Raw genomic sequence first — 57,671 nt, 5'->3', positions numbered from 1 at the left:
CCATCTGAATTGTTTCCAACCCAAAAGCCTATTTTACCTTGTATGGTTGGTGATATTTTTTTTACCGTCAATACAGGCTCCGTTATGTTGTTTACGTAGACATAAACCATCTCATCCTTAATCTTGATACTGCAGTGAATCCATTCATTGGGCGAAGGAGCCGGATTGATCGCGTTTTCGTGTTTTCCGGGAAACTGCGTACGCAACTTCTCCCAGTCCCAGTCCGGCAGTGAAACATATTGAACCGCATGGCTCTTTCTAGCCGGGTCCGGCGATTGAAAATTAAACGGCCTGAAATAAATTACGTCGAAAGTGCTGTCATTCTTGCCGTGAAAAGCCATACCCACAAAGCTTTGCTGCATTACATCCTTTCCACGGACATCGAACGTTATTGTGCCTTCTTTGAAAGTGCTGTTCTTTATCCAGGCGACGCCGTCTCCGGATTTTGCGTCGAGATGAATCCCTTGCGGGTTATCCTTTAATGGAGAGATATTTCTATTGAAAACTTCAATCTCTTTGTTTTGGAGAAGCCCGGGCAGGTCAACTAACGCAGAAATGGTTTGCGCTTGCAATGTGGCAGTGCCGCTTATAAGAAGTATCGTAATACATAGGAGGACTAAAAACCTGTTTGTTAATTTTTTCCTTTCTAAAGAGTAAATTTTTTTCATACGCTGTATTGAAGGACGATTTTTCAGTGCATAATAAAGCTAGTACTACCATTTCTTATTTAATCATCATTTCGACAAACATTCGAATACTTTCGATAAATTTTGTTAATGGATAAGGTGAAGGAAATGAGGGGAGATGGGTGGCAGGTTTCAGGAGTCAGGTATCAGGTTTCAGGTGTCAGGTATCAGGTGTCAGGTATCAGGTGTGAGGTATGAGTGTGAAGTCTAAATTCAAAAGTAAGAAGTCAAAAATAGGAAGGGCGATGATTGCGTGTCGGAGGCTAAGAAAAAAAATCGGCTATAATTTTTTCAAAATATGAACAGCATCTAAAGAATTAACTATAGGTGTGATTGTTGAAATAGCAGAATAGATTCGCGTGTGGCGAAAAGAAGTTGTCTGGCTGTCCTCTTAATTATATTAACTACCCTTCCAGGTTAAACCTTGTGACACCTTCCTTTGCCTCACACCTCACACCTTACACCTGATACCTGACACCTCGTCCTCACCCCACCATTTTCCTCAGCTTCTCCTCATTTATAACGCGAATACTTTTCCCTTCCGTGACAATCACCCCTTCGCTGGTGAGATCATTGAACAGCTTGAAGACTGTTTCATAAGTAGTGCCGGCGTAAGAAGCAATATCCTGCCTGGTAATAACAACACCAATAAATCCATCATCGTTAAGGCCGAAGACTTTCTTCAAATCAAGCAGCGTCTCGGCAATTCGTCCTTTCACATCCATATGCGCGAGGTTGCGCATCCGTTGCTCGGCTTTTTGTAATTCACTTGCATAAAAATGCATCAGCTTGTAAGTGAGATCGTGATTGGAGCGAAGGAGCGTCTCAAGAAATTGATTGGTTATAAAACAAGCTTTAGTGGTGTCAAGTGCTGTTGCAGAAACAGGATATTTATTGGCGCCGCCAAGACCGCGGTGTCCCAATATGTCTCCCGCAGAAGAAAAGCGAATGATCATATCTTTTTCATCGCTCCACTGTTTATGGATTTTCACAGCACCGGAATAAATGAAATAAATTCCTTTTACATCATCGCCTTCACTAAATATTGATTCATTCTTCTTAAATAAACGCGTTTGCTTCTTCATCGCAATAATCTCCCGCCACTCCGGAATGCAGTTAGTGCATAGAAAACAACTCGTTACATCACATAAAACATCTTGCATGGGCCAATAATACGTTTTTTATTTTAATGTTGCTACCTCTTAAAATATTGTTTAATTAATATTTTTGTCGTAAAAAAAAATAAAATATGACTAATAAATATTAATTAAACAATACTTTTGCTAAAAATTAGAATTTCACAAATGCGTCAGAACAGTGATCAGATTCCTTTATCAACCTCATTGAATATTTTTCCGGCCCAAAAAATTAAAAAGCAATCGCTTGTTAACAAACGGGTTCTTTACCTGAGTCTTCAGGCAATCTTAAATGCAATAGTTATTGGTTTTGTTGCCAGGCTATTGGTTTATCTTATCGATCTTATTACAAACCTCGCATTTTATGGAAAGTTTTCAATAGAGCCGGCAAGTCCCGCACGTAACGGACTAGGCTTGGCGGTGATATTTATTCCGGTTGCCGGCAGTATTATAGTTGGCTTTATAGCGCGTTACGGGTCTAAAGCTATCCGTGGACACGGTATACCGGAAGCAATGGAAAAAATTATTCTTGATGACAGTAAAATACCACCAAGCATTACTTTCTTAAAGCCCTTGTCCGCAGCCATTTCCATCGGTACGGGCGGACCTTTCGGTGCGGAAGGCCCTATAATAGCTACAGGTGGTGCATTTGGTTCGTTTACAGGTCAGATCATGCACATCTCGGCTTCGGAAAGAAAAATTATTTTAAGTGCCGGAGCCTGCGCCGGTATGTCAGCCATATTTGGAAGCCCTCTGGCTGCCGTATTGCTTGCCATTGAATTATTGTTGTTTGAGTTTTCTCCCAAATCAATTATTCCTGTCGCATTGGCCTGTGTTACCGGTGCAGCCATGCACCTCTTGTTATTTGGCTCATCGCCGGTGTTTGCAATGTCAGCAATTCCAGTCGCATCGGGGGGATCGTTAATTATATATGCCGCAATGGGCTTGGTCATCGGTGTTATAGCTTCGCTGATCTCCAAATCAGTTTATGCCGTTGAAGATGCGTTTGAAAAGTTGCCCATTCACTGGATGTGGTGGCCTGCCATAGGCGCAATTGCTGTAGGCATTGTTGGATATTTTGCTCCTTTCACCATGGGTGTAGGTTATGAAAATATTCAGCACCTGTTAAGCGGAAAACTTCCGCTGACATTATTGATATCACTTTGCTTTTTGAAATATATATCATGGGTAATTTCTCTTGGCAGTGGTACATCAGGCGGTACCCTGGCTCCGTTATTTACCATAGGCGGGGCTTTGGGTGCCCTATTAGGTGTGGCTTTACTCAACATGTTTCCTTCACTGCAGATTAACCTTGCTACAGCTGCCTTAATTGGAATGGCTGCAATGTTTGCCGGTGCCTCAAGAGCATTACTCACTTCTATCGTGTTTGCATTGGAAACGACTGGCCAATCGAACGGATTGTTGCCATTGCTGGCGGCTTGTGCTGCTGCATATTTCGTTTCATTCTTTATGATGAAGGGTAGCATTATGACCGAGAAAATTCAACGCAGAGGTGTAAGTACGCCCGACGAGTACGAAGCTGATCTATTAAAGCATGCAAGGGCTAAGGACCTGATAACTGTTGCTGCCGATAATGATTATAACGGACTGCCATTTGTGTATGCAACAGATGATCTTAGCTTTTGTATGGAAGTAATGGGTCGTTATGAAACCGATGCGGTCGCTGTAGTGTCGAATACACCAGATCAGAAAATAATGGGGAAGCTTACTTCGTCTGCCATTGTAAAGCACTATAGCAGGCAAAAAGAACTGCAGCACAGTTATAATTCACCCAAGCATATAAAAAGGCTGTTGGTGAGGGGACGCAGAATAATGAATAAAGCGTAAGAGCGGAAATTGTATAAACCTTGTTGCAGATATTAATGATCACGCTTTCTTTTTCTGTACATAAATTAAGTCTGATGGCTTCATAGCAAAAGGATAATTATTTAATCTTCAAAATAAAAAGCATGAATTACGATTATCAACAAACAGGTTTTTCAAAGGCCGTACTGACAGGATTATTTGCTGGCCTGATGGCCACATTGGCATGTCTTGCTTACGATTTCTTTTACAGGCTGAATACCGGGTTTACTATGTCAGCAATCATTAATGTTCCTTCTATAATTATAGCTTGTCACATACTTCTGCTCGTTTGTGGTATGCTTTATTTTGTTTTTAAAAACAAAATAAAAAAAGGAAGTATAATATTCATTGGATTATTTGTGATCCTTACTGTGTATCTGATCGTTAAAGGAGAAGGCGTTGAACGTTCTCCGATCCATCAACTCACTGTGCAGTTCAGAGGATTGTTACTTGGAATGATCGTCATTATTGGATTATGCGCTTCAATCCTTATTCCATATTTGTCAGGGAATAAAAAATTCGAAGAAAACGTACTATAAAAATCAAAATTCAAAAGTAAAAAGTCAAAAGAAGCTGTTGTAATTCGGAGAGGATTATTGATATCAAGAGAGTATTTTGATCGCATGATCAAATACAACCTCATCAAGATCCCTCACATTGTTTCCACCGTACCCTTTTTTTATTTTTACTTTTGAATTTTTACTTTCTAATACAGTTCCAGTTGAATTGCTTTTGCCGCCTTTACGCTGCCGCCGATAGTATACACTTCACTTTCTTCATAGCGGGATGCAACAACAATGCGGGTGCCGTTAGCGTGCTTTTGAAACAGGTTTAAAACAAGTTCAGGATCGTTATTGTCTTTGGAGAGATGGGAGAGGAGAAGATGGCTCATAAATGTCGGTCGATGGATTGTAAATAATGCAAGTGCCTGAGAATTGGATAAATGCCCCTTTCCGCCACGTATGCGGTTCTTCAGGTAAATGGGATAGCGGCCATTTTCCAACATCAACTCGTCGTAGTTGGCTTCAAGAAAAGCCGCGTGGCATTGTTGAAAATGCCTGATCACATGTTCGCAGGGCGCCCCAATATCGGTAAAAACACCTATACGGATATCATCGGAAGCAACAACGAAACTATGTGGTTCAGCGGCATCGTGAAACTTTGGAAAGGCTGTAATGGTGATTTCATCAATGCATACAGGCTCATACGCTTTGAAGGAAAAAACACTTTCCCGGCTCAATGCAAGACCTCCGTTTTGCAGTGTGGGTTCCGTGATATAAACAGGCAGATTGTATTTATTTGCCAACACGGCAACTCCCCTGATATGATCTGTATGTTCGTGTGAAATAAAAATCGCCCTGACTTTTTTAATATCCAGGCCAATACGCTTCATTCTTTTTTCAGTTTCCCGGCAAGAGATGCCGGCATCAATAAGTACGGCATTCCTGTTATTCCCGATATAATAACAGTTGCCGTTGCTGCCCGAATTCAATGATGCGATAGATAAAGACATTTAATGCAAAGAAATTTGATTTTTTTGAATTTGGGAATGATATTTATTCCAAAACCGATGATCGTTGTACAATCAATTCACCATCAATGTTAGATGTGATCATTTTCTTTTTGCCGGATATTTTATCAAGAAGAATATGCAGCGATTGCTTGCCCATTTCATCAATGGGTTGTTTAATGTAGGTGAGGGGTGCATAAAACAGATCCGCTGCTTCTGTTTCGTCAAAGCTTACAATACCCAGATCATTGGGAACCTGAATATGCAGCTTATTAATGTATTTAATGCCACAACTAGCCAATGTGTTGGATGTGAAAAACAGTGCATCAACCGGCTGCTTCAATAATTGATCAATAGCTTTTTCTACCTCTTGTTGGGTGCAACCCATTTTCAATTCTTTCAGGCGGCTTTTTTTGAAGGATTGTTTATTATTTCTGAGTGCCTCGATATATCCACGCGTACGTTCCTGTAAATGCACGAGCGAAGTCTTGTAAGCAATCATGCCAATATTTCTATAGCCTTGCTTAATAAGGTGATCAACGGCCATGTAAGCTGCCCCAAAATTGTTAACACTCACGTGGTTGGCCTTTACTTCAGGAAAATAGCGGTCGAGCAATACGAAGGGAATATTTATTTTATGAAGATAACGTACCTGGGCTTGTGTATTCTCAACCGGGCATATGATGATGCCATCAACCTGTCTTTCGAGGAAAATATTGATCAGCTTGGCTGATTTTTCTGCATTTTCTCCAGAACTGCCAAGTATTACGGTATAATCATTCTTTTCGGCCTCATCCTCAATTGCCCGTGCTATCTGCGATGAAAACGGATTTGAAATGTCAGCCACAATTAATCCAATGGTATTGGTTTTATTTGTCTTAAGGCTTTTTGCAATCTGGTTGGGCCGGTAATTAAGTGTAGTAGCAGTTTTTTTAATTTTCTTTGCAAGGTCTTTCCCCACACGGTTTTGCCGCTTATCGTTTAGTACATAAGAGACAAGGGCAGTTGATACTCCAACCTTTTGGGCAATATCTTTTAAAGACACTTTTTTGTTCATAAGTTAGATGGGTGAGGTGTGAGGTATCAGGTATCAGGTGTGAGGTATCAGGTTTCAGGTATCGGGTTTCAAACGTCAAGCCTTACGCCTCACTCCTCACACCTTATACCTCATGCCTCGCACCTTACGCCTCACACCTCAAGCCTTCCTCACTATTTAACAAAATTATCATTTAACATATAACCGCTTGCATTTAAATTTGGTGTGCCTAATCAAAAAATACCTTGCAGCTAAAGTATTTTCAATCGTCCTGAATTGTATATTTGATACCTCCGATTTAGTACTTGCCGGAAATTTTATAACATGAGTTGGAAAAAAAGGTTTAGCATCACAATAGCAATTATAGCGGTTTTGGCCGTTATTGTTCGTCCTGCGCTAAGCCACAATCCAATACTGTTAAAAGTAATGAGAGCGGTAGGTACAGAAAGCATTTTTGTTCAGAAGGCAGTTAAGAAAAGAAACAACGAATTTGATGTTGCCGAGCTGGCTGCAGAAGAAAATGCTTGCTATACAAAGAAACTGTTGATGCCTTCTGTAAGATCCTTATGCAAGATGGATCGTAATGTTATCGCCGAAATGTCTGCAAGCGCATTCTTTCACCGCTTCATGCAGAAGACTGACCTTCTTACACGTTTTCAGGTCAAACCGGATAACCATCATTACCTGCCCATATCTGTTTTTCTTATCTGATTTTCACTCTTGTTCACACCAATGTGCGCCTCTCTTCAAGGCGTAAAATTTCGTTGTTATCACTTATCGCTTGAATTGGCTATGATTGAATTGTCCGTGCCCTAATGTGGCTGAAATTCTATCGTGGCATAATTCAGCTGTGAAAAAATAAATAATCAGGGATGAAAAGAGTATTTGTTTCAGTCATTTTGCTGATCTGTGTTCGCTCGTATGCTCAGCAGATATTGAGTTTGAAGGATGCTTTGCAGAAAGTACGTGACAACTATCCATCAATAAAAATGAAAGCCTCGCTGGTGCAATCGGCTCAATATACACTGAACGCAGGCAAAAAAGATTATCTGCCCGAACTTACTGTTGCGCAACAGTTTAGTTATGCAACGGATAATGGGATTAACGGAATTAGTTATTCAAATAACGGTACTGTATTGTCGACATCCGGCGGCATCAGACCTCAGAATATATATACACCAATTGCCGGAAATATCAGCTCACTTATCATTAACTGGCATGCCTTTACATTCGGAAGAATAAAACAACAGGTAAACTATGCTGCATCAAAATTGCAGTACAGTCGCAATGATCTGGATAATGAAGTATTTCAACAACAAATTAAAGCAGCAGACGCATACCTTTTACTTGACCTTGCACAGAAGCTGGTTCAGGTACGTAAGGATAACTTACAAAGAGCACTGGCCTTCCAGGAATATGTATTGGCTCGTTCAGGCGCGGGATTGTTGCCGGGCGCTGATTCATCTCATGCAAATGCAGAAGTAGCCAATGCTCAGTTAGCTTTATTGCAGGGAGAGCAGGAAGTGGCCTACCAGAAAATTCAGCTCTCGCAACTTACAGGTATTAACGCGGATAGTGTTCTTATAGATACGATGCAGTACCTGCAGAATATTCCTGTGGCACTAAAAAGTCATTCCCTTTCCGTTGTCAACAATCCCGTTATTCAGCTTGCAAAGGCGGATGTGGACGCGCAGACACAGCGCTCTCTTATGATAAAAAAATCCGTGCTCCCTAATGTGGATGTTATTGGTGCCGGAATGGCCAGGGGCTCAGGGATAAGCAATGCTACAGGCGATTACAAAAGTGGTCTTTCAGATGGATTGCCTTATCAGGCATATAATTATCTTGTTGGAGTTGGTCTGAACTGGAACATTCTTTCACTCGTGAAAAACAAGCAACAATACCAGGCTGCAAAGCAGGATATACAAGCTTCAGAATATAAACTACAGGAAAACGAGCAGATCATTCAACGCCAGTTGAAAAATGCGGATTTGCAATACCGGCTGTCCCTGCAGCAAACAAAAGTTGCTCCCGTTCAATATGCTTCTGCTTTAGAGGCGTATAATCAATCCAATGCGAGATACCAGGCAGGTCTGGCCACATTGCCAGAACAGCAGGAGGCTTTGTACGCGCTTACACGCTCTGATGTTGATAAAGCTGTTGCTAACAATAACGCGTGGCGCTCACTGTTGCAGATAGCTGCAGCAACCGGTGATCTTCAAATTTTTCTCCAACAATAAACACATATTCTAATGAAGAATATTATACGATCGGCATTGAGAAAACCAATTACGGTAATTGTACTTGTAATGGGCATCGTTTTTTTCTCCGTGCTGGCTATTAAAACAATTAAGGTGGATATTTTTCCAGCGCTTGACGTACCCACAATTTATGTAGCGCAACCTTACGGAGGTGTTAGTCCTGATCAGATGGACGGTTTTTTTGCCGCAACATATCAAAACAACTTCCTTTATGTAACTGGCGTAAAGGATATTGAAATGAAAAGCACACAAGGTTTGTGCTTGCTGAAAGTGACCTTTTACCCCGGAACAAATATGGGGCAGGCACAGGCTGAAATTGCAACCAATATCAGCCGCGCACAGGCTTCATTGCCGCCGGGCTCTGTTCCACCACAGGTAATCCGGTTTGATGCAAGTAGTATTCCTGTGGGACAGCTTGTATTTTCCAGTGAGCATCACAGCCTTGCAGAAATTCAGGATCTGGCGATGAACCGTGTAAGGCCGATGTTTTCGGCTATCCCGGGAGTAGCTTCTCCGCCGGCTTTTGGTGGCAATCAACGCACTATTATTGTAAAGATCAATCCTGATCTCATGCGCAGTCATAATCTTACTCCCGAACAGATTGTAGCAGCCGTTGCGCGTAATAACATGCCTTCAGCTGCAGGTAATGTGCGCATCGGCGATAAAACATATATCGCGCCACTCAATACACTCGAAGGAGATCCTTCGGAATTTTTGAATATCCCGATCAATACGGGAAGCGGTCCCACTGTTTTTGTAAGAGATATTGGTACTGTGGAAGATGCTGCTGATATCACTACCGGCTATGCATTGATAAATGGCAGAAGAGCTGTTTATATTCCGGTAATTAAAAAAGCCGATGCATCAACACTGGATGTTGTAAATAATATAAAAGCATCACTTCCTAAACTACAGGCTTCCATTCCTGAAGACGTGAAAATATCTTACGAGTTCGATCAGTCTGTTTATGTAACCAACGCAATCAAGAATCTTGTGAGCGAAGGTGCTTTAGGAGCATTGCTTACCGGTTTGATGGTGCTTTTGTTTTTGAGGGATTGGCGCAGTGTGATTATAGTGGTATTGACCATTCCGCTTTCACTGCTTACCTGCATTATCTTCTTAAACATAGCGGGGCAAACGATCAATATCATGACCCTTAGTGGCCTCGCACTTGCTATTGGAATATTGGTGGATCAGGCAACAGTTACCATAGAGAATATTCATCAGCACATGGAAATGCACAAGCCTAAAATGCAGGCTATATGGGACGCTTGTAAGGAGATTGTATTTTCTGAATTCCTGATTACCTTATGTATACTCGCTGTGTTTGCACCCGCTTTTATTATGCAGGGCATACCTAAATCAATGTTTTTGCCGATGGCGCTGGCAGTGGGCTTTTCCATGATCGCTTCTTTTATTCTTGCACAAACCCTTGTGCCAGTATTGGCAAACTGGATGCTGAAAGTGCATAAAGTAAATTATAATTCTGAACAGGGCATCCATACTGCCGAGGTTGAAAAAGTAATGTATGAAGAACGGGTAACGGAGCAGCATTTGCGTAGCGAAGAAGCTGTGAAAGTGAAAGGCTTTGACAAGTTTAAATTGTTTTATCACAGGCTCCTGGAAAAGATGCAGCGCAGGAGAAAAATTGTTATTGCCGGATATTTTGTACTTACGATCGGTGTTATAGCCGGAGGGTTTTCCTTGATAGGTACCGATATTTTACCTAAGTCTAATAGCGGGCAATTTCAGCTACGGATCAAAGAACCGGATGGAACACAGTTTGAAAAGACTGAGCTTGACATGCTGAAAGTACTTAGCCTGATCGATAAACGTGTAGGCAGGCAAAACGTTAAAATAACTTCTGCGTTTGTTGGAACTACACCGGCAAACTATGGTAGTGCTCCAATCTTCTTGTACACATCAGGTCCGCATGAAGGTGTTTTGCAGGTCGCCATGGAAGAAGATTACAAGGTGAACATAGCGGCATTGAAGGAAGATCTTCGAAATGATATTGCAAAGGAACTACCACAATTAAAAGCGTCATTTGAACCTGTTGAGCTTGTAGAGAAAATTATGAGCCAGGGTTCTCCAACGCCTATTCAAATTTCAGTTGGAGCGAAAAATTTAAGAGATGCCGAAGGCTATGCAAAGAAAATAATGGAACGCCTGAAAGCATTTTCATATTTAAGAGATGTGCAGATTGCGCAACCGCTGCATTCACCCGCTATTCGGGCAAATGTTGACCGGGAAATGGCCGCACAGTTAGGAACAACAACTTACCAGATCTCACGTTCATTGATCCCTTCAACATCATCCAGCCGCTTTACGGATAAGAATCTCTGGCTTGATCCCAAATCCGGTCTTGGCTACCAGGTGCAGGTGCAGGTTCCTGAGAACCAGATGACATCTGTAAACAGCTTTGCGGAAACTCCTGTTGGTAATGGCGATCAACACTTAATCCTCGGGCAGGTTGCAAGCATCCATTTTGAAACAATGGCAGGCGAAATCGACAGAAAAGGTCCAAACAGGCTTGTAACAATTACCGCTAATATTTACAACAAAGATCTTGGAACAGCAGGGAAGGATATATCGCGCACATTGTCTTCCATGGAAAAACCGCCACGTGGTGTAACGGTTGAATCCAAAGGACAGTTGTCATTGTTAGATGATACGCTAAGCAGTTTACAAACAGGGTTGCTTGTTTCCATCATAGTTATATTTCTTTTACTGGCTGCCAATTTCCAGTCATTTAAATTGTCATTGGCGATCCTTTCAACAATTCCAGCGGTTATTGCCGGTTCACTGGTTATGCTGTTGTTATGCGGTGCTACTTTAAATCTTCAATCTTATATGGGTATTATTATGAGTGTTGGTGTAAGTGTTGCCAACGCCATCTTAATGATCACAAATGCGGAGCACGTAAGGCTGGAATGTGGTGATGCATCAAAAGCTGCAGTGATGGCAGCCAACAGCCGCATCCGCCCGATATTGATGACAAGCATTGCAATGGTTGCCGGTATGATCCCAATGGCGAGTGGTTTGGGCGAAGGGGGAGACCAGGTTGCGCCACTTGGTCAGGCCGTGATTGGCGGACTGATTGCATCAACTTTCACATCGTTGCTGGTACTGCCAAACGTTTTCACCTGGGCACAAAAAAAGGCGTCACTAAAATCGGTGTCATTAGATCCGGAAGATACAAGTGGAGAATTCTACAAACAAAATCATCAGTTAATAACAACTCACTAATAAATATAAATACGCTATCTATGAAACGATATTTTATTATAATCATTCTACCTGCCGCGTTATGGTTTGCGCAGGGCTGTTCTTCAGGGGAAGCCAAAAAAGCAAGCAGCGAAGCTCCTGTAAAAGAAACGGCAATGGAAGTGTGTCATCCCACATTAATGGATGCGTCGCAGGATGTAGGCTTACCCGGTGAGTTAAAACCTTATTACATCACGCAGCTATATCCTAAGGTAAAAGGTTTTGTAAAGAAATTATTTGTGGACAGAGGCAGTCATGTACAGGCCGGTCAAACGCTTATAGTGATTGAAGCACCTGAGCTGGAAGCTGAGTTACAGCAGGCCATTGCCAATGTGGCTGATTTTAAAGCAAGGCAGGCTGCCGATGATGCGACCAATAAAAGATTGTTGCTTGCTGCCAAAACAAAAGGAGCCGTGGCAACAGTTGATCTTGAAACAAGTGCTGCAAAATTAGATGCTGATAAAGCCGCTGTTCAAAGTGCAGAAGCTATAGTAAAAGCTAAAGAACAACTAAATAGCTATCTTACCGTTAAGGCACCGTTCAGTGGAATTATATCACAAAGAAATATTTCGGTCGGTGATCTTGTTGGCCCGGATGAAACATCTGGTAAGAATGCAATGTTGGTTTTGCAGCAGGAAGATGTACTTCGTCTTACAGTAAATATTCCTGAAGTATATGCAAAGAGTCTTGCGAAGAATGCAGAAACAAATTTCACAGTGTCATCGCTGCCGGGAAGAATTTTTAAAGCGAAGTTATCACGCAACTCTTTTGCATTGGAACAACAGACACGCTCACTGGTAACTGAATTTGATGTGCCCAATTCAAACGAAGTACTTTTGCCGGGAATGTATGCGCAGGTAATGCTTCCTGTTGTGCGTAATGAAAAAAGTCTGTTTGTGCCAACGTCGGCTGTGGTAAGCAGTACACAAAAAGTATTCGTGATTGCTGATGAAAATGGCAAAGCTAAATGGATACCTGTAAACAGGGGAATGCAGACAGATTCGTTAACAGAAGTATTCGGAAATATTCAGCAACAAACCGTGTTGGTAAAGAACGCATCTGAAGAAATAAGAGATGGTGCATCCATAAGAACGCAGTAATGATTACAGTATCAATGTCACTTTTCTAATATAAATGCTGATTGTATTTGTGGGTTACATAAATATTGAGCTGTTGCACTTACAGTTAATCTGCCAAATGCAATCAAAGTAAAATGCGCGGATTTATTTTAGTGATAAGTCAGGTGATTTGATTCATTACCGTCGGTTTTAACCGGCGGATGCTGATTAATCTTAAAGCATGGCTTTAGCCTCAAAAATTATAATTTGAGGCTGAAGCCATGAACAATGATTTTGCATTTCCCGTTCAGTAAAGCGCAATGTCATTTAGTTAAAAACCTTTAAAGGTCCAGCAGAGTTCCCTGTTTGTAGAAAATCAGGATTTTAAAATGTCATTAGACTCCAGCGGAGTCTAATGTGGCGGTTGACCGGTAGCTTCTACCGGAGCTTGGGCGATCTGTTTTATTCTTCAAAACAGGATGCTCCTAGGGAGCAAAACCTCCAACGCTTTCTTAACTAAATGACATTACGCTAAAGCGGGACGGCAATGAAAAAAGACATTGTCATATCCCAGTCTGCTATTGAATGTTTGAAGATCTCTCTCAATATTGAGGATGAATGTTTAAATGGGTATTCTCTGTATCTTGATTTTTTCGATATTATAACAGTGCTTACATACGTTTGTTATAGCGGTCGTGGTGTGTTTCCCGCATTCTTTTTGAGCAAAGAATAATGCACTAACTAATTAAGTCATAGTGGTTTTAACGAAATGATAACCGCAACATGAAACATTGGTTAATCGATTAACCAGATTTTTTCGTATGTTTGCATTGTAATTGAGACAAAGAATCGAGAGGAACCTAACCGTAAATCGAAAGTAAGAACACTATAATGATTGCCTGCTAGTACTAGCAGGCAATTTTTTTTATAGGTCGTTACAGATCTGGTCTCAGTTAAAACAAATCTTTCTTATGTAGAAAGATAGTGTTCATCAAAACAAAAAAATATGAAAGCATCAATTTTAAAACGAAGTAGTATTGTCTCGGCCATTTTACGTTTCAGTAACAGCTCAGACAAAAACACCGAAGCAGAGAACCTGCACAGATCATGGTTCAATATCGACGAAAAAGACAGTTCTTTACTTGTTGATTACAAGTATAATAACAAACGTGGACAACGTTCACCAATCAACTATTTCGCAGGGCCGCACGGCGCATTCCTTCCTTCCGCTAAGTAAACAGGTATTCAGTTAGAATATCTGTAAGGCCGGTATATTATCATGCATATTTTCATAAGCATTTTACCTACGCTGGTCAAATCGTTTCTTGCTATATTTTGTTGTGTTGCAGCATGGCTGCAGAAATAAGAGGCACTTATTGCCATAAGGCTAAGGATGCTAACGGTGACGGCTTTATGTAACCTGTAGCTTCATAAGTGAAGTTAGTATTAATGATATGTTACATCCAATTAGTTGGTTGCAATAATGTCTTTTATTTCCTCGCACATCTCTTTTATCTTAAGATAAGAGTCGCGGCTGTTTTCTGTTTTGTCAAGCCTGATCCTGAGTTCGCCTGGCGAAGACTCAAGGTGAAATTTTGTTTTGTCTTCAAGAACGGTCGTCACATCAATATCGTCATCTCCTGACCACTCCAGCCTTGTCGGAGCAATTTTCTCATTGATCAGGTTTTCTATTTTGCCTGTTTTTTTATCGTTATAAGACGCTGAGAATTGGTACAGATCTTCATTATTTTTTACTGATATTTTGATATTATGATTAGAATGGCGGCAGGAGGATAGTAAAAAAGCAGTCGCCAGCCCAAGCATCAGTGACATGAATAACTTTTTCATTTTCAATTTTTTCAGCAATATAGTGTTATGTCAGGTATTAGGTAATGCAAAATACATGAATGGTTGCTGTGGGTTAGGAAAGGCGCACTGGTTTCTCGCAGAGAACGCAGCGTAGCGGTGCCGCAACGGCAAATGCTCCCATCACCCGGCTCATATCAAAAAAGCCCGGCTATTAACCGGGCCTTGTCGTCAAGGAAACATAAACCAAACGCCATCTGTATTAGCTATTTTTATAATGCCGTTCTCTGCGATGTTAAGGTACCTGCACATTAATCAGGATTAACCACATCGTACATAGTACATCCCACATCGTACATCGTACATTTACTTCTCACTGTCTTCCAGTTGTTCTGGCCAGCGATATTCTTGCGGATAAATAGTCATACACTGCTTCCAGGTAGTTTGATTGTGCCGTGGTTAGCGCCAATTCGGCGTCCGTTAGTTCAAGGCGGGATGCCACACCTTTTGCATAGCGGTACTGGGTAATATCATAGCTCATCTGAGCGGTTTCTTTCACTGTTGTCCGCGTTTGTAATCGTGCGATGGTTTCATTTAAGCCCGATACCACCTGTTTTACCTCGGTACGCAATTGTAGGTATGCATTTTCTGTTTGTATAACCGCCTGCTTTTGTGCTATGGAAGCCTGCTGAATTCTGGCATTATTACTATTTCCACTGAAAATCGGAACATTTACCTGCGCACCTATAAATGTTGTTGAAGGATAGTAAGCGTTAAAGTAATTCATTTGCGATGCCTGTGTTTGTATCATGTATTGGCCTGCAAGTGAAACAGCCGGCCTTTTTCCCGCCTTTGCCAGTGTTATTTCCTGTTCTTTTATGCCTGGTTGCAAAGCAATCGCCTGTATATCGCCTCTTTTGCTTTTGGCTTCATTAAATACTTCTTCCTCTGAAGGAATGCTTTGATCTGCATCCGGTAGGATCAACGAATCTGTCAGTACAAAATCTTCCAGTGAATCTATTCCTATCTGTGTGCGAAGCTGAAGTTTGTTCACAGCTATGGCATTGGAAAGCTGCAATAATTCTGGTTCAAGATTTTTCACCGAGGTATATGCTCTTAACGTATCTACCCTTAATGCACGTCCCTGTGCAAGTAAGGATTTGGCATCCTGCAGAGCTTTCATATTTCGCCCAAGACTTTCTTTTTGCAGGTGAATGCGTTCGTTCAACACGAGTATTTGCAGATAGAGCAGTTTTACATATGCTGCTATCTCAGTTTCTTTGTTGCTCAGCGCCAGTTTGCTTTCCTGTTCCAATAATTTAGATCGAACATTTTCAGCCCTCGCAGTTGGCGCGTACAAAGGCTGAATAACGTTCAGAGCAGCAAATGCCTGATCGTTGCCTCCAAATCTTCCATATGGAATTTTGCCATCAGATTCTTCCTGTCCAAATCCGAAAAATACGGGTTGTGAAAAATAATGCGCCACTTGTGCATTCGCGCTAATGGTTGGCAAATAAAGGCTGCGTGCGATACGCGTTTGCTGCTGCGATCTTTCAATAGAAAGTGCGGACACTTTAACGTCGCGATTATTGCGGATTGCCAATGCGACAGCGTCCTGCAGCTTTAATCGCATGACTGATGCTGGCTCCTGCGCCTGCGCCAGGTACGAAACAAGGCACAGCAACACAAAGCCGATGAGCGTATAGATAAAATATTTATGGCTGTACTGAGTCATGATAATATCTTTTTATGAATGAATAAGGGGTGCATGTTCTGCTTCAGTTGTAAAAGTGACAGCAGGTTCCTCAATCGCTTTCTTTTTATGAGGACGTGAGAAATAGGCATATACTGCCGGAATTACGTATAGTGTTAAGATACCCGCAAACAACAGCCCACCTACAACCACAATTCCCAATGATGTTCTGCTGCCTGAAGAAGTTCCTAATGAAAGTGCGATAGGAAGTGTACCGAAGATCATTGCAAGTGTAGTCATCAGGATCGGCCTGAACCTTGATATTGCAGCAGCCAATACAGCGTCTTTAACACTCATACCTTCTTCTTTACGTTGGTTGGCGAACTCCACAATAAGGATCCCATTCTTCGTAATCAAACCGATCAGCATGATCATGCCTATCTCACTGAAAATATTGATCGATTGATTTGTAACCCATAGGCTCAGTAACGCTCCGGTGATAGCCATTGGTACAGTCAACAGAATGATGAACGGATCTATAAGACTTTCAAACTGAGCCGCTAAAACCAGGTAAATCAGGATGATGGCAAAAATGAATGCAAACACAAGGCTGGAACTGCTTTCGGAAAAGTCACGGCTCTGACCGGCAAGATCAGTTCTGAAACTCTTTGGCAACACTTTACCTGCGATGCCGTTCATTTCTTTGATTGCTTCACCGAGACTCACGCCTGCAGCTGGAGTGGCTGAGATGGTTGCACTGTATGATTGATTGTAACGATAAATAGCAGGGGGACTCACACTTTCTTTTCTGCTTACCAGGTTGTCCAAAGAAACCATCTCGCCGCTTCCTGATTTAAGAAACAGAGAGCTAAGATCAGCAGGAGCTGAACGCTCTTTTCTTTCCAACTGACCGATCACTTCATACTGCCTGTCGTTATAAATAAAATAACCATAACGGCGTCCACTTAATGCAAGCTGTAATGTGCGGCCAATTTCCTGTGTTGAAATTCCTAATTGTGCTGCGCGCTGACGATCAATATTGATGCCTATTTCCGGTCGGTTGATTTTAAAGTCAGGATCCTGGAAGCTGAGCTTTTTACTCTGGTAAACTTCGCCCATTAATTTGGGCATAATGTCAACCAGGCTTTTCAGATCTGGAGCTTGTACAACATACTGTAATGGTTGCGAGCTGGAGAATCCGCCGATGGTTGGAATTTGAATCGGTATACACATCACATTCCTGAACCGTTGCGATGCCTGTACCAGTTTTTGAAAGACCTGCGCCTGAGTCATGCCGCTTTTTCTTTCTTTTGGATCTTTCAGAAAAATCCACTGAAAGCCACCGTTAACAGGTTGAACCAATGTTCCGGAAGAAGCAGCAACGGCTGCATACGTACGGTTTTCGTTTAGATCCGGTATTGAGTCTGCAACATAGTTACTGATCTCTTTCATCGTCGCTTCCATGCTTTCATAAGAAGTGCCTTCAGGCGCTATCACTGCGAGACCAACCATCGATCTGTCCTCAAGCGGCGCCAGCTCTGAAGGAAGTTTTGGAGCAAGCAGATAAGCAATGCCAAAAGACAATATCAAAATGATAAACGCGGCCCATCTTGCTTTGAAGAAGAAACGCAATGATTTTGCATAACCATTATTCAGTTTCACAAAAAATGGTTCTGTCTTTTTATACAACCATCCGTGTGATGCGCCGGCTTTTAAAAGATAGGCGCTCATCATGGGGGAGAGCGTTAAAGCCACGAATGCGGAGATAAGCACAGAGCCTGATACAACAATTGCAAACTCCTTGAACAATCGTCCTGTAATCCCTCCCAGGAATAGAATGGGTAGAAATACAGCGGCCAGTGTAACCGTGGTTGAGATAACTGCAAAGTATATTTCATTTGAACCCTTTCGAGCGGCCTGCAAAGGTGTCATGCCCTGTTCCACTTTTGCATAGATATTTTCCAGCACCACAATGGCGTCATCCACCACCAAGCCGATTGCCAGCACTAACCCGAGTAACGTTAGTACGTTGATGGAAAAGTTACAGATATACATAATGAAGAAGGCCGAGATGATGGATACCGGGATGGCCACCAGCGGAATGATCGTGCTTCGCCAGTCGCGGAGGAATATAAAGATGATCAACGCAACCAGGCCAAAAGCTAGTAACAGTGTTTCTTCTACTTCTGATAAAGAATTTCGTACAGGTACGGTGAAATCTTTACCGAGTGAAATAATGTAATCCTTTGGTGCAGTTTTTACAATATCTGCAAAGCGTTTTTTAAACTCGTCAACAATAGCGAGCGAGTTGGCACCACGTTGCGGTTGCACGCCTGTTCCCACGCCGTAGCGGGCTGTCTGGCCTTCAGCAACGATCATCGCGGTGCGTTCATTTTGTGAAGACATGATAGCCGTGCCTACATCTTTAAAACGTACAATGGCACCGTCTTTTTCGCTAACGATCATGTTGTTGAAGTCATCTTCCGTTACCAACCTTCCCTGTGTTCTTAAAGTGACTTCTGTACTCTCCCCCTCAATGCGCCCGCTGGGAAGGTCTACGTTTTCGCGCTGCAATGCGTTCTGTATGTCTGTCGGCGTAAGATTATAAGCTGCAAGTTTAACCGGGTCCATTCTCAAACGCATAGCCCGCTTGCGACCGGCATATGAATCTACCAAACGCACGCCCGGTATAGATTGCAGTCTTTCTTTTATGTTGATGTTTACGAAGTCTGTGATGTCTTCCAGGCTCTTGGTATCACTTTGTACCGTAAGAAAAACGAGGAAATCAGCGGGGCCGGCTTTTTCAACAATAGTTGGTTCAATATCCGAAGGAAGCTGTTGCCGCGATTTGGAAACTTTATCTCTCACATCGTTGGCTGCAGCTTCAAGATCTGCATTCAGATTAAACTCAACAGTGATAATACTCACCTGTTCGCGCGACACTGAACTCAGTGCGCGTATGCCGTTTGCTTCGGCAATAGCTTCCTCTAATGGTTTGGTTACCTGGGAAGCGATGATATCTGCGCTGGCGCCAGGATACACTGTCGTTACGGTAACAATAGGAGAGTCCGTTACCGGGTATTCTCTTGTTCCTAAATAAGTGTAGCCGACGATGCCAAATAAAATCAAAAGGACTGACATTACCCCCGCCAATACCGGCCGGGATATGCTTACTTGTGAAATAGCACTCATAAATATGTTTGTTAATTACTGGAAGAGGAGAGAAGCAAAAAGTCAAAATTCAAAAGTCAAAAAATCGATGCGATGCGGTCCGTGATTACTACGTGTAATCTTTTCTAAATTTTCGGTGCCTGCATATAAGAGTGATGACTGACCTTAAGTTTTTACTTTTGAATTTTTACTTTTGACTTTGCATTTTACTTTTGACTTTTTATCGTTACAAATCTTACATCTGAGCCTGGAGACAATCTCAGCAGATTGCTCGTAACAACAGTATCTCCTGCCTGTAAGCCTTTTACAATTTCTACTGAATAAGGATTGCGTTCACCAATCTCTACTGCTGCCAACTCTGCTTTGTTGTTTCTGGAAACAAATACATTATACCCCTGGCTGGATGGCATTAATGCCTGTGATGAAACCAGTAAAGCATTTGATGAAGAATGCAGCGACAGATTTAACCTTGCGCTTTGTCCTGGTAACAGAACCCTGCCCGGATTTTGCGCAACAGCTCTTACAAGCAGTGTACGTGTGTTTTGATCCAGTTTTGATTCTCTGGCTATAACAGCAGCCTTGTATTGCCTGCTATCAGAAGCAACTGTGAAAGTCTGTTCACTGCCCGGAGTTATGATGGATGTATATTTTTCCGGTACATTAAATTCAACTTTTACAACGCTGTTATCCTGTATGTTGGTGAGCACCGTATTGGTCGATACAATGGCCCCGGGATAAACTTTAATAATACCTATTTGCCCGTCAAAAGGAGCCCTGATAAGTGTTTTGCTGATCATCACCTGCAGTTCGCTTATTTGTGCCTGCAATACTTTCAGATTGGTAAATGCCTGGTCGTAATCCTGCTGAACAACTGCTTCATGTTTAATCAGGTCGTGCAGCCTTTCTTCGTTCAATACAGCCAGTTTTTCCTGCTGACGAAGTTTTTCCAGTTGCGCTTTAAGATCGGCATCGTCCAGTTGAAAAAGTAATTCGCCTTTGGTTACAACGGAGCCTTCCTTGACGTTAACGCGAACGATCTTACGCGTTAACTCACTTACTATATCAACCTGTTGATTGGCTACCAGGGTGCCGGTTACTTCCATTTGCTGTTTTAAAACAGAGGGCTGCACAATGTTGCCATCTACCGGTGTGGCTTGCGGAATAGCTGCTACAGCCTTCCTTTCTGGCTCTTTTCCTTTTACTACGCATCCTGTAAGCAATAGTAGCAAGGCCGGAATATAAAAGAGCGTGATGAATCGTGTCTGTAATGAATGGTTACTCATTAGTCTGGCGTTTTATTTATTGATTTATTTAAATTTTTCGATAAATTAGCGATTGCAAAAACAAAAAATAGAAATTCAAATCAAAACTTTGTCGGGAGTTAATTGCTGTTGCCTGTTAGTTAGTCGTTTTATTTTTTTGCCTGAGTCAACGCCTTTTTATCGATTGGGAAAACAAAGCTATAGAAACATTTAAATATTTCAATGTATTTTTTTAAAAAAAATTGCCTTATATTTTAAGGCCCTCTATAAACGAGATATATTCATCCAGCATTTTGTTGTTAAGGGAGTAGCGTACGTTGCGACCATTTTTCTCAGAAAAGATCAATTCCGTATCTACCAGTTGTTTAACATGATGACAAATAGAAGGTTGCGCCAGGTTAAGGGTTTCATTCAGATCCACACAATAAAGGCAGTCTTTACTTTTCTTAATTTCTTTTAAAATAGTAAGCCTGGTAGTATCTGCCAGTGCTTTTGAAATTTTCTCAGCCTTCTTTGTATCCATTTTGTGCGGATTTTTTACAAAAAAGCATTTTTTTTGTCGATTCAACAAATTTTAATATCCCTGTTTCCGGGGCATGCCTCCTTATAACGTTGCCTGCCGCATTTTGTTACATCTTATCAAGTCTTTCATTCAGATCATCAAACAAAATTTATCAGCCCTGTTAGTTTTTCTTGTTTTGCTGTTACAAACAAACTTTTATCTATCACTAAAAAAACTATTGTATGAAACGTTTTATTGTAAAGCAATCATTTTACAAACCGTTGCTGCTGATGGCAATGGCTGTACTATTTTTTTGTGCGACAGCGCTCGCAGGCCTGGATAGTTATAAGATCTATCTTAACGGAAAGCTGTTGGTAAGCCAGGCTGCAAATCAAAGCACCATTACGCTTCCTCTGGAAGAAGCAAAGAGCGGCGACATGTTGGTTGTTTACTACACGCACTGTCATGGTGAGCTTGCCAAAGACAGGAGTCTTGTTTTAAAAGATGCAAGCGGTAACGTGATCAAAGAATGGAAATTCGGCAACGCCAATTCTGCAACTTCTTCTATGAGTATTCCCGTAAAGGATATTCTTGAAGTACAAAAAAAGAACACACACCTTCAGTTGTATTATGCCGCCGGGCAGTTGACTCCGAATGGACAGTTGTTGGCAGGGATTTAAGAGGTTTCAGGTATCAGGTGTCAGGTTTCAGGTGAGCTGTCAGCTGTCAGCTATCAGCTTTTAGCTAAAGCTGTCGCCTGATAATAAGCTTACCTGTAACCTGGAACCTGATTCCTAATTCCTGATACCTGACACCTGACACCTGATACCTCTCTCCAATAAATATCTTAAATCACAATTGCTGTCCAGCTCATAGCTCATAGCTAAAAGCTCACAGCTAATTTTAAAAGATGCAAGCGGCAACGTGATCAAAGAATGGAAATTCGGCAACGCCAATTCTGCAACTTCTTCTATGAGTATTCCCGTAAAGGATATTCTTGAAGTACAAAAAAAGAACACACACTTTCAGTTGTATTATGCCGCCGGGCAGTTGATTCCGAATGGACAGTTGTTGGCAGGAATCTAAAAAGGGTTCAGGTTTCAGGTGTCAGGTGTGAGGTGTGAGGTGTAAGGAAGTCAAAATTCAAAAGTAAAAATTTAAAAGGTAGAACTGGTTAGGTCTTAATCAGAGTTTTCTATTCCTGGTAATAGAGAAATATGAAATGCCCTTTTTAGAAATCAGATCAGGTGATTCGAAAACGGCTAAAACCTGATACCTGACGCCTTATGCCTCAAGCCTTCCGCCTTCCACCTCACGCCTCTCTCCAATAAATACCTTAAATTACAATTGCTGTCCAGCTCTGAGCTGACAGCCAATAGCTATGTCGAACGCACCTCTCATAAAGCGCAACATCCTTTATCACCTTTTATTCTGGTGTGCGCTTTTTGCTGCCTGGTATTTTTTCAGGTATGAGGACTATAGCAGCAAAAGGCTTGCATTCAACATTACTTTGCTTAAGGTAACGGACCTGGCCTTTATGGTGTATGTAACCAACTATCTGCTTATCCCGAAACTCCTGTACAGAAAAAAATATGTCTTGTTTGGCATAATCTTTTTATTGTTTATTGTCGGGTCAAGCTGGTTGAAAATGTACATTGAAGGGCAACTGGTACATCATCCCGAATTATTCAATGTGTTCAGGAACTTTAAGCGATTGTTTTATGATAACACCATTCCACATTTGTTGCTCGTTAGTACAGGTGCGGGCTTTAAGCTGATCCTGGATTACGCGAAGGCGCAAAAAAGAATGGGAGAGATGGCTAAAGAAAACGCAGAAGCCGAGCTTAACTTCTTAAAATCGCAGATCAATCCGCATTTTGTATTTAATTCGTTGAATGCCGTTTACTTTCTCATCAATAAGGAGAATGCTGAAGCGCGTGATGCTTTGCATAAGTTCTCCGGTATGTTGCGCTACCAGCTGTATGAATGCAACGGGCATAAAACGAGCATTGAAAAAGAACTGGACTACATAAAAAATTACATTGATCTTCAGCGGCTGAGAACAGGCGAACGCTGCGAGATCAATTTTAATTGTTCACCTTCCGTGAAAGGCTTTTCAATAGAGCCATTGCTACTTATTCCGTTTGTTGAAAATGCTTTCAAGCATTTGTCTTTTTTTAACGACAAAAAGAATGAAGTAAATATCTCGATCGGTAAAAATGATTCATCGCTCTTATTTAATATTGAAAATACAGCTGATAACATTCATCCGGAACCGTTATCCCGTGAGGGTATCGGGTTGAAAAATGTGAAACGCAGACTGGAACTGTTATATCCCGGAAAACATGAACTTGTTGTACAAAACAATCCCGGTAATTTCTTAGTTTCATTAAAGCTGGCAATAGATGCTGAACGATAATTTTATTTTAGCGCTATGATGATCAACTGTGCAATAATTGATGACGAACCGCTTGCCCGTAAAGGCTTGAAAGAGTATATAGCTGATATGGATTTTTTAAATCTTGTAGGTGAATACGATACTCCATTAAAAGCGGTGGAACAAATTAAGGCCGGAAAAATTCAATTATTGTTCCTGGATATTCAAATGCCGCGTTTGTCGGGCCTTGAGTTTCTTAAAACAATGACCAATCCGCCGCTTACGGTAATTACAACGGCTTATCCGGAATATGCGCTGGAAGGATTTGAACTGGATGTGCTGGATTACCTTGTAAAGCCGATCGCGTTTAACAGGTTTGTAAAAGCCGCGATGAAGGCAAAAGAGTATTTATCTGCCAGAACCGCCACGCCTTCAGCTGAAGATGATTTTATTTTCATCAAAGCTGATAACAAACTTGTGAAAGTGTATTACGATGATATCCTTTTTGTTGAAGCCACCCAGAATTATGTAACCATCTTTACAAAAACAAAAAAATACATTACTTACCTCACATTCAAAAGCATAGAGGAAGCTTTACCTGCCAGCCGTTTTTTACGGGTACACAAATCATTTATCGTACAGCTAAGTAAAGTAGAAAGTGTAGATGGCAACGAATTGGTGATCGATACACACAAAATTCCGGTAAGCCGTGCAAACAAAGACGAAGTGATGCAGAAGATACTGAGCGGAAAGTTTTTGAAAAGATGAAATAAAAGTCAAAATTCAAAAGTCAAAATTCAAAAAAATGCTCCCTGCGCATCAGGCATCAAAAAAACAGAGATCAACACATCAGACATTAGCGATCTTCACCACACCTAACACCGTACATCTAACATCGTACATCTAACATCGTACATCAAAGCGGCAGTCTGTTCATATAAACCTTTGTATAAAAATCCATTTGAATTGTTCCGTTTTGTTGATAGGTATTAAACAGCTTTTCGAGTGTTGCGATCATTTCTTCATAACGCGGTTCTCCCTCCAGTGGCATATAGGAAGCTGATTCAAGCTGGCCTTTGAGCGATGTAAAATCCATTAGTTGTGGATTGGGAAATGATTCTACAATCATCGGATCGTTTCTGAAAAAAGCAGTGATGGTTTCTTCATCCGCACGTTTCGTATCAAGATAATCCTTTCCAAATGCCATTTTTAGTTCTTCATATTCTTTCATAAACGGAGCCGTATTGTCGCGCAGATTCCAGATGAGCGCCACATGCCCGCGGTTATCTAAAATGCGTTCAAACTCTTTTCTTGTTGCCACAGGTTCCATCCAGTGAAAAGCCTGTGCAACAGTTATAAGGTGTACACTCTTGTTTGCCAGTGTGGTATGTTCAGCAGTCCCTTCAATACTTTGATAGTTGCATACAGCACTCAGTTTTATTTCAGCCGCTGCGCGCATTGCTGCATTAGGCTCTACTGCGTAAACTTTTTTCGCATTGTGCAACAACAGTTCTGTAAGTATGCCTGTTCCTGAACCAATATCTGCAACAACGGCTTGTGACGACAACCCGGCTTTTGTCTGCAGAAACTGAATTAATTCAGGCGGATATGATGGACGGAATTTTACGTAATTCTCAACGCGATTGGTAAACCTGCCGGTCGGATTCATGGAAGATAGCTTATCATTCATAACCCAAATTTATTCCAATTCCTTACAATAAAATAACTGGCACGATACTTTCATGCTGAATATTCCGATATTACTTTTACCTTAAAATACGATCGCCATGTCAACAGAAAAAGTTGCAAATCGCCTTGTAGAACTCTGCCGCAAAGGAGAATTTGAAGCTGCTCAAAAAGAACTGTTTGCAGAAGATGCCATCAGTATTGAGCCCTATAGCACACCTGACTTTGACAAAGAAACCAAAGGATTGAAAGCGATTATCGAAAAAGGACACAAGTTTGAATCTATGGTTGAAAAAATGCATCACCTGGACATTTCCGATCCGCTGGTTGCAGAGAATGTTATTGCATTTACGCTTTCGATGGATATGAAAATGAAAGGTCACGAGCGTTCAAAAATGGGTGAATTATGTGTTTATCATGTTAAAAACGACAAGATCGTCTCTGAACAATTTTTCATGTAGAAAAACGGGAAATACACTTGCAAAAAAGGATGGAAGTTTATACATTAGGTTAAACTTCTAACGATGAACAGGACCAGGTTTCTCGCACTTATCGGGCTTTCATTTGTTGCATCTTTTTTGTCTTCTGCAAGAAGAGGAAAAGGTGTACAGCTTGTTACAGATTGTAATGATCCTATAACGCCTCCGGTAAATGAAGGGCCATACTATAAGGATGAGAAGCTAAATCGGGCAGACATCAGGGAAAGCAGGGCAGGCGTGCCGATAACATATCTTTTCATGGTGGAAGATAAGCATTGCAAGCCTGTTGAAGGAGCAATTGTGGACATTTGGCAATGTGATGCTGAAGGTCGCTATTCGGATTTTGAGGCGCAACAATCGCTTAATCAAACCTGGTTGCGGGGGTACCAAAAAACCGATAAAAAAGGTGAATGCAAATTTCAATCAATTTTCCCGGGATGGTACAACGGGCGTTTAACGCATTTGCATTTGAAGGTACATGTGAACAATTCGGTAGCCTTAACTTCTAATCTCTTTTTCCCCAAGCATATTGAAGAAGCTGTATACAAAAATCCGCTTTACCCCAAAGGTCTTAATAACGTAACAGTTGCGCAGGACATTGAATTGCATGGAGACAAGGATGAGAGCCGGTTTAAGGCACTTACAATGGAGATTACAAAGGATGGTGCCAATCAGCTTGTCGGCAAATACAAAATAGCGCTTACCTGATCAACAAGTAGTCCCAACTATAAAAAAGCCGGTAAGGACCAAAACCCTGCCGGCTTACATGTACTGTTTCACAAGAAGAATATTGGCTACTGCATTAATGCAGGGCCGGCAGCGATGATTTCGCTGTCAACACCACTTGCATATTTTTCAAAGTTTTTAGTAAACTGAGCGGCAAGTTTGTTTGCCATAACGGAGGAGGCTTGCCGTTCTTTCCAGGTATTTACAGGATCGAGTATTTCAGATGGAACGCCCGGGCAGCTTAATGGCATGAGCATTCCGAAAACAGGATGAGGGCGATAAGCTACATCGTCCAGTGAACCGTCGAGAGCAGCAGTGACCATTTTTCTTGTCAAAGCCAGGTCAATGCGTTTTCCCGTGCCGTAAGGGCCACCTGTCCAACCTGTATTGATCATCCAGACTTTTACTTTGTGATGTTTCAGTTTCTCGCCCAACATAGCCGCATATTTACCGGGATGTAACGGCAGGAATGGCGCACCAAAGCACGCACTAAAAGTGGATGAAGGTTCTTTTACGCCTGTTTCAGTACCAGCTACCTTGGCGGTATATCCTGAGATAAACTGATACATGGCCTGTGGTGCAGTTAACCGGGAAACAGGTGGCAGAACGCCATATGCGTCACATGTAAGGAAGAATACATTTTGCGGTATGCTTCCCACAGACGGATGCACTGCGTTGGTAATATAATGGATAGGATAGGAAACGCGTGTATTTTCTGTGATTGAACTGTTGGTAAAATCAATCTGGTTGCTGCCCTCAGCAAATCTTGTATTTTCAACAAGAGCACCATGTTTTATAGCATTGAAAATATCAGGTTCTTTATCACAGCTCAGGTTAATGCATTTTGCATAACAACCGCCTTCAAAATTGAATACGCCATCATTGCTCCAGCCGTGCTCATCATCTCCAATTAATTTTCGAGACGGGTCGGCACTTAACGTTGTTTTTCCTGTGCCGCTTAATCCGAAGAACAAAGCCACATCGCCCCGCTTGCCTGTGTTTGCAGAACAGTGCATGCTTAGTACATGTTTCTGTAAAGGCATCAGGAAATTCAGCACACTGAATATGCCTTTTTTTATCTCACCTGTATAGCCCGTGCCTGCTATAAGAATTGTTTTATGCGTAAAAGATATTACCGCGGCATTGGAATTTTTGATGCCGCACTCCTCAGCATTTAGCTGTAGGTCCGGAGCGCATAGAACATGCCATTCCGGAACAAAGCTGTCCAGTTCTTCTTCACCGGGACGAAGGAACATGTTATAAGCAAAAAGGTTCATCCACGGATTTTCAGTGACTACCCTTATGTTTAATCTGTATTCCGGAGATGCACATGCGTAGCAATCACGGATCCATATGTCGGGCCGCATATCAAGATGGTCCTTCATCTTTTTGTGAATAATGTGGAAATATTTTTCCTCCAGTGGTTGGTTAAAGTCATTCCAGTCAACACTGCCTTTTGTTATATCGTCGTAAATAATAAACTTGTCTTTCGGACATCTACCTGTAAACTTACCTGTTTCAATAACAAGCGCACCGGTATCATTTAATTGCCCTTCGTGCAGGGCCAGCGTTTCTTGTATAAGGTCGGACGGTGTTTCCTGGTAGTGTACGTCATTTAGCAAATACAATCCGGTAGAAGCGAAATGCTGTAGGTCTGTGGCAGAAGCAATAGAAAACATAGACAGCAAATTGATTTGTTAACTACAAAGCTAACAATCGTATGTTAGTAAAAAACTACTGTGTTTGTAATACATATTGAACAAAAACAATTTTTTTCGAAAACGAACAGGAAACTTTCTAAACAACCGGCGCAAAAACTGAACAATTGCAGGCAAGAAGCGGCAAACATTAAACAAGAAAAAAAAGTTTGAAAATGAAGCTTTTTTGCGCACACGTTTACATAAAGTACATGACGGCTGGGCTGTTACAATTCTGTAGCTTCCATAAAAAACTAACATGCAGCTAACTAACAGACAGGCATTAACGCTGGACGAATTCACTATTCAACAGCTTCGCAATTTCCCGAATGCAACGGGAGAGCTAAGCACATTACTGAGAGAGATCGGGCTGGCTGCCAAGCGCATAAACGTTGAAGTAAATAAGGCAGGACTGGTTGATATTCTGGGTTCAATAGGAGCCGTGAATGTGCAGGGCGAAGATGTAAAGAAGCTGGATGAGTTTGCCAACAATGAATTTATAAAAGTTTTGCAGCATGGCATTAGCTGCGCAGGAATTGCCAGTGAAGAATGTGATGACATACAAATATTTGATGATGAAGTAAGTTGTAACAGCAAATATGTCGTACTATTTGATCCGCTGGATGGCAGCAGCAATATTGATGTAAATGTATCTATCGGCACTGTATTCAGCATTTACAGACGCACGAGTGAAATAGGCAGCCCATGCACACTGAACGATTTTCTTCAGCCAGGTGTTAAACAGATTGCTGCCGGGTATATTATCTATGGATCTTCAACCATGTTGGTTTATGCTACGCGAAGAGGTGTAAATGGTTTTACACTGGATCCCTCTATTGGTGAGTTTTGCTTTAGTCATCCTGATATCAAGTGCCCGACCAACGGCAATGTGTACTCCGTTAATCACGGGTATTTTTTCAATTATGAAGAAGGTGTAAAAAAATATATTGATCAATGCCAGCACAAGGCAGGAGAACAGGGTGGCCCATATTCTAATCGCTATATAGGAAGCATGGTGGCCGATGTGCATCGCAACCTGATAAAAGGAGGTATATTTTTATATCCCGCGTCTAAACAACAACCTAACGGCAAATTGAGATTGTTGTATGAATGCAACCCACTGGCTTTTATTGTTGAAGTTGCCGGAGGTCAGGCAACTGACGGGAAACAACGAATACTGGATAAACAACCCATTGCCTTGCACGAAAGAACTCCATTCTTTATTGGAAGTAAAGACATGATGGAGGAGCTGGAAAAATGCTTGATTTAATTGACAATTGAAAATGGAGAATTGACAATGGGCAAATTGGTGAATGTGCAAATTTGCGAATGTGCAGATGATGAGAAGTTTCGCCGCGCCGCTGCTTCTCTGCGCTCATTGTGCGAAATTGCGGTCGCCAAATCCAAATATTGAAATGAAAATGAGTTAAGTAATCAATCTTAGCGTCGCTGCTCCTTTGCGTCTTTGCGTGAAACAACAAACAATAAAAAACTGCGTGAAAGTTTGGCCGTTGCATCGCTGCTTCTCTGCGCTCATTGTGCGAAACTGCGGTCGCCAAATATTGAAATGAAAATGAGTTAAGTAATCAATCCTTTGCGTCTTTGCTCCTTTGCGTCTTTGCGTGAAACAACAAACAATAAAAAACTGCGTGAAAGTCTGGCCGTTGCGTCGCTGCTCCTTTGCGATCTTTGCGTGAAAATCTAGCCCTCGCGTCGCCGCTTCTTTGCACTCTTTGCGTGAAACTACCGTCGCTAAATATTGAAAAGAAAATGAGTTAAATAATCAATCCTTAGCGTCGCTGCTCCTTTGCGTCTTTGCGTGAAACACAAACAATAAAAAACTGCGTGAAGGTCTGGCCGTTGCGTCGCTGCTTCTTTGCGGCCGCTGCGTGAAACCAGGGTCGCCAAATATTGAAATGAAAATGAGTTAAGTAATCAATCCTTTGCGTCTTTACTCCTTTGCGGTCTTTGCGTGAAACCCTCGCCGTCTTCCTGCCCGCCGGGTGAAACCCGCCCCGCTTTAGAAATACGGATAGCGCTTTCTGATGAGAAGGATGGACCTTTCAATTAGTTCATCGTCTATATTGGTGGAAAAGTTGGAAAAGCTGAATCGCGCCACGACGTTTTTCGCGTTTTCTACAAAAATAAAATTGCCGCCTATGAATATTTTATAGTCTCCAAACTGTTCTGGTGATGGATATTGCACAAAAGTTCTCGTAGTCTTAATTTCCTCAAAATTGCTGATGAAGCACAGGTTATCCATGAAATGAAAGTATTTTTCGCACACTAAGCAAAAACCTGACCAAAGTTTTTTTGGAACCACGGAGGCAGGACGACACAAAGAGTTCACAACGCTTTTTTACTTATAATCAAATTGCATTTTGTTTTTTTTCAGACATTTCAGCGAAGTAAAACATAACGCCTATGTGTCTTTTTGTCGCCGTGCCTCCGTGGTTCAATCTACTTCGCGAGGAGCCGCAGCCTTTTCCGGTTGCCTGCTATCCATAACACATCCTTTTCATGCAAAACCAATGTAGACGAAGGATTTAGAATGCGGTTACCATCGCGCTCTATCCCCACCACCAAGCCTTTCGTCCGTTCGCGAATAGCAGAATCTTTAATTGTTTTGCCCACAAATTCCGAGTCCTTTTTTACTTCCATTTGCTGAAGCAGAATATCATCTTCTGTTGAAACATGCACAGGCGTTTGTTTGGAATGTTCCTGCAAATAGTTTCTGAATGTTTCCAGTTGTTCATCAGTCCCTATTACGTGCAATATGTCAGAAGGATAAAGTCTTTCATCTCGTTGAGGCAACATTATTGTAAAATTGCCCCTTTTGATGAGAACGATATTGATACCCATTTTTTCGCGCAGTTGCAGTTCATTCAGCGTAGTACCGATTTGTGTAAAATCAGGACTCAGTGTAAAGCTTGCCATGTGTGCATCCCAGGGCGCAAGATGGGAACCCGATTCTTTCTCCTGCATTTTTTCTTTCTCATTAAAATTGCTGATAAAACGCTGTTCAATTTTGTCGTATACCAGTTGTAGTTTCTTGTAATTAAAACCAATAACAATTGCTACCAGAATGAACGCACCAAATGCAACATAAGAGGAGAGAAGGTTATTCAGGATCATCCCCACAAAAAACATTGCAATCAATATACGGATCAGCTGGAGAACCTGCAGAGGTGTTTTATACTTCGCGTTCGATAATAGTTTTATTGTTTTTTCCGGCTGTATTTTTCTTATTGCAAGTGCCCATATGAATGGCGACGAAATAAGGATCGTAACAACGGTTATGATCAGTGGGATCCAGTTGCCGTTTTTACCTGAAGCAAACATGGGCGAAATATATCTCGATGCAATAAGAGAAACCCCGGTTAGAATAACGGAACAAACAATGACCTGTACGACAGTTGCGCGAACGACTACCCGCCAATCACTCACTGATCTGATAGAGTCTGTTGCACTGCTATAGCCCGCGAGTTTGTTGATGAGTTTGGGTGGCAATTTTTTCTCCAGCCAGTTATACACCGGAGTTGAAGCCTTGATAAAGTAAGGCGTTGTAAATGTTGTTATAGCGGATACGGCAACCACAATGGGATAAAGAAAATCGCTGGTCACTTTAAGCGTAACACCGAGCGTTGCAATAATGAAAGAGAACTCACCAATCTGCGCAAGGCTCATACCGGCTTGTACTGACTGTTTCAAAGGCTGCCCGGATATCAATGCGCCAAGCATTGTGCCGAATGTTTTACCTATGATAGTGATAAGTGTAACAATAAGAATCGGCCAGATATAATCCAGCAAAGTTGAAGGATTGATGAGCATACCTACGGAAACAAAGAATACTGCCCCAAAAAGGTCTTTAACAGGTGCTACCAAATGTTCTATCTTTTCACCCTGTCTTGTTTCAGCCAGGATTGAGCCCATTATGAATGCACCCAGCGCCGGCGAAAAACCTGCTTTGCCGGCAAGAAAAACCATTACAAAACACAAGCCGAGGGACACGATGAGCATGGTTTCATCATTCATCAAAACTTTTGCTTTCTTTAAAAAAGTGGGAATAAAAAATATGCCCGAGACAAACCACAGAATTAAAAAGAACAGCAATTTAGAAATAGAAAGCAGCATGTCCCAGCCCGCAAATTCCCTGCTCACGGCAATGGTTGACAGCAATACCATCAACACAATGGCAACAAGATCTTCAATGATCAGCGCGCCAAATACAACACCTGCAAATTTTTTGTTTTTTACATTCAATTCATCAAATGCACGAAGTATGATCGTTGTTGAAGACATAGAAAGAATAGCTCCCAGGAAAATACTATCCATTTGAGACCAGTGCATCAGTTGACCTGTCAGATAGCCGAGGGCGATCATGCAAATGATCTGCACCAGGGCCGTGATAGACGAGGAGCCGCCTACTTTTATGAGCTTCTTAAAACTAAATTCAAGTCCGAGGCTGAACAAAAGGATGATGACGCCAATCTCTGCCCATACTTCAATGTTCTCATGATCCGTAATGCTGGGGAATAATTTGAAGTTAGGGCTTACCAGTAATCCCGCAATGATATATCCCAATACCAGCGGTTGTTTTAATTTTTTAAAAAGAAGTGTAACTACAGCCGCGACTGCCAGTATCAAACCAAGATCAATAATTAGTTGTGGTATATGAATCATATTTTTTTGCCGGATTGAATAATTATAAAATAAAACTTCTGCAGCCGTAGCACAATATTGAACAAGCTTTACGAACTGTTTGTTGTGCACGACAGTATAAATGTAGTCACCGATGTATAGAAATACAAGGCATGTTTACACCGCTGCAGCAACAAATCACCGATGTTATTTACGCTAAAAAATTACCAGAAAAAATGATTGGGAAATAGTAGAATCGTACTTAACTGAACAAGTGAAAATGTTTTATGCAGCGGTAATGCAGGTGCTTTTATATTCTCCTTGTTTCGGTTATCAGTGTGCGTTGTATGCAGAAAAGAAACCGGATTGTTTGGATTGTGGTAATTAACAAAATTGTCCGTCTCAAAAATATTTTGCAACAGCAGGTGTTTGCCGGATGATGCCTTGTACCCCTGACTCTTTACATGAACATTTTTTTGTACAGAAAAAGTTGCACCCGCAATGTTGGTGGTTTCCGGGAGAGAAACCTTTTCTGCTTCGCCATTTTTTATTTTTACTGCATTGGCCGGGTGTAAAAAAATAAGGAAAAAAGCAACTAAACTGTATGTGATCCACTGAAGACGCATTGTTCCAAAGTTAGGCTTTTCAAGGTTTTTATTCGTTGTCATTAAAAAACTAACTAACATGCTTTTGAAAATTCCTCTGATATTTTAACAAACGCATTTTATTCCGGAAAGTGATGTTGTTCTGTATGCAATGCCAAACACCGTTATGTTACGTTATGTAAAATGAAATTATGCATGGCCTGGATTCACGATCCGCAAAACGATTTAACATATCACCATTATCCGTTTATTCGTTTGAGTATTGATGTGTGATAAGTTGTGCATAAATCGCCTTTGAAAGTTTACTTAATTGAGAATATATTTGGGGAATATATCCGGGCAATATCCTTAAATTTATAACCATTTTAAGGCTGGGCCCCGAGTAGATTATCAGCTTTAATTTAGTTTTACAACTTATGACAATACCTAATGAAAAGCCGGACAATGGCAATTCCGTGTTAATAAGCGGTGAGCTTTACTATTTAATGAATGTATTGTGGCTGGTTGATGAAGAAGAAATTCTTCCTGTCCTTGAACCTTCACCAGGTGAAAAAACCTATAACTGATCAACCTGACTGTTCATTTATTTAGTGGATTAATCTCCATCCTGCTTAATAAATTTAAATTCTTCCGTTCTGTTGGCAAGAGATTCAATTGCCTTATAAATATAACGGCACACCAGTTCCGCGCCTTCTTTATTAATTAATGGTGCATCATCTTCAGGCGTGTGATATTGCGGATGTCCTCCGGTATGCATGCCAACAGCAGAAATACCTTTTCTGTAAAATGAAACGTGATCGGATCCTCCTACACCGCCGGCATGTACTACAGGATTTAACCCGCTGCCTTCGCCCAACTGTTTCATTAATGCAACTCCTCCGGGAAAAGTTCCCGCACCACCCATGTAAAGTTGTTGCTCTGCATTTAATCGTCCAACCATATCCATGTTGATCATTACTTTGATGGCAGATTGATCAACGGGCAGGTGATTAACAAAATAAGAAGAACCCAGCAGACCTTCTTCCTCTGCACTAAAGCTTACGATTAAAACACTACGCTTCAAAAGAGATTTGTTATTAGCAAGTTCCCTGGCTATTTGAAGCAGTGCAGAAGTGCCTGATGCATTATCGTCCGCTCCGTTATGGATTGCAACTGTATCAGGTTTTAAAGATCCTGTACCGTAGCCACCCCAGCCAAGATGATCGTAATGCGCACCTAGTACAATGTATTCGTTTTTAAGCTGATCATCACTCCCTTCAATAATGCCCACTATGTTGTTCGCTGTAACTTTTTTAGGTTGAATGTCAACAAACGCGGTAATGTGTACCGATGATGTTTTACCTGAATTTTCATTTTTGTTTGCTCGACTACTGGAAAAATAATTGCTCCAATTGTCCTCCCATACTCTTCTTTTAAGATGAAAAACAGGAATGCCAAGCGTTGCTTTCTGGCCCGGCCTTAATCGTACCAATACATCTTTTACATCCAGTGTATCCGGAGTAATAAATATTACTGCAGCAGCTCCATGGTCTCCTGCCTGCCTGGCAATGTCGTAGTCGTTGTTTGTTTTTGACCTCCAAACCGCCACACATTTATGTTGTATATCGGTCGCATTTAACGCTTCAACATTATTTCCTATCCATATTACAGGAGCATCAATTTTTCCATTGCCAGAGAAAGAAAAAAGGCTATAGTCTTTGCTGAACGTAAGATTGCCTGCGCCCTGCAGATTAATAAAATTATTTTTAGCCGGTTCTAATTTTACTACAACATCAAATGGCTGATAATAACTGTTGAACGCTTTCTTCAATCCATCGTCTTTGAACTGGCGGGCTATATATTTTGCTGCCATTTTATTACCCTTTGTTCCCGGGAACCTGCCCTGCAATTTATCCGATGCGAGGTAGGATACATCATTCAAAAATTTTTCTCCTTTAATTCCATCCTGGGCAAGTGTGGTCAGAGCACTTGCTGCAGCCAGGCTCACAAACAAAATTTTTTTCATCAGGGATAATCTTTTATCGCAGGTTATATCATCGTTTCAACGTGCGCAAAAGTAGGGGGAAATATTTTATTGCGGCTGCCATGCACAGTTAACAACTTATAGAGGAAGCATTTGGCGAAAAACGATTTCACGGTTTAGTTAATAGTTTCCAGTAAACATAAGTGTATAGTGATCATCATGCTGCATATGTTTACGTGCAGGTAAGCAATATTGTTTTTTTGCACTGCCGGGTACATATTGCATAGTAAAATGCGAGGCTTAGTTTTTATAAAACACGCACATTAATTATCTGAAGTTCATAGTAAACCAGAGCGCCCAGCCAACAATATCCTTTTTTCCGGCCGGCACAATTCAAACATTATTAATTAACAGGGAATAAAAACGAGCTTAGACTGACTATGTCAGCTTCTCAATTCTACGTACGCTATCTCCATAGCATCGATCGTAGTTTTTATGTAACGGCGCAGGATTATATCTGCATGTTGGTGCGGTTCGTCAGGTTCATACCAGTTTCCTTCTTTGGTTTTATAAAGGCTGAACAACGGTTCATCCGAGATGGCCAGGCTATTTTTTCGTGTTATGCAGTATTCAGTTAGCATGGCGGATAAATTCCCTAAAAAATTATGAACACCTGTCTGCCGCTTTTCAAAATAGTACACTTCATCCGCATTTAACACGATCTTATTTTGTTCAGTTCTCATGCAGGTAAAAATTACGCTAACAATAATACAAATTACATTATTGAAAACCGCGAATAGTTATGCACATTAAAGATGTTTTCAATGTATATAAATATCCGTCTGTGGCAATATTGTTACTGGCCGGAAGACCGGAAAAAGGAAAGGTCTGCCGCATTTTTCCCGTCTTTTAAAGCTGCTTCTCCGTCGCATGCGTCCAGACTTGTATCTTTGATACCGGTATTCACTGTAACCGCAAAAAAGCACCATCATTTACAACAGTTGCGTACCATTTATGCATGAGTAAACGGAGCAACTTTCAAATTATTTTTGTTTTAGGTTGGTTATCTGCTATAGGGCCTTTTTCCATCGATATGTATTTGCCGGGTTTCCCTGCGATTGCCAAAGATCTCAATACTGATATTGCACACATCTCACTTTCATTATCAAGTTTTTTCATAGGTATTTCAGTCGGACAAATCATTTATGGTCCGTTGGTCGATCGTTTTGGGCGCAAAAAACCTATGTACGCCGGTCTGTTGCTATATGTGCTGACTTCCATCGGCTGTACTTTTGGAAATTCGGCTGATGCACTCATGGTGCTGCGATTTTTGCAGGCGTTAGGTGCCTGTGTTGGCATGGTGGCTTCGCGTGCAATGGTGCGCGACCTTTTTTCTGTAACAGAAACAGCAAAAGTATTTTCGTTGCTCATGTTAATTGTCGGCGTATCGCCTATCATTGCGCCAACGTTGGGTGGTTATGTTACAGCGGTTTTAGGGTGGCGCTATGTGTTTGTTGTACTTACATTAATTGCCATTTGTATTTTACTGGGAGTGTATTTCTTTTTACCGGAAAGCCGGCAGCCAGATCCGCATTATTCACTTAAGCCGAGAGTTATCTTGGGTAATTTCCGGGATGTTATAAGAGATTCTCAGTTTGTTACCTACGCATTTACCGGGGCTTTGGCAACGGCAGGGTTGTACGCATATATAGCCGGTTCTCCTGCTGTTTTTATGAAAATATACAACGTTACGGAAAAGCAGTACGGTTGGATATTTGCGCTGATTGCACTAGGCCTTATTATTTCCAGTCAGCTAAACAGTGTGTTGCTGCGAAATTTTAAAAGCGAGCAGATCATTCGCATCGCGTTACTTGCCCAATCATCAACAGGCATTTTGTTGTTTGCAGGCACAATTGCCGGCGTATGGGATCTGTTCAGCACCATTTTTCTCATTTTTGTTTTTCTCTGCTGCCAGGGATTTACTTTCCCCAATTCGTCAGCGCTTTCACTGGCACCATTCAGTCGCAACGCAGGCAGCGCTTCCGCATTAATGGGCGCCATACAAATGGGTGTGGGTACCCTTAGCTCTGCTTTGGTAAATGTGTTTGCTAACGGTACCGCATTGCCGATGACATGCATTATGGCATGTTGTGCAATAAGCAGTTTTTCCGTGCTGATGACGGGCAGAAGAATTATCCGCATTCGTGCGACGGCAGCTGTTGTAAATGAAGAAACGGGCGATATGATAAGTAAGTTGTAAGGTCTTACTTCATGCGCAGATCGTCAAAATCGCTATCACCATATTCCATGTGCTGTTTGGTGAAATCATGAATGTGTTGAAGACCGGTATCAGGCTTGTGTGATACTTCATATATAGTGTCAGTAAATGGTTTACTGCTGTCATCTATGTCCACAAATTGTTGAAGCCATTCTGCTATCTTTTTTTTTGGTAGCAATTGTTTGTTTGATTCGCCGCTGAATAATCCAACCTGTGAAATTATGTTTACAAGTTTGTTGAAGTCCTCAACAGATGCAACACTCACTTTGTCCATAACTGTAATCATAACAGTATTTTTTGCAATTACTAATTAGCTTTAACTCTTGTGCCAGGCGAAGAAACAGGTTGTGTTCACCTGTTTCCCGCTGGGCTTTTGTTTTACGCAAGGCAAACATATAGCAGCGATTTTTTATTGCATGATAATGTAAGAGAACAAATTATTAATTCATTCTTAGTTGGATGTTAATTGATGTTGCATGGTTTTGTGTATGTTCGTAAATATGCCCGATGATATATGAAGAAATTTATTGTACTTGTTTTATGCATGGTCTTAGTCTCCGTTGCATTTGCTCAAAAGAAGAAAATAATTCTGACTACATCTTATGGAAAGATAGAAATGGTGCTGTACGACAAAACACCAAAGCACCGTGATAATATGCTTAAGCTGGTAAGACAAAAATTTTATGACAGCATAATGTTTCATCGCATCATACCGGCGTTTGTAATACAAGGTGGTGATCCCAATTCTAAACATGCAAAGCCAGGTGCAATGTTAGGAGAGGGGGATGTAGGCTACAAGATTCCTGCAGAAATAAATGACGAATATTATCATCGTCGAGGTGCAGTCGGTATGGCAAGAGAAGACAATCCGGAAAAAGCTTCTTCCGGTTGCCAGTTCTATATTGTGGTTGGGAAAAAAATTACAGATGAAACCCTGGATAAATTAACAAAGAATAACGGACGTACATTTACGAAAGAGCAGCGGGATGTGTATAAAACCGAAGGCGGCACGCCACATCTTGACGGAAGATATACGGTGTTTGGTATGGTAATAAAAGGAATGGATGTTGTTGACACTATTTCCAAACTTCCACGTGATGCCAATGATCGTCCCAACCAGGACGTTGTTATGAAACGGGTTCGGATAAAGAAGAAGTTTTGGATCTTTTGAGGAAGCCCAAAGCTTAAAGCCCAAAGCCTAAAACCGGAGCATGTACCTGGATAGTGAATAATTCTCCTTTCAATATCTATCGAAGTAAAAACACTGAATATGAGCCAACTCAAAGCTTTAGGCTTTAAGCTTTAGGCTTTGAGCTTTCCTTAACTAAAAACTTTTGGCACATTTATACCTCCTTCGTAATTTTGCTAACAGTGTTATATTTTTTAAAAGCGTTAAAATGGGAGTAGCGGAAAGAAAACAAAGGCACAAGGAGCAGGTTAAAGCTGCTATTCTTGAAAAAGCCTGGCAAATAGCTACCACCGAAGGGTGGCAGACGCTCTCTATCCGTAAAATTGCGGATGCTATTGAATACAGTATTCCTGTAATATATACGCATTTTGAAAATAAAGAAGCCATTTTGTTTGAATTTACACGCAAAGGGTTCAGCATTTTATCAGAGAGGTTAAAAGAAGCGAAAGAAAGCCGCCAGGAATCCTGTCAGCAATTGGATGCCATCGCAAAAGCATATTTTAAATTCGCCTTTGGCAACAAGGAATATTACCAGTTAATGTTTGGATTGGGGATGCCGCCTTGCGAAACTGTAAGTCGTGTAGCGGAAATGAAAGAATTTTCGGATGTAATTATTTCTGTTATTCAATCCGCAATACAAGGCAGTAAAAACCCGGATGCAGATGCTTTTCTGAAATTCCATGCATATTGGTCCATTCTTCATGGCCAGGTTTCTTTGCAGATGATGAACAATAACGGAAACGTTTCCAATGATCTTAAAGAAAAGATCCTGGAAGATTCAATAGCTGGTTTTATAAAAGCGCTAGTGAGCTAATTTTTTTTCATAAAAAAATAACACTGTTATAAATAATAGCATTGATATTTCAATCCTGGACCTCAAAAGTCGAACGTTTTAATTTTAAATAACAGTTATGGAAACAACAAAATGGGTAGTAGACCCAATGCACTCAGAGGTTCATTTTAAAGTAAAACACCTTGTTATCTCTACAGTTACAGGCGCGTTCAACACATTTGGTGGCGAAGCGACAGCAAACGGAGATGATTTTGAAAATGCAAAAGTTGCATTTACGTTGGATGTAAACAGCATTAATACAAACCAGGAGGCACGTGATAACCACTTAAGATCCGCGGAATTTTTTGATGCCGGACAATTTCCCACTATATCTTTTGAATCAACTTCTTTTAAAAAGGCAAAGGGCGACATTTACGCAGTAACCGGTAACCTTACAATGAAGGGCATTACTAAAGAAGTAACAATCGACGCAGAATACGGTGGCGCAGCAAAAGATGCCTGGGGTAATACCAAGCTTGGTTTTGAAGTTACCGGCAAAATAAACCGCAAAGAATTCGGCCTTACATACAATGCGCTTACAGAAACCGGTGGTCTTGCTTTAGGTGAAGACATCAAACTGATCGCCAATATTCAGCTGGCAAAATCCGCATAAGCTCACTAAGGAATAGAACCTTTTTATATTACCAAACAAAACAGTACAGAACATTTATGAAAAAAATTAGCGCACTCTTTATTGCTGTAACTATTGCTGTTGCAAGCTTCGGACAAACAACCTGGAAAGCTGACAAAGCCCACACACAAGTTAAATTTGATATCACTCACCTGGGCGTATCAACTGTTTCAGGAGCATTCACTGATTTTGATGCATCCATCGTTGCTACAAAAGCAGATTTCAGTGATGCGGTTTTCACACTTACTGCCAAAGCTACTTCTATTAATACCGGCGTTCAGCAAAGAGACGAACATCTGAGATCTGCAGATTTCTTTGATGTAGCCAAATATCCTGAGCTTTCTTTCAAAAGCACATCTCTTGCAAAAAACGGCAATAACAAGTATAAAGTGTCTGGTAACCTGACTATACATGGTGTTACTAAACCTGTAACGCTGGACCTGTGGTACCGCGGTACTATTACCAATCCGATGAGCCAAAAGCCTGATGCCGGTTTCCGTGTAACAGGTTCTGTAAAGCGTTCTGACTTTGGTATCGGTGGTAAATTTCCTGAAGCTATGTTGAGTGAGGAAGTGATTATTGTTGCTGACGGAGAATTCGGAAGCTAATTGAAACTTATTATTGTTGCCGGTTTACATTCAGAATATGAAAACCGGCAGCTTTTAAAAATACAATTATGAATGTAGAGATCTGGAGCGATATTATGTGCCCGTTTTGCTATATCGGCAAACGCAAATTTGAGGCGGCACTTAAGCAGTTTGATCATAAAGAAGACATAAAAGTAACCTGGCGAAGCTTTCAGCTGAATCCTGAGTTGAATGCAAAACCTGGTACACATATCGATCAATACCTCGCAGAACATAAAGGCTGGACAGTTGAGTATGCCAGGAAGGTTAATCAGCAGGTGACAGATATGGCCAAACAGGCTGGTCTTGAATATGATTTTGACAAAGCTGTGGTTGCCAATACTGCATTAGCTCACCAGTTAATTCATATTGCTGATAAGAAAGGTCTCGGTGATGCTGCGAAAGAGACTTTGCTGAAAGCTTACTTTACAGACGGAGAGAATGTTGGTGATGTTGAGACGCTTGTAGCAATTGGCGTAAAACTTGGATTGCAGCAGGACGAAGTAAGAGAAGCATTGGAAACAGGCAGGTATGAAGATGAGGTTTTTGCCGACCAGCAAAGAGCTGCAGAAATAGGTGTACGTGGCGTTCCTTTTTTTGTTTTTGATGAGAAATACGCAGTCTCAGGGGCACAACCTTCGGAAGTTTTTCTTGGTGCATTACAGCAAAGCTGGACAGAGGCTCAGGCCGCACCGGGGGATGAAGGCGGATTTTGTACAGTGGATGGGAAATGCAATTAGAGATTTGAGATTTGAAATTATTGCCGTTGGAATACCAGCGGCTTTTTTATTGATTTGAGATTTACGGTTTGAAATTAATGTGTTGAGGGTGCCATCGGCTTTTTTACTTCAATTAATATTCATTACGGATTTCACATTTAAACAGGTTAAAACAAAATGGTGAGTCTGAACTTGAGAATCTCAAATTATAAATTTCAAAATCTCAAATTATAAATTTCAAATCCCAAATCATACTGTTTAAACAATAAGGCCACTGTAAAAACAGCGGCCGGATATACCCTCAAAGGTACGCTAATATAAAGATTGTGTTGTAAGTATAAGTATTTGTGTTAAAGATCATATTATCTGGCTCCCATGACAGAACGCACATTTATGCAGCTTTTCCAGTTTTCGGGACAATAATTGGGACCCGGATTAATTGTTTCTAATTTAAGAAATTATATAAGCATTAAAAACGGAAAGCTTATATAATTGTTTATTGAATGTAGCTTGTTTTTTTGATTTTTAAAAGCAGAAAATACTGGTAGTGCTTCATCACCCTGCTCAGATTGCGGCCGTATTTTCTTTTTTCGCTTATGCCCATAAAAGATAATGAAAAAAACGAGGTAACAAAAGTTTAGTATAACTTACTCGTTGGCCGTTTCTTTTTGAATGACATCGTGCTGTTTGGAATTAATGATTAGTTAATCATATTTACTGCCAATAAAGGAGTTGAAGAAGATATTTTTGTTTCATGTTAATTGAATTTTAATTGAGAGGCCGGGAGAATGTGTGTTTTTTTGTTTAGTATTATTGAACCAGTGGAATTTTGAATTGGAGCAGTTTAGAGAATTTAAAAATTAAGCGCTATGACCAAAGACCCGGTATTAATTCAGCAGAAAGTTGACGAATTGTTCAGTCTTTACGATAAATATGGTGATGAAGATTATGGAGAAGGAGTAACCCAGTTGATGCATATGATTCAGTGTGCCAAACTCGCATTAAGTGAGCAGGCAGATAATGATATGGTGCTGGCAGCTTTTTTCCACGACATCGGGCATTTTCTGGAGCATGCAGAAGATATGGGCGGTTACGGACGAAAAGATCACGACAAGCTGGGACGCGACTATTTGCTGGAACATGGTTTTTCGGATAAGATAGCTGACCTGGTGGCCAGTCATGTAGAAACAAAACGTTACCTGACTTATGCAGAAGATGGCTACTATGATAAACTTTCTGATGCAAGCAAGATGACATTGAAATACCAGGGTGGACCAATGACGGAAGATGAGGCGGCTGCGTATGCAAAAGATCCTTTGCTTGAAAGTTATATTAAAATTCGCCATTGGGATGATCTGGGAAAAGATACAGAAACGCCCGTTGATCCTAAAGACGTGGAGATGATGAAACATCTTACGTTCGAATATTTAATGAGCCGGGCATAAAGCCTGGCCCGTTGCATTAAACTTTCTTTTTAGGAGGAACTATTTGTTCCTTTTCCTGAACAGAAGCTTTGCCGGTTTCAACCTCGACCTGTTTCATGGTCACCGCATAAGAATTAGGTAAAATTTCCGATCCGTACTTAATGGCGTATGCCTTTGTAAACTCCGCTCCGAAATACAGTATTACTGAAGAGTAATAAACCCACAGCAGCAATATCACCAGTGAACCCGCAGTGCCATAGGTGCTGCCAACGTGGCTACGCGAGATATAGAATGAAATAAGAAATTTACCCAGCAGAAAGAGCAGGGACGTCACAAAAGCGCCTGCTGTTACATCTTTCCATTTAATCCGCGCATCCGGAAGAACCTTGAAAATCACGCCGAAGATCATCATACTCGTGAATAGTGTCATTCCCAGGTTGAAAATGTAGAACACCACGATTGTTACATCGGGATAAGCTGCTTGCAGCCGGTTATTCAGCGCTTCTATAACACCGGTAATTACAAGTGATACCAACAGCAAAAATCCCAGGCTGATGATCACAGAAAAAGATAAGAGTCTGTTCAGCAGCATTTTCAGCAACCCCTTCTTCGGCTTGGGTTTGATTCCCCAAATGATATTGATAGAATCCTGTATCTCGGCAAAAATAGAGGTGGCGCCAATCACAAGAGTGATTACGCCAATAATTGCAGCTATTTTGCTTTTGCCGCCAATAGCTGCATTTTCGATGATGTGTTGCAATTGAAGCGCGGTATCCTGGCCAATGAAATTCCTGAGTACACTATATACCTGTCCTTCTACGGCTTCTTTTTCAAGGAACAGGCCGCAAAATGAAATCAGCACAACCAGTAATGGTCCCATAGAGAAAACTGTGAAATAAGCCAGGGCACCGCTTAGCTTGGTTACCTTATCGTTAATAAAGCAACTAAAAGTATTCTTGATCACTTCCCATACTCCCTTTATCGTTATTCTTTTCATGCACAGTTTTTCCTGTTATAACACAAAAAGGCTACCATGCTTTTTGTATTTGCTGAAAGGGAATGAGGGTTGGGTTTGGCGGCTTTCAACGGAAATATGATGCAAAGAATGTGGATAAACTTCCCCTCTGACAAAAAAATCCGGTGCTTCGTAATGCTGGCGCAAGTACGAATTACGAAGTACGAAGTACGTTGTTGCGATCAGCGTTCTTTTTTGCAAGCTGGCAAATGTGCCTGATAGATGGAAGTGCGAATTACGAAGTACGCCGGTGTGATCACCGTACTTTTTTGCATGTCGGCAAATGTGCCTAATAGATGCAAGTACGAATTACGAAGTACGAAGTACGCCGGTGTGATCACCGTACTTTTTTTGCATGTCGGCAAATGTGCCTAATAGATGGAAGTACGAATTACGAAGTAGGAAGTACACCGGTGTGATCACCGTACTTTTTTTGCATGCCGGCTAATGTTACTAATAGGTGCAAGTACGAATTACGAAGTACGAAGTACGTTGGTGTGATCACCGTACTTTTTTTGCATGCTCACAAATGTGCCTAATAGGTGCAAGTACGAATTACGAAATACGAAGTACGTTGGTGTGATCAACGTTCTTTTCATTCATCCTCGTTGATAGTGCTGGATGGCGATTCATGGGATTTTTTTATAATAGCCAAAACTAAACCTGCCGAAAATATAGGTACTAATTAGTACTTCGCACTTTTTTCATTTTGGCAAATGTTCCTAATGGTGGTTCCTCAGAATTTTTTTGGTATTTCATAAAATGAACCTGCCAGTGATTAGGTACTTCGTAATTCGTACTTCGCACTTTTTTTCATTTTGGTAAATGTTGCTAATTCCGGTCCTTAGTATTTTTCAGGTGTTCCATAAAAATGAACCTGCCTGTGATCAGGTACTTCGTACTTCGTATTTCGTACTTAAATAGTCGTTCGTAATTCAAAAATGCTTATATTGTTGTATGCTTAGTAAGAGCACTATCACACTCCTGCGCATACCATTTTCTTTCTTTTTGATGCCAGTCTTTTTTTTCTCATTAAGCCAGGTTTCCGTTATAAACTATGGCAAAGCGGCTTTGGTATTTTTGATCCTGCATTTCATTATGTATCCAGCAAGTAATGGCTACAACAGTTATATGGACCGTGATGAAGCAAGCATCGGAATGCTGGAAAAACCTCCGGTGGCCACAAAAGAGTTGTTTTATGTAACGCTTGCAATGGATGTTATTTGCATCTTTCTCAGCTTCTTTGTCAATGTGGTTTTCGCAATTTGTATTATAGCCAATATCCTCGCATCAAGAGCATATAGTTACCGGGGAATAAGATTAAAAAAATATCCTGTCACAGGATTTCTTACAGTTATTTTATTTCAGGGAGCGGTTACCTTTTTTATGGTGCATAAAGGCTCCTCCGTATATGATGTGCCTGTACCATGGATGGGCATGCTGGTCAGTTCTTTGCTGTTCGGGGGATTTTACCCGTTAACACAGGTATACCAGCATGAACAGGATTATCAGGACGGCGTAAGAACCATTAGTTATATGCTCGGTGTAAGAGGTACGTTTGTTTTCAGCGGTATAATGTACATCCTGGCTGATTTTTTGTTGCTGGTGTACTTTAACGGGCAACAGAAAAATTATCAATTCTGGTTAATGCAATTGTTTTTTTTGCCTATAGTCATATACTTTGTTTCATGGTGGAGAAAGGTGTTGACAGACCGGTCAAATGCCAGTTTTTACTATGCCATGCGAATGAATATGGTAGCAGCAACAAGCGTTAATTGTGCATTTATATTGTTATTCCTGCTCAATCATGTGCTAAAATAATGTTGCAAGCCAACAACCTTATTCCTGATTAATTCGTTTATACAATAAATAACACCCTTTGAGTAAAATCATTTCCATAGGAACGGCGTTACCCGCATTCCGTCATCGTCAGCAGGATATCCTCCAGTTTATGCTGGATGCGTATCAGCCGGAAGGCGACGACAGACGAAAAATTACTTTGCTTTATGAACGATGTGGAATAGAAGCCCGTTATTCCGTTATGCCCGATTACTCCGTCAGTCTGCATGAGCGTTTATTCTATCCCCGCACAATGGATATGGAGCCGTTCCCCTCGCTGGAAAAGAGAATGGAATGGTATTCTATGCATGCACCTGCATTAAGTGTGGAGGCTATACGTCAATGCATGGATGGTTATATAGATAAAGGTGAACTTACCTGGCTTATAACAGTAAGTTGTACGGGTATGTCTGCACCGGGGCTGGATATTAACATTATGCAGCAGTTGCAGTTATCATCCGCCATTCAGCGCAGTTCGGTAAACTTTATGGGGTGTTATGCAGCCGTTCACGCACTGAAACTGGCCGATGCCATTTGCAGGTCCGATGAAAATGCAAAAGTACTGATCGTCTGCACGGAGCTTTGCACGCTTCATTTTCAAAAAGGAAACGAAATGGATAATATTGCTTCGAGTCTTCTGTTTGGGGATGGTGCTGCTGCGGTGCTGGTAACCGGCGACAATTGCTCTGCGGATGGATTGTTTATTAAAGGATTTCATTCAGAAGTTGCCCTGCAGGGACAGCAGGATATGGCATGGCATCTTTCGGGTCAGGGTTTTTTAATGCGGTTAAGTGCTTACATTCCTCAATTAATAAGAGATGGAATCAGTCCCCTGTTAAAGAATGCACTTGAAACAACCGGTCTTAAGAAAGATGATATAACAAAATGGGCAATTCATCCCGGCGGAAAAAAAATACTGGAAACGATACAAAAAGAACTCTGTTTGCAGAAGGGCGATCTGACGCCCTCATTTAACGTATTGAATGATTATGGTAATATGTCTTCCCCAACCATCCTATTCGTACTAAAAGAAATAATGGCTCAGTTGAATGGGAAGAGCGAAAGAATATTTGCTGCAGCTTTCGGCCCGGGTTTAACGATGGAAACCTTAATACTTGAGCAATGAGCAAATTTGCCCAAAGGTCTGGCCAGACAGAATTGATTGATGAGCCTGGAATTCCATTTAGTGACTGGGCGGTTTGCCTCCGGGAACTGAATACAATTAACACCTGGCTCGGTGGACATGCAATCACTTTGGCCGGCGTAAAAAAGCTGTTGCATTTGAGCACAACGCCGGTACGTATTGCTGAAATTGGATGTGGCGGAGGGGACAATCTCCGGGCAATTCATAATTGGAACAACAGAAGCACTTATGCGATTAGCTATACGGGTATCGATCTTAATAAAGCGTGCGTTGAATTTGCTGAACAGCAATGTTCTGATCTACCCGGAAAAGTATTTATAAACAGTGATTACAGGCAGGTGAAATTTGAAAAAAATGAAAAGCCTTCCATAATCTTCAACTCATTATTTTGCCATCATTTTACCAATGAGCAGTTGATTGAAATGCTAGGATGGATGAAAAGCAACGCAACCATTGGTTTTTTTATTAATGACCTGCAACGGCATCCTGTTGCCTATTATTCCATAAAATGGCTTACGGCTTTGTTTTCCAGATCTTACCTGGTAAAACATGATGCGCCGGTTTCTGTCATTAGGGGTTTCTCCAGGCAGGAATGGAGGCAGTTGCTTAAGCTGGCTGGCATAAGCAATTATACCATTCAGTGGAGATGGGCTTTCCGGTATCTTATTACTGTCAGGGTATGAGTGCGCAAGAGCAATATGATGTGTCAATCATCGGTGGCGGGCTTGCCGGCCTCTCCGCTGCTATACTTTTGGCTAAATCCGGTTATAGTATTATTCTTTTTGAAAAAGAAACATATCCCTTCCATAAGGTTTGTGGCGAATACATCAGCCTTGAATGCTGGGAGTTTTTAACGGAGCTCGGATTGCCGTTGAGTGACTGGAATGTGCCGGTAATAGATGAGTTGTTCGTGTCTTCGCCAAATGGCCGGTATATTCAGCAAAAGCTTCCGCTTGGTGGTTTTGGAGTAAGCCGTTACAAAATTGATGATGAGTTGGCTAAAATTGCACGTGCTAACGGAGTTGTTATAATGGAAAATACAACTGTGCAGGATGTATGTTTTGAAAACGACAGGTTTTCTGTGTTATCAGATAAAATAAACGCAAAAACGCTTGTGTGTTGTTGTGCTTTTGGAAAGCGTGCCAACCTGGATGTTAAATGGAAAAGGGATTTTGTAAAAGAAAAGCCCAATGCGTTGAATAATTATATTGGTGTAAAGTATCATGCAAAACTGAATGCGCCCCGTAATGTAATAGCGCTGCACAATTTTTCAGATGGCTATTGCGGTATTTCTTCCATAGAAGAAGGAAAAGCCTGCATTTGTTACCTTACTTCTGCTCACAATTTACAGGCTAATGGAAAAAGTATCGGACACCTGGAAAAGCATATATTGATGCGAAATCCATTTTTGAAGGAAGTGTTTAACACTGCAGAAATATTGTATGATAAACCACTGAGTATTTCACAGGTAAGCTTTATGAAAAAAAATCGTGTAGAAAATCATATGCTGATGCTTGGCGACGCTGCAGGTCTTATAGCTCCCTTGTGTGGTAATGGAATGAGTATGGCGCTTAGGAGCAGTAAAATTGCTGCCGGCCTTATTATTGATTACCTGGAGGGAACTTTAAAGCGTGCAGAAATGGAGATATTATACGAGCAGCAGTGGCATAATACTTTTGAAAGCCGGCTCAGAGCGGGGAGGATCATTCAATCTTTATTTGGAAAAAAATGGCTAACCAATCTAACCATCCAAACACTCAGGCATTTTCCTTCTCTTACCCGGCGAATTATCCGCCAGACGCATGGTAAAGCATTTTAATCTTCAATAAGTCATTGTTGTAAATTAGTTTTGCTTAGTGGAGTGTTCGGAACTGATTCTACATCTTTTCTTTTTAGATTTTATCTTTCTTCATTCAAAAACAACTATATGCGCTACAAACTTTTTAAGGGCAATGAACGTGGAACAAAAGATATTGGCTGGTTACAGAGTAATTTTACATTCAGCTTTAGTACGTATTACAATCCGGAGCGTAACGGTTTCGGCTTGTTGAAAGTATTTAACGATGATTACATAAAAAAAGAGGGAGGATTTGGCCTGCATCCACATATGAATATGGAGATTATCAGTATTCTGCTGGCTGGTAGCATGAACCACAAGGATACTATGGGTTACAGTGATGTAGTTCATAAAGATTGGGTGCAGATAATGAGTGCAGGAACCGGTTTAAAGCACGAAGAATATAATGTTGGCGAAGATGATGTAAACTTTTTGCAGATTTGGATAGAACCAAAAATGCAGAACATTTCTCCACGTTATCAGCGCCGCTCATTTCCAAAAGAGCAACGAAAAAACAGACTGCAGACCGCGGTTAGTAATGAAGAAGGGCAGGAGCACTGCTGGATCAATCAGAATGCAAAGATCAGCCTTGGGTATTATGATGAGGGCAAGGAAATAATTTATAGTTTTAACCGCACGAATAAGTGCGTATTTGTATTTGTTATAGAAGGAAATATCAATGTTGAAAATGAAGTGATCGATAAACGGGACGCCATTGGTTTATGGGAAACCGCATCGGTGGCAATTACAACCAACCAGGAAAGTGAGTTCGTGATTATCGAAGGTCCGATCAATCACTAAAAATGAAGTTATTATTTGTGTACACTTAAATATCCACCAATGAAATATAGACTAGAGAAACCGGTTCACGGCAGTATTGGTACTGAAAAATATGCATGCAGTATCGAATGGAGAAATGGGAAATTTATTGCAGATGAACCGGAAAATAACGGAGGAAAAGATACAGGTCCCGATCCTTATACTTTATTGCTTTCTTCACTGGCCTCCTGCACATTGATAACATTGCGGATGTACATTGACAGAAAGGGACTGGACGTTTCATCGATAACCGTCAATGCAAATATGTACCAGGAGGTGAAGGACGGCGTAACCACATCTATTGTTGACCGCGACATAATATTGCCTCCACACCTCGACGAAGAAGTGAAAACAAAATTATTGGAGATTGCGAAAAACTGTCCTATTTCTAAAATCCTTGAAGGAAACATAAAGGTGCGTACGTTTGTTTTCAGGGATGCAGAAGAAGCAAAGACAATCAAATATGCCAACGATGAAATTACAGTTGACTGGAAACCTGAATTCTGTCAACACTCCACCCGCTGCTGGACGCAGTTGCTGCAGGTGTTTGATCCCCGTGTAAAAAAATGGATCAATGTAGATGGCGCTTCTGCAGAGAGAATCAAAGAGCAGGTGGAAAAATGCCCTTCAGGTGCATTGGTGTTTCATTACAACAAGGATCAGGAAGTACAGCCCGGCTGATCTGATAAAGTTGTACGTTTTAAGTTATACGTTGTAAGTTGTACGTGATACGTTTTTCTCAGCGAAGATTAACGCGAACATTTACAATCAAGTGGTACGTTATAAGTTGTACGTGATACGTTTTTGTTAGCGAAGATTGACGCGAACAATTACAGTCAAGTTGTATGTGATACGTTTTGTTACATCGAAAATTGAAGGTCAGATTTCAATCTAACATCTCATTCGCTCTAAAAAACGTATAACGTACCACGTACAACTTCTGACTAGAAATACTTTTCCACCGTAATACCAAAGGTTACCAGCAGGTTTTCTCTTTTTGTTCTGCTGATGGTGTTGTTTATTTCCGAAGCTGTAAGGCTCAACCATTTGTTTAACTTGACAGATAAGCTGTTGGAACCTTTGATTATATAGTCGCTAATATCCAGCATAGATGGCTGGTAAAAACCGACACCCTCTAAAACAACTGTATTTTTTATCGTCAGCTTATACTTAACGCGAAAAGAATTTCTAACCGTCTGGTATACATCATGACCAAGTGTAGCATCTTCAAGATTGCTGGTTTCATAAAGAAATCCGTCGCTTAATACAAGGTTGAAATTTGGTTTTGTAACCGTTTTATAAGCAATGCCACCACCCGCCTGGAAACGGTTGGTGATCTTCAGAGAATAGCTTTTTTCATAAGTAAGTAATCCCCAGTAGTACAGCCTGTGCGTGCTTTTAAACAGATCAAAATCCTCATAAGTCGAAAAGTCATTATTGGTAAGATTGTTGTTTTGTAAGCCGTAGATCCATGCTGTTGTAGAATTGAAGGTCATTTTCTTTTTATTCACGTTAAAGTTCAGTCCGTTTGTGAGTACATAAGAATCGCCGTCATTCGTGCGGTTTAAAATTCCGGTTGATGCAAACTTCACGTGATAATTTGTGCTGTCAGTAAACTGCGCCAGGCATTTATAGTTGAACAGAACCGTAAGAACCAGTAATGATATAAATAATTTTAACCCTGTTGTTTTGTTGGTCGAAATAAGAGATCCCATCTTGCTAAGATAAAAATTCAAACAATATATGTGGCATTGTCATCCGTGCTACCAAAAAAGTGCCATTTACGAGTCAATGGAAAAGAAAAAAATATGCTTGAATCAGATGAGTCAGATATACACTTTTAAACACAAATCCGCATATAAGCTTTGCACTTAAACCGTAACTTAGCGAAAAGAACTTCCAGTGAGAGCGTTAACTTTTTCATCGTTCGGTGGTCCGGATGTGCTCGAATATAAGACCGTACCAGATCCTGTATTATCAGCAGGAGAGGTATTGGTGCAAATGAAAGCAATCGGCCTTAATTACGCTGATATTTACAGGCGAAAGGGAAACTATCATCTTAAAGGTACTCCACCTTACATAGCCGGATATGAAGGCGCCGGCATTGTTGTTAATGCAAATAATGTTGAAGGAGTAAAGGAAGGTGATCGCGTTGGCATAGCGGATGTTCCTTTTGCTAATGCAGCGTTTGTAAAAGTACCTTTTTCGCATGCAATTCCATTGCCCGGAGATATATCTATGGAAACGGCTGCTGCCGTGCTGTTGCAAGGACTGACTGCGCAGTACCTGGCAATGGACAGTCATCCGATCCGGCCCGAAGAAGTAATTGTGATACATGCAGCTTCCGGCGGCGTAGGACAAATACTCACACAGATCGCTAAAATGAAAGGCGCCGTAGTTATCGGTCTCACAACTTCTGAGCATAAGAAAAATATTATTCTTTCCGTGGGCGCCGATATTGCTTTTAATCTGAAGGATAACTGGCAGAATGAAGTGCTGCATTACACGAATGTTCGCGGAGCAGACGTGGTTTATGATTCTGTGGGAACAACATTGCAGAAGAGTATTGCCGTAACGCGGACAGGTGGCACTGTTGTGTTTTACGGATTTACCGGAGGCGATCCCTTACTGGTTGATCCGCGGGTATTAATGGATGGCAGCAAAACACTAACGGGAGGCGATTTGTGGAGTTACCTCACGAGCCGCGAAGAGCGGATTAAAAGAAGCGATTTACTCTTCTCATGGATCCGTGATGGCTTTATCAAAATAACAGATCCAGTCGTTTTCTCATTAGAAGAAGGCCGCAAAGCCCACGAATATCTCGAATCCGGCAAAAGTGCGGGCAAGGTGATCTTGATACCGTGAAAAAGAAGACCGTAAGACCGTAAGACCAGGAAAAAGACGTGTAAGATAGTAAGACAGTAAGATAGTAAGACCTTGCCATTTTAGTGAGAGTGATGATTTTCTATCAGCCTACGTATCTTAGAATATGTGATTTGCTGATTGCTGATTTCTTTAAGCGCGGGTAGGTTTCTTCTTTTTTATCTTTTTTTTCTAACGCAATTTCCGGTTAGTTGATTACTGATTTTACCTTGGCTCACCCTCTTACTATCTTACTGTCTTACTATCTTACGCGTCTTACGGTCTTACGCGTCTTACACGTCTTACACGTCTTACGGTCCTACATGTCTTACCCGTCTTACATGTCTTATTTCCTTATCTTTCCATTTTATAACCGATCATGAAAAAAATTATTCTAACAATTGCTGTGCTTGGCGGCTCTATGGCGTTATTTGCACAACAGCAAATTATTATCCGGACAGAAAATACCGCGCAGGTATATAAGGTTACTGAAGATAAAAAATTGCTTCAGGTGTATGTAGGTGAAGCATTACAGCACGACGATGAATATCAGAAGATGCCCGCGTTTCCGATTGATGCTTATGTTCAGGGTGGATTAAATGTGATCCGCGAACCGGCCTTTCAGATTACACATGCTGATGGAAATCCCTCATTGATGCTTCAGGTTGCCGATGTTAAGTCCGAAAAAACAGATGATAATGTTACTATAACCCATGTTCAGTTGAAGGATGCTGTTTACCCGGTAGAGATAACCATGCATTTCAAAGCATTCCGTAAGGAGAATGTGATAGAACAATGGAGTAGCATCAGGCACACGGAAAAAACACCGGTAGTCCTGCACCGTTATTCTTCCGGTGCGCTTCAGTTAAAAGAAGACAAATACTGGCTCACTCATTTCTTTGGTGACTGGGCAAACGAAATGCGTATGGAAGAAACCCAGCTTCCTGAAGGTATTCACAGCATAGAAAGCAAGCTGGGCACTCGCGCAACCAATTTTGATCTGCCTTCTTTTTTGTTGTCACTTAACAAGCAAGCGGATGAGGATAACGGAACTGTGCTTGCCGGAAGCCTTGCATGGAGCGGGAACTTCCAGTTGATGTTTGAAAACGTACGCTATAGCGAAGATTTTAATCATTTGCTGCAAATACAGGCTGGTATTAATCCATACGCGAGCGATTATCAGCTTAAACCAAATGAAATATTTACAACCCCCTCTTTTATTTATACCTACACAACACACGGTAAGGGACAGGCAAGCCGTAATATGCACCAATGGGCGCTGAATTATGGTATTTACAAAGGAAGGGAACATCGCCAGACATTGCTGAATAACTGGGAGGCAACTTACTTTGATTTCAATGAGCAGAAGTTGGTGAATTTGTTCGATGACGCGAAAAAACTGGGAGTTGAACTTTTTCTGTTAGATGATGGCTGGTTCGGTAATAAGTATCCACGCAATAGTGATAACGCCGGTTTGGGCGACTGGGACGCCAATAAACAAAAACTGCCTCAAGGCATAGGTTATCTTGTGCAGGAAGCTGCGAAGAAAGGTGTGAAATTCGGTATCTGGATGGAGCCCGAAATGATTAATCCCAAAAGTGAATTGTATGAGAAACATAAGGATTGGGTGTTAGAGTTGCCCAACCGTCCGGAACATCTTCGCCGTACTCAGTTGGTACTTGATCTGGCAAATCCTGCAGTCCAGGATTATGTTTACAAAGTAGTTGATGACCTTTTAAGCCAGAATAAAGACATAGCATATATCAAATGGGATTGCAACCGCTACATGACCAATACTTATTCAGCGTACTTAAAAGATAAACAAAGTCAGTTGTACGTCGATTATGTGAAAGGATTGTATACCGTTCTGAAACGATTACGTACCAAATACACAGATCTTGAAATGATGTTGTGTTCAGGTGGTGGCGGCCGTGCAGAATATGGCGGATTGCAATATTTCCAGGAATTCTGGCCGAGCGATAATACAGATCCGTTGAGTCGCATTTATATGCAATGGGGATACTCTTATTTCTTTCCTGCTGCGACTATATGTGCGCATATAACATCGTGGGGCAAACAGTCCATCAAGTTTAAAACAGATGTTGCCATGATGGGCAAGCTGGGATTTGATATCCAGGTGTCTCATCTTAAGCCTGAGGAGTTGACCTACTGCCAGAGTGCCATTGGTAATTTTAAACGACTCCAGGATGTGATTGGCTTCGGTGATCTGTACAGGCTCATTTCTCCTTATGAAAATAACTGCTCTTCGCTGATGTATGTGAATGATGATAAAAAGAAAGCGGTTCTTTTTGCCTTTAATCTTCAAACCATGCATGGAGATGTATTCCCCCGAGTAATATTGAAAGGGCTTGATGCCGGAAAAAAATATAAGGTAGAAGAAATCAATCTTGAAAAAGAAGGCCGCGCCTCTTTCAAAAAGAGCGGTACCGTCTACAGCGGTGATTATCTGATGAAAGTTGGTCTTGATTGGTTTTTGAGAGGAGAGCAGACGAGTGCAGTGCTGGAAATTACAGAAGAGGTAAGACCGTAAGATAGTAAAACCGTAAGACCGTAAGACCGTAAGATAGTAAGACCGTAAGACCGTAAGACCGTAAGACCGTAAGACCAAAAAAGACCGTAAGATCGTAAGAAAGTAAGATCGTAAGAACTTGTGTTCAATGAGCCTGACGAACTTGCGGCAGCCCTCTTACATGTCTTACGTGTCTTACGATCTTCTAGGTAAGAGCTTAAGTTTAATCAGCTTAACGAACTTCCAACAGCCCCTCTTACACGTCTTACGGTCTTACGGTCTTACTATCTTCTAAGCCTTGCTTCTTCCAGGTCGAGTTCTTCTTCTTTTTTCCTGATCAGTTCGTCGGGAAAGCTGTTTTCCTTTCGCATTTTTTTAAGCTCATTTCGCCTGATGGTTACAAGGTTGATAAGCATTTGCCTGTATTTGGGTAAAAAGGAAGCAGCATTGTCTTCTTTGCTGGCCGCGGATAATCGATTACCTGCAATTTCAATCATGCGGGCATAACGGTCTTTTACGCGTCTGTAGGCATCGTTGTCGGCAAGCTCTTTATAATTTTCATCCATGTAGTCCAATGATATCTCGGCGAGTCGCAGCCGTATAGCCAGTTCCAGTGAGGCCTCATCTCCCGCTGGGTTTATTTTCAGAAGGCGGATGAGAAAGGGCAGACTAAGACCTTGCAATACCAATGTGAAAAGTATCACAACAAAGCTGATAAAGAGAATCAGATCGCGATGTGGAAAAGCTTTGCCATCGGTAAGTGTAAGTGGAATAGCCAATGCTGACGCCAGGGAGACTACACCGCGCATGCCACTCCAGCCAATAATAAAGACATTTTTCCACCCGGGATCAGGTTCGTTCGTCCTGATTTTCTTGCTTAAAAGCCTGGGAATGTATGCACCGGGGAAAACCCAGGCAATGCGAATGAGCATGATCAACAACGAGATCAGCAATGCATACATGATGGCCTGTGATATTGAGTATCCTTCAATTCCATTGATGATGCTCCTTAGTTGAAGTCCGATCAGTATAAATACTACACCGTTAAGCATAAATACAATTGTACTCCATACGTTATGCATCTGGAGCCTTGAATTGTAGCTGAAAATGTCCTGCGACCGGAACGATAAAAACAGCCCGCCCGTTACAACTGACAGAACACCGGAAAAATGAAAATGCTCCGCAGCGATATACATCAGGTAGGGACTGATAAGACTGATTGCGGTATCAATGCTTGCGTTGGTTGGAAGAAAACGGTGAATGGCATATATGATATGAGCCAGCGTGAGGCCAATAACAGTTCCCATTAAACCTACTATTACAAAATCTGTTTCTGCCTTAACTAGCGCAAATTGTCCCGTTAAGATGGTTGCTAAGGCAACACGGAAAAGGATGAGGCTCGATGCATCATTAATCAGACTTTCTCCTTCTAAAATGGTAACAACGCGTTTGGGCATTTTAAGATTTTGCATTACACTGGTAGCTGCAATTGCATCAGGTGGTGATATAATGCCTCCAAGAAGAAAGCCAAGCGGCAATGTAAACCCGGGAATGATGGATGTAGAGAACCACGCAACTGCCGATGCTGTGGCTATCACCAGCCCGAATGCCAGCAAAAAAATCGGCCGTTTATTTTTCCAGAAATCATTCCATGCAGTATTCCACGCTGCAGAATATAATAGCGGTGGTAAGAAGATCAGGAAGATAAGGTCCGGATCAAATTGCATATCCGGTAAGCCCGGAATAAAACTGATAAATAATCCTGCAATAACCAGGAAAATAGGATAGGATATCCGCAGCTTATCACTCAGCATGATAAGATGGACACACAAAGTAATAAGCTTATAATAAGAAGAAGTTTGTCTTGCAGCATAGGAAAAGCATTGAGCTATTAGGTATCAGGTGTCAGGTGTGAGGCGTCGGGTGTCAGTGTATGCGACAGGCTGCCAACATCTGACACTAAAATCAAATCATACGCCTAACACCGTACATCTAACACCGTACACCTAACATTGTGCATGGTCTCACATCGTACACCGTACATCTCACATCGTACATCTCACATCGTACATGGAATCATTTTTTCCACAAATCGGCATAATCACTTTCGTGCCGGCGGAACTGCAGGTGTACGTATGGACAAAGTGGAATAACCTTTAATGCATTTTCTCTTGCATATTTTACCATCGTATCGAGCAGGCTTTTGGCGACACCCTTTCCTTCTGCTTTGGGAGCAACCTCCGTATGATAGACCGTTAATTCATCATTCTTAATGGAAACCACCATTTCCCCGATTTGTTCGTCACCTTCATTTGCGGTAAATGCGCCATGTTGTTTTTCATCTAATTGCAATGCTATCTCTACCATAAATAGTTTTTTATGCGCCAAAGATAAGACCGTAAGACCGTAAGACCGTAAGACCGTAAGACCGTAAGACCGTAAGACCGTAAGACCGTAAGACCGTAAGACCGTAAGACCGTAAGACCGTAAGACCGTAA

Annotated in this window: 52 protein-coding genes (1 of these 52 cut by a window edge); 31 read left to right on the top strand and 21 right to left on the bottom strand. The window is 41.3% G+C overall.

Annotation, left to right across the window (positions count from 1 at the left end):
- On the bottom strand, positions 1–668 hold the 5' portion of the coding sequence (locus QTN47_RS07230; protein ID WP_369328676.1) for a hypothetical protein. Its footprint begins 40 nt before the window's first position; only the first 668 of its 708 coding nucleotides appear in the window; the start codon lies at positions 666–668; its stop codon lies beyond the left edge, outside the window.
- A 503-nt stretch (positions 669–1,171) separates the two neighbouring features.
- Positions 1,172–1,849, bottom strand: coding sequence for a Crp/Fnr family transcriptional regulator (locus QTN47_RS07225; RefSeq protein ID WP_369328675.1), 678 nt, complete (start codon positions 1,847–1,849; stop codon positions 1,172–1,174).
- A 141-nt stretch (positions 1,850–1,990) separates the two neighbouring features.
- Here QTN47_RS07225 and QTN47_RS07220 point away from each other — a divergent pair, with 141 nt between their 5' ends.
- Both QTN47_RS07220 and QTN47_RS07215 read left to right on the top strand, forming a co-directional pair.
- Positions 1,991–3,670: a chloride channel protein gene (locus tag QTN47_RS07220; protein ID WP_369328674.1), complete on the top strand. Its 1,680-nt coding sequence runs from the start codon at positions 1,991–1,993 to the stop codon at positions 3,668–3,670.
- A gap of 122 nt (positions 3,671–3,792) precedes the next feature.
- Positions 3,793–4,227, top strand: a complete 435-nt coding sequence (locus QTN47_RS07215) for a hypothetical protein (protein ID WP_369328673.1) — start codon at positions 3,793–3,795, stop codon at positions 4,225–4,227.
- A 167-nt stretch (positions 4,228–4,394) separates the two neighbouring features.
- Here QTN47_RS07215 and QTN47_RS07210 read toward each other — a convergent pair whose 3' ends face one another.
- Positions 4,395–5,201, bottom strand: a complete 807-nt coding sequence (locus QTN47_RS07210) for an MBL fold metallo-hydrolase (protein ID WP_369328672.1) — start codon at positions 5,199–5,201, stop codon at positions 4,395–4,397.
- A 43-nt stretch (positions 5,202–5,244) separates the two neighbouring features.
- Positions 5,245–6,255, bottom strand: a complete 1,011-nt coding sequence (locus QTN47_RS07205) for a LacI family DNA-binding transcriptional regulator (protein ID WP_369328671.1) — start codon at positions 6,253–6,255, stop codon at positions 5,245–5,247.
- A 303-nt stretch (positions 6,256–6,558) separates the two neighbouring features.
- On the opposite strand from QTN47_RS07205, the gene QTN47_RS07200 reads away from it, so the two are divergent.
- From QTN47_RS07200 to QTN47_RS07175, 6 genes are all read left to right on the top strand, one after another.
- Positions 6,559–6,945, top strand: a complete 387-nt coding sequence (locus QTN47_RS07200; RefSeq protein ID WP_369328670.1) for a hypothetical protein — start codon at positions 6,559–6,561, stop codon at positions 6,943–6,945.
- Positions 6,946–7,106: 161 nt separating this feature from the next.
- Positions 7,107–8,474, top strand: coding sequence for a TolC family protein (locus QTN47_RS07195; protein ID WP_369328669.1), 1,368 nt, complete (start codon positions 7,107–7,109; stop codon positions 8,472–8,474).
- Between the two features lie 12 nt (positions 8,475–8,486).
- The gene (locus tag QTN47_RS07190; protein ID WP_369328668.1) at positions 8,487–11,744 is read left to right on the top strand and encodes an efflux RND transporter permease subunit; all 3,258 of its coding nucleotides are present in this window, start codon (positions 8,487–8,489) and stop codon (positions 11,742–11,744) included.
- 20 nt (positions 11,745–11,764) lie between these two features.
- Positions 11,765–12,862, top strand: a complete 1,098-nt coding sequence (locus tag QTN47_RS07185) for an efflux RND transporter periplasmic adaptor subunit (protein WP_369328667.1) — start codon at positions 11,765–11,767, stop codon at positions 12,860–12,862.
- A 505-nt stretch (positions 12,863–13,367) separates the two neighbouring features.
- A complete protein-coding gene (locus QTN47_RS07180) occupies positions 13,368–13,553 on the top strand; it encodes a hypothetical protein (RefSeq protein ID WP_369328666.1) in 186 nt (61 codons plus the stop codon).
- Positions 13,554–13,826: 273 nt separating this feature from the next.
- On the top strand, positions 13,827–14,057 hold the full coding sequence (locus QTN47_RS07175; protein ID WP_369328665.1) for a hypothetical protein: 231 nt from the start codon (positions 13,827–13,829) through the stop codon (positions 14,055–14,057).
- Between the two features lie 230 nt (positions 14,058–14,287).
- Here the strand turns inward: QTN47_RS07175 and QTN47_RS07170 are convergent, their stop codons facing one another.
- The 5 genes from QTN47_RS07170 to QTN47_RS07150 all read right to left on the bottom strand — a co-directional run bounded on the left by QTN47_RS07170 (position 14,288) and on the right by QTN47_RS07150 (position 21,275).
- Entirely contained in the window at positions 14,288–14,668 is a 381-nt protein-coding gene (locus tag QTN47_RS07170) for a hypothetical protein (RefSeq protein ID WP_369328664.1), read from the bottom strand.
- 331 nt (positions 14,669–14,999) lie between these two features.
- On the bottom strand, positions 15,000–16,361 hold the full coding sequence (locus QTN47_RS07165) for a TolC family protein (protein ID WP_369328663.1): 1,362 nt from the start codon (positions 16,359–16,361) through the stop codon (positions 15,000–15,002).
- 12 nt (positions 16,362–16,373) lie between these two features.
- On the bottom strand, positions 16,374–19,511 hold the full coding sequence (locus QTN47_RS07160; RefSeq protein WP_369328662.1) for an efflux RND transporter permease subunit: 3,138 nt from the start codon (positions 19,509–19,511) through the stop codon (positions 16,374–16,376).
- 185 nt (positions 19,512–19,696) lie between these two features.
- Complete coding sequence (locus tag QTN47_RS07155; protein ID WP_369328661.1) at positions 19,697–20,773, bottom strand: efflux RND transporter periplasmic adaptor subunit; 1,077 nt, start codon at positions 20,771–20,773, stop codon at positions 19,697–19,699.
- Between the two features lie 226 nt (positions 20,774–20,999).
- Complete coding sequence (locus QTN47_RS07150; protein WP_369328660.1) at positions 21,000–21,275, bottom strand: ArsR/SmtB family transcription factor; 276 nt, start codon at positions 21,273–21,275, stop codon at positions 21,000–21,002.
- 221 nt (positions 21,276–21,496) lie between these two features.
- Here QTN47_RS07150 and QTN47_RS07145 point away from each other — a divergent pair, with 221 nt between their 5' ends.
- From QTN47_RS07145 to QTN47_RS07130, 4 genes are all read left to right on the top strand, one after another.
- Positions 21,497–21,934: a hypothetical protein gene (locus tag QTN47_RS07145; protein WP_369328659.1), complete on the top strand. Its 438-nt coding sequence runs from the start codon at positions 21,497–21,499 to the stop codon at positions 21,932–21,934.
- A 244-nt stretch (positions 21,935–22,178) separates the two neighbouring features.
- A complete protein-coding gene (locus QTN47_RS07140; protein WP_369328658.1) occupies positions 22,179–22,340 on the top strand; it encodes a hypothetical protein in 162 nt (53 codons plus the stop codon).
- Positions 22,341–22,635: 295 nt separating this feature from the next.
- The gene (locus QTN47_RS07135) at positions 22,636–23,673 is read left to right on the top strand and encodes a sensor histidine kinase (RefSeq protein WP_369328657.1); all 1,038 of its coding nucleotides are present in this window, start codon (positions 22,636–22,638) and stop codon (positions 23,671–23,673) included.
- A gap of 15 nt (positions 23,674–23,688) precedes the next feature.
- A complete protein-coding gene (locus QTN47_RS07130; protein ID WP_369328656.1) occupies positions 23,689–24,399 on the top strand; it encodes a LytR/AlgR family response regulator transcription factor in 711 nt (236 codons plus the stop codon).
- Positions 24,400–24,547: 148 nt separating this feature from the next.
- Here QTN47_RS07130 and QTN47_RS07125 read toward each other — a convergent pair whose 3' ends face one another.
- Positions 24,548–25,321 carry a class I SAM-dependent methyltransferase gene (locus QTN47_RS07125; protein WP_369328655.1) on the bottom strand — a complete coding sequence of 258 codons (774 nt, stop codon included), beginning with the start codon at positions 25,319–25,321 and terminating at the stop codon, positions 24,548–24,550.
- Positions 25,322–25,418: 97 nt separating this feature from the next.
- Here QTN47_RS07125 and QTN47_RS07120 point away from each other — a divergent pair, with 97 nt between their 5' ends.
- Both QTN47_RS07120 and QTN47_RS07115 read left to right on the top strand, forming a co-directional pair.
- On the top strand, positions 25,419–25,778 hold the full coding sequence (locus QTN47_RS07120; protein ID WP_369328654.1) for a SnoaL-like domain-containing protein: 360 nt from the start codon (positions 25,419–25,421) through the stop codon (positions 25,776–25,778).
- A 63-nt stretch (positions 25,779–25,841) separates the two neighbouring features.
- Positions 25,842–26,504 carry a dioxygenase family protein gene (locus tag QTN47_RS07115; protein ID WP_369328653.1) on the top strand — a complete coding sequence of 221 codons (663 nt, stop codon included), beginning with the start codon at positions 25,842–25,844 and terminating at the stop codon, positions 26,502–26,504.
- An 86-nt stretch (positions 26,505–26,590) separates the two neighbouring features.
- Here QTN47_RS07115 and pckA read toward each other — a convergent pair whose 3' ends face one another.
- Positions 26,591–28,201, bottom strand: a complete 1,611-nt coding sequence (gene pckA, locus QTN47_RS07110; protein ID WP_369328652.1) for a phosphoenolpyruvate carboxykinase (ATP) — start codon at positions 28,199–28,201, stop codon at positions 26,591–26,593.
- A 277-nt stretch (positions 28,202–28,478) separates the two neighbouring features.
- On the opposite strand from pckA, the gene fbp reads away from it, so the two are divergent.
- Complete coding sequence (fbp, locus tag QTN47_RS07105; RefSeq protein ID WP_369328651.1) at positions 28,479–29,489, top strand: class 1 fructose-bisphosphatase; 1,011 nt, start codon at positions 28,479–28,481, stop codon at positions 29,487–29,489.
- Positions 29,490–30,239: 750 nt separating this feature from the next.
- Here fbp and QTN47_RS07100 read toward each other — a convergent pair.
- From QTN47_RS07100 to QTN47_RS07090, 3 genes are all read right to left on the bottom strand, one after another.
- Positions 30,240–30,482: a hypothetical protein gene (locus QTN47_RS07100; RefSeq protein WP_369328650.1), complete on the bottom strand. Its 243-nt coding sequence runs from the start codon at positions 30,480–30,482 to the stop codon at positions 30,240–30,242.
- A gap of 197 nt (positions 30,483–30,679) precedes the next feature.
- Positions 30,680–32,902 (bottom strand): monovalent cation:proton antiporter family protein, encoded by a 2,223-nt coding sequence (locus QTN47_RS07095; RefSeq protein WP_369328649.1) that lies wholly within the window; start codon positions 32,900–32,902, stop codon positions 30,680–30,682.
- 182 nt (positions 32,903–33,084) lie between these two features.
- On the bottom strand, positions 33,085–33,528 hold the full coding sequence (locus QTN47_RS07090) for a hypothetical protein (protein WP_369328648.1): 444 nt from the start codon (positions 33,526–33,528) through the stop codon (positions 33,085–33,087).
- Between the two features lie 353 nt (positions 33,529–33,881).
- Between QTN47_RS07090 and QTN47_RS07085 the strand changes: the two genes are divergently transcribed.
- Positions 33,882–34,031 (top strand): hypothetical protein, encoded by a 150-nt coding sequence (locus QTN47_RS07085; RefSeq protein ID WP_369328647.1) that lies wholly within the window; start codon positions 33,882–33,884, stop codon positions 34,029–34,031.
- Positions 34,032–34,060: 29 nt separating this feature from the next.
- Here QTN47_RS07085 and QTN47_RS07080 read toward each other — a convergent pair whose 3' ends face one another.
- Positions 34,061–35,470, bottom strand: a complete 1,410-nt coding sequence (locus QTN47_RS07080; protein WP_369328646.1) for a M28 family peptidase — start codon at positions 35,468–35,470, stop codon at positions 34,061–34,063.
- A 401-nt stretch (positions 35,471–35,871) separates the two neighbouring features.
- Complete coding sequence (locus QTN47_RS07075; protein WP_369328645.1) at positions 35,872–36,171, bottom strand: hypothetical protein; 300 nt, start codon at positions 36,169–36,171, stop codon at positions 35,872–35,874.
- 275 nt (positions 36,172–36,446) lie between these two features.
- Here QTN47_RS07075 and QTN47_RS07070 point away from each other — a divergent pair, with 275 nt between their 5' ends.
- Positions 36,447–37,688, top strand: a complete 1,242-nt coding sequence (locus QTN47_RS07070) for a multidrug effflux MFS transporter (protein ID WP_369328644.1) — start codon at positions 36,447–36,449, stop codon at positions 37,686–37,688.
- Positions 37,689–37,692: 4 nt separating this feature from the next.
- Here the strand turns inward: QTN47_RS07070 and QTN47_RS07065 are convergent, their stop codons facing one another.
- On the bottom strand, positions 37,693–37,992 hold the full coding sequence (locus QTN47_RS07065) for a hypothetical protein (protein WP_369328643.1): 300 nt from the start codon (positions 37,990–37,992) through the stop codon (positions 37,693–37,695).
- 228 nt (positions 37,993–38,220) lie between these two features.
- Here QTN47_RS07065 and QTN47_RS07060 point away from each other — a divergent pair, with 228 nt between their 5' ends.
- The 6 genes from QTN47_RS07060 (at position 38,221) to QTN47_RS07035 (ending at position 43,148) form a co-directional block, all read left to right on the top strand.
- Positions 38,221–38,877: a peptidylprolyl isomerase gene (locus QTN47_RS07060; RefSeq protein WP_369328642.1), complete on the top strand. Its 657-nt coding sequence runs from the start codon at positions 38,221–38,223 to the stop codon at positions 38,875–38,877.
- 226 nt (positions 38,878–39,103) lie between these two features.
- Positions 39,104–39,709: a TetR/AcrR family transcriptional regulator gene (locus QTN47_RS07055; RefSeq protein ID WP_369328641.1), complete on the top strand. Its 606-nt coding sequence runs from the start codon at positions 39,104–39,106 to the stop codon at positions 39,707–39,709.
- Between the two features lie 97 nt (positions 39,710–39,806).
- Positions 39,807–40,340 (top strand): YceI family protein, encoded by a 534-nt coding sequence (locus QTN47_RS07050; protein ID WP_369328640.1) that lies wholly within the window; start codon positions 39,807–39,809, stop codon positions 40,338–40,340.
- A gap of 56 nt (positions 40,341–40,396) precedes the next feature.
- Positions 40,397–40,966 carry a YceI family protein gene (locus tag QTN47_RS07045; RefSeq protein WP_369328639.1) on the top strand — a complete coding sequence of 190 codons (570 nt, stop codon included), beginning with the start codon at positions 40,397–40,399 and terminating at the stop codon, positions 40,964–40,966.
- 68 nt (positions 40,967–41,034) lie between these two features.
- Positions 41,035–41,724, top strand: a complete 690-nt coding sequence (locus tag QTN47_RS07040; RefSeq protein ID WP_369328638.1) for a DsbA family oxidoreductase — start codon at positions 41,035–41,037, stop codon at positions 41,722–41,724.
- A gap of 848 nt (positions 41,725–42,572) precedes the next feature.
- The gene (locus QTN47_RS07035; protein WP_369328637.1) at positions 42,573–43,148 is read left to right on the top strand and encodes an HD domain-containing protein; all 576 of its coding nucleotides are present in this window, start codon (positions 42,573–42,575) and stop codon (positions 43,146–43,148) included.
- Positions 43,149–43,164: 16 nt separating this feature from the next.
- On the opposite strand, the gene QTN47_RS07030 is transcribed toward QTN47_RS07035, so the two are convergent.
- Entirely contained in the window at positions 43,165–44,124 is a 960-nt protein-coding gene (locus tag QTN47_RS07030) for a YihY/virulence factor BrkB family protein (RefSeq protein ID WP_369328636.1), read from the bottom strand.
- Between the two features lie 975 nt (positions 44,125–45,099).
- Between QTN47_RS07030 and QTN47_RS07025 the strand changes: the two genes are divergently transcribed.
- From QTN47_RS07025 to QTN47_RS07000, 6 genes are all read left to right on the top strand, one after another.
- A complete protein-coding gene (locus QTN47_RS07025; protein ID WP_369328635.1) occupies positions 45,100–45,963 on the top strand; it encodes a UbiA family prenyltransferase in 864 nt (287 codons plus the stop codon).
- Positions 45,964–46,021: 58 nt separating this feature from the next.
- Positions 46,022–47,107 (top strand): type III polyketide synthase, encoded by a 1,086-nt coding sequence (locus QTN47_RS07020; RefSeq protein WP_369328634.1) that lies wholly within the window; start codon positions 46,022–46,024, stop codon positions 47,105–47,107.
- Complete coding sequence (locus QTN47_RS07015) at positions 47,104–47,808, top strand: methyltransferase domain-containing protein (protein ID WP_369328633.1); 705 nt, start codon at positions 47,104–47,106, stop codon at positions 47,806–47,808. Before QTN47_RS07020 ends, QTN47_RS07015 begins: the two co-directional genes overlap by 4 nt.
- Positions 47,805–48,944, top strand: coding sequence for an NAD(P)/FAD-dependent oxidoreductase (locus QTN47_RS07010; protein WP_369328632.1), 1,140 nt, complete (start codon positions 47,805–47,807; stop codon positions 48,942–48,944). The genes QTN47_RS07015 and QTN47_RS07010 overlap by 4 nt, the downstream gene beginning before the upstream one ends.
- Before the next feature lie 108 nt (positions 48,945–49,052).
- The gene (locus tag QTN47_RS07005; RefSeq protein ID WP_369328631.1) at positions 49,053–49,763 is read left to right on the top strand and encodes a pirin family protein; all 711 of its coding nucleotides are present in this window, start codon (positions 49,053–49,055) and stop codon (positions 49,761–49,763) included.
- A 39-nt stretch (positions 49,764–49,802) separates the two neighbouring features.
- Positions 49,803–50,462, top strand: a complete 660-nt coding sequence (locus tag QTN47_RS07000) for a (4Fe-4S)-binding protein (RefSeq protein ID WP_369328630.1) — start codon at positions 49,803–49,805, stop codon at positions 50,460–50,462.
- 263 nt (positions 50,463–50,725) lie between these two features.
- Here the strand turns inward: QTN47_RS07000 and QTN47_RS06995 are convergent, their stop codons facing one another.
- Positions 50,726–51,496, bottom strand: coding sequence for a DUF481 domain-containing protein (locus QTN47_RS06995; RefSeq protein ID WP_369328629.1), 771 nt, complete (start codon positions 51,494–51,496; stop codon positions 50,726–50,728).
- A gap of 187 nt (positions 51,497–51,683) precedes the next feature.
- Between QTN47_RS06995 and QTN47_RS06990 the strand changes: the two genes are divergently transcribed.
- Both QTN47_RS06990 and QTN47_RS06985 read left to right on the top strand, forming a co-directional pair.
- Positions 51,684–52,646: a quinone oxidoreductase family protein gene (locus QTN47_RS06990; protein ID WP_369328628.1), complete on the top strand. Its 963-nt coding sequence runs from the start codon at positions 51,684–51,686 to the stop codon at positions 52,644–52,646.
- A 376-nt stretch (positions 52,647–53,022) separates the two neighbouring features.
- On the top strand, positions 53,023–55,194 hold the full coding sequence (locus QTN47_RS06985) for an alpha-galactosidase (RefSeq protein ID WP_369328627.1): 2,172 nt from the start codon (positions 53,023–53,025) through the stop codon (positions 55,192–55,194).
- A gap of 263 nt (positions 55,195–55,457) precedes the next feature.
- On the opposite strand, the gene QTN47_RS06980 is transcribed toward QTN47_RS06985, so the two are convergent.
- Both QTN47_RS06980 and QTN47_RS06975 read right to left on the bottom strand, forming a co-directional pair.
- The gene (locus QTN47_RS06980) at positions 55,458–57,005 is read right to left on the bottom strand and encodes a Na+/H+ antiporter (protein ID WP_369328626.1); all 1,548 of its coding nucleotides are present in this window, start codon (positions 57,003–57,005) and stop codon (positions 55,458–55,460) included.
- A 244-nt stretch (positions 57,006–57,249) separates the two neighbouring features.
- Positions 57,250–57,540, bottom strand: a complete 291-nt coding sequence (locus tag QTN47_RS06975) for a GNAT family N-acetyltransferase (protein WP_369328625.1) — start codon at positions 57,538–57,540, stop codon at positions 57,250–57,252.
- Between the last annotated feature and the right edge of the window lie 131 nt (positions 57,541–57,671).

Source organism: Danxiaibacter flavus, from assembly GCF_041060425.1.
Classification (GTDB): Bacteria; Bacteroidota; Bacteroidia; order Chitinophagales; family Chitinophagaceae; genus Danxiaibacter; species Danxiaibacter flavus.
This window is presented reverse-complemented; position numbering and strand designations above follow the sequence as displayed.

Coding starts and splice junctions, on each gene's coding strand:
- QTN47_RS07225 (WP_369328675.1), bottom strand. CDS start 1,849: ATGCAAGATGTTTTATGTGATGTAACGAGTTGTTTTCTATGCACTAAC.
- QTN47_RS07130 (WP_369328656.1), top strand. CDS start 23,689: ATGATGATCAACTGTGCAATAATTGATGACGAACCGCTTGCCCGTAAA.
- QTN47_RS07155 (WP_369328661.1), bottom strand. CDS start 20,773: ATGAGTAACCATTCATTACAGACACGATTCATCACGCTCTTTTATATT.
- QTN47_RS07090 (WP_369328648.1), bottom strand. CDS start 33,528: ATGACAACGAATAAAAACCTTGAAAAGCCTAACTTTGGAACAATGCGT.
- QTN47_RS07100 (WP_369328650.1), bottom strand. CDS start 30,482: ATGGATAACCTGTGCTTCATCAGCAATTTTGAGGAAATTAAGACTACG.
- QTN47_RS07205 (WP_369328671.1), bottom strand. CDS start 6,255: ATGAACAAAAAAGTGTCTTTAAAAGATATTGCCCAAAAGGTTGGAGTA.
- QTN47_RS07095 (WP_369328649.1), bottom strand. CDS start 32,902: ATGATTCATATACCACAACTAATTATTGATCTTGGTTTGATACTGGCA.
- QTN47_RS07115 (WP_369328653.1), top strand. CDS start 25,842: ATGAACAGGACCAGGTTTCTCGCACTTATCGGGCTTTCATTTGTTGCA.
- QTN47_RS07195 (WP_369328669.1), top strand. CDS start 7,107: ATGAAAAGAGTATTTGTTTCAGTCATTTTGCTGATCTGTGTTCGCTCG.
- QTN47_RS06995 (WP_369328629.1), bottom strand. CDS start 51,496: ATGGGATCTCTTATTTCGACCAACAAAACAACAGGGTTAAAATTATTT.
- QTN47_RS07190 (WP_369328668.1), top strand. CDS start 8,487: ATGAAGAATATTATACGATCGGCATTGAGAAAACCAATTACGGTAATT.
- QTN47_RS07215 (WP_369328673.1), top strand. CDS start 3,793: ATGAATTACGATTATCAACAAACAGGTTTTTCAAAGGCCGTACTGACA.
- QTN47_RS07040 (WP_369328638.1), top strand. CDS start 41,035: ATGAATGTAGAGATCTGGAGCGATATTATGTGCCCGTTTTGCTATATC.
- QTN47_RS07050 (WP_369328640.1), top strand. CDS start 39,807: ATGGAAACAACAAAATGGGTAGTAGACCCAATGCACTCAGAGGTTCAT.
- QTN47_RS07145 (WP_369328659.1), top strand. CDS start 21,497: ATGAAACGTTTTATTGTAAAGCAATCATTTTACAAACCGTTGCTGCTG.
- QTN47_RS06985 (WP_369328627.1), top strand. CDS start 53,023: ATGAAAAAAATTATTCTAACAATTGCTGTGCTTGGCGGCTCTATGGCG.
- QTN47_RS06975 (WP_369328625.1), bottom strand. CDS start 57,540: ATGGTAGAGATAGCATTGCAATTAGATGAAAAACAACATGGCGCATTT.
- QTN47_RS07165 (WP_369328663.1), bottom strand. CDS start 16,361: ATGACTCAGTACAGCCATAAATATTTTATCTATACGCTCATCGGCTTT.
- QTN47_RS07160 (WP_369328662.1), bottom strand. CDS start 19,511: ATGAGTGCTATTTCACAAGTAAGCATATCCCGGCCGGTATTGGCGGGG.
- QTN47_RS07035 (WP_369328637.1), top strand. CDS start 42,573: ATGACCAAAGACCCGGTATTAATTCAGCAGAAAGTTGACGAATTGTTC.
- QTN47_RS07055 (WP_369328641.1), top strand. CDS start 39,104: ATGGGAGTAGCGGAAAGAAAACAAAGGCACAAGGAGCAGGTTAAAGCT.
- QTN47_RS07180 (WP_369328666.1), top strand. CDS start 13,368: ATGAAAAAAGACATTGTCATATCCCAGTCTGCTATTGAATGTTTGAAG.
- QTN47_RS07170 (WP_369328664.1), bottom strand. CDS start 14,668: ATGAAAAAGTTATTCATGTCACTGATGCTTGGGCTGGCGACTGCTTTT.
- QTN47_RS07060 (WP_369328642.1), top strand. CDS start 38,221: ATGAAGAAATTTATTGTACTTGTTTTATGCATGGTCTTAGTCTCCGTT.
- QTN47_RS07200 (WP_369328670.1), top strand. CDS start 6,559: ATGAGTTGGAAAAAAAGGTTTAGCATCACAATAGCAATTATAGCGGTT.
- QTN47_RS07085 (WP_369328647.1), top strand. CDS start 33,882: ATGACAATACCTAATGAAAAGCCGGACAATGGCAATTCCGTGTTAATA.
- QTN47_RS07065 (WP_369328643.1), bottom strand. CDS start 37,992: ATGATTACAGTTATGGACAAAGTGAGTGTTGCATCTGTTGAGGACTTC.
- fbp (WP_369328651.1), top strand. CDS start 28,479: ATGCAGCTAACTAACAGACAGGCATTAACGCTGGACGAATTCACTATT.
- QTN47_RS07070 (WP_369328644.1), top strand. CDS start 36,447: ATGAGTAAACGGAGCAACTTTCAAATTATTTTTGTTTTAGGTTGGTTA.
- QTN47_RS07015 (WP_369328633.1), top strand. CDS start 47,104: ATGAGCAAATTTGCCCAAAGGTCTGGCCAGACAGAATTGATTGATGAG.
- QTN47_RS07120 (WP_369328654.1), top strand. CDS start 25,419: ATGTCAACAGAAAAAGTTGCAAATCGCCTTGTAGAACTCTGCCGCAAA.
- QTN47_RS07175 (WP_369328665.1), top strand. CDS start 13,827: ATGAAAGCATCAATTTTAAAACGAAGTAGTATTGTCTCGGCCATTTTA.
- QTN47_RS07075 (WP_369328645.1), bottom strand. CDS start 36,171: ATGAGAACTGAACAAAATAAGATCGTGTTAAATGCGGATGAAGTGTAC.
- QTN47_RS07210 (WP_369328672.1), bottom strand. CDS start 5,201: ATGTCTTTATCTATCGCATCATTGAATTCGGGCAGCAACGGCAACTGT.
- QTN47_RS07025 (WP_369328635.1), top strand. CDS start 45,100: ATGCTTAGTAAGAGCACTATCACACTCCTGCGCATACCATTTTCTTTC.
- QTN47_RS07030 (WP_369328636.1), bottom strand. CDS start 44,124: ATGAAAAGAATAACGATAAAGGGAGTATGGGAAGTGATCAAGAATACT.
- QTN47_RS07010 (WP_369328632.1), top strand. CDS start 47,805: ATGAGTGCGCAAGAGCAATATGATGTGTCAATCATCGGTGGCGGGCTT.
- pckA (WP_369328652.1), bottom strand. CDS start 28,201: ATGTTTTCTATTGCTTCTGCCACAGACCTACAGCATTTCGCTTCTACC.
- QTN47_RS07045 (WP_369328639.1), top strand. CDS start 40,397: ATGAAAAAAATTAGCGCACTCTTTATTGCTGTAACTATTGCTGTTGCA.
- QTN47_RS07005 (WP_369328631.1), top strand. CDS start 49,053: ATGCGCTACAAACTTTTTAAGGGCAATGAACGTGGAACAAAAGATATT.
- QTN47_RS07135 (WP_369328657.1), top strand. CDS start 22,636: ATGTCGAACGCACCTCTCATAAAGCGCAACATCCTTTATCACCTTTTA.
- QTN47_RS07150 (WP_369328660.1), bottom strand. CDS start 21,275: ATGGATACAAAGAAGGCTGAGAAAATTTCAAAAGCACTGGCAGATACT.
- QTN47_RS07080 (WP_369328646.1), bottom strand. CDS start 35,470: ATGAAAAAAATTTTGTTTGTGAGCCTGGCTGCAGCAAGTGCTCTGACC.
- QTN47_RS07000 (WP_369328630.1), top strand. CDS start 49,803: ATGAAATATAGACTAGAGAAACCGGTTCACGGCAGTATTGGTACTGAA.
- QTN47_RS07185 (WP_369328667.1), top strand. CDS start 11,765: ATGAAACGATATTTTATTATAATCATTCTACCTGCCGCGTTATGGTTT.
- QTN47_RS07125 (WP_369328655.1), bottom strand. CDS start 25,321: ATGAATGATAAGCTATCTTCCATGAATCCGACCGGCAGGTTTACCAAT.
- QTN47_RS07220 (WP_369328674.1), top strand. CDS start 1,991: ATGCGTCAGAACAGTGATCAGATTCCTTTATCAACCTCATTGAATATT.